Origin of the sequence: Paraburkholderia sp. USG1 (assembly GCF_031570135.1) — a bacterium.
In the GTDB taxonomy this organism is placed as follows: Bacteria; Pseudomonadota; Gammaproteobacteria; order Burkholderiales; family Burkholderiaceae; genus Paraburkholderia; species Paraburkholderia dioscoreae.
In genome coordinates, this window is sequence record NZ_JAMWXW010000013.1 from 172,585 (window position 1) to 216,797 (window position 44,213).

General features: G+C 61.6%; 44 protein-coding genes and 2 pseudogenes. 14 read left to right on the forward strand and 32 right to left on the reverse strand.

Annotated elements, in window-relative coordinates; translation table 11 throughout:
* Window positions 1–95: 95 nt before the first annotated feature.
* The 14 genes from NE850_RS19070 to NE850_RS19135 form a co-directional block, all read right to left on the reverse strand.
* Complete coding sequence (locus NE850_RS19070) at window positions 96–449, reverse strand: DUF3085 domain-containing protein (RefSeq protein ID WP_310699224.1); 354 nt, start codon at window positions 447–449, stop codon at window positions 96–98.
* Window positions 450–582: 133 nt separating this feature from the next.
* Window positions 583–2,868: a DEAD/DEAH box helicase gene (locus tag NE850_RS19075; protein WP_310699225.1), complete on the reverse strand. Its 2,286-nt coding sequence runs from the start codon at window positions 2,866–2,868 to the stop codon at window positions 583–585.
* A gap of 123 nt (window positions 2,869–2,991) precedes the next feature.
* A complete protein-coding gene (locus tag NE850_RS19080; RefSeq protein ID WP_310699226.1) occupies window positions 2,992–3,603 on the reverse strand; it encodes a hypothetical protein in 612 nt (203 codons plus the stop codon).
* A 273-nt stretch (window positions 3,604–3,876) separates the two neighbouring features.
* The gene (locus tag NE850_RS19085; protein WP_310699227.1) at window positions 3,877–4,332 is read right to left on the reverse strand and encodes a hypothetical protein; all 456 of its coding nucleotides are present in this window, start codon (window positions 4,330–4,332) and stop codon (window positions 3,877–3,879) included.
* Between the two features lie 74 nt (window positions 4,333–4,406).
* Entirely contained in the window at window positions 4,407–5,513 is a 1,107-nt protein-coding gene (locus NE850_RS19090) for a DUF6094 domain-containing protein (RefSeq protein WP_310699228.1), read from the reverse strand.
* A gap of 64 nt (window positions 5,514–5,577) precedes the next feature.
* Entirely contained in the window at window positions 5,578–6,138 is a 561-nt protein-coding gene (locus NE850_RS19095) for a DUF3275 family protein (protein WP_310699229.1), read from the reverse strand.
* A gap of 265 nt (window positions 6,139–6,403) precedes the next feature.
* Window positions 6,404–6,940 carry a hypothetical protein gene (locus tag NE850_RS19100; protein ID WP_310699230.1) on the reverse strand — a complete coding sequence of 179 codons (537 nt, stop codon included), beginning with the start codon at window positions 6,938–6,940 and terminating at the stop codon, window positions 6,404–6,406.
* 127 nt (window positions 6,941–7,067) lie between these two features.
* Entirely contained in the window at window positions 7,068–7,640 is a 573-nt protein-coding gene (locus NE850_RS19105) for a hypothetical protein (RefSeq protein ID WP_310699231.1), read from the reverse strand.
* A gap of 74 nt (window positions 7,641–7,714) precedes the next feature.
* Entirely contained in the window at window positions 7,715–8,134 is a 420-nt protein-coding gene (locus NE850_RS19110) for an antirestriction protein (protein WP_310699232.1), read from the reverse strand.
* A 489-nt stretch (window positions 8,135–8,623) separates the two neighbouring features.
* Entirely contained in the window at window positions 8,624–9,415 is a 792-nt protein-coding gene (locus NE850_RS19115; protein ID WP_310699233.1) for a hypothetical protein, read from the reverse strand.
* The gene (locus NE850_RS19120) at window positions 9,412–10,245 is read right to left on the reverse strand and encodes a DUF6878 family protein (RefSeq protein WP_310699234.1); all 834 of its coding nucleotides are present in this window, start codon (window positions 10,243–10,245) and stop codon (window positions 9,412–9,414) included. The genes NE850_RS19115 and NE850_RS19120 overlap by 4 nt, the downstream gene beginning before the upstream one ends.
* 78 nt (window positions 10,246–10,323) lie before the next feature.
* Complete coding sequence (locus NE850_RS19125; RefSeq protein WP_310699235.1) at window positions 10,324–10,791, reverse strand: hypothetical protein; 468 nt, start codon at window positions 10,789–10,791, stop codon at window positions 10,324–10,326.
* 548 nt (window positions 10,792–11,339) lie between these two features.
* Complete coding sequence (locus NE850_RS19130) at window positions 11,340–12,095, reverse strand: DUF3577 domain-containing protein (RefSeq protein WP_310699236.1); 756 nt, start codon at window positions 12,093–12,095, stop codon at window positions 11,340–11,342.
* A 458-nt stretch (window positions 12,096–12,553) separates the two neighbouring features.
* Window positions 12,554–12,946: a helix-turn-helix domain-containing protein gene (locus tag NE850_RS19135; protein ID WP_310699237.1), complete on the reverse strand. Its 393-nt coding sequence runs from the start codon at window positions 12,944–12,946 to the stop codon at window positions 12,554–12,556.
* 408 nt (window positions 12,947–13,354) lie between these two features.
* On the opposite strand from NE850_RS19135, the gene NE850_RS19140 reads away from it, so the two are divergent.
* From NE850_RS19140 to NE850_RS19150, 3 genes are all read left to right on the forward strand, one after another.
* Entirely contained in the window at window positions 13,355–13,774 is a 420-nt protein-coding gene (locus NE850_RS19140; protein WP_310699238.1) for an ACT domain-containing protein, read from the forward strand.
* 450 nt (window positions 13,775–14,224) lie between these two features.
* Window positions 14,225–14,650, forward strand: coding sequence for a DUF6088 family protein (locus NE850_RS19145; RefSeq protein ID WP_179731226.1), 426 nt, complete (start codon window positions 14,225–14,227; stop codon window positions 14,648–14,650).
* A complete protein-coding gene (locus NE850_RS19150) occupies window positions 14,613–15,569 on the forward strand; it encodes a nucleotidyl transferase AbiEii/AbiGii toxin family protein (RefSeq protein ID WP_310699239.1) in 957 nt (318 codons plus the stop codon). The genes NE850_RS19145 and NE850_RS19150 overlap by 38 nt, the downstream gene beginning before the upstream one ends.
* A gap of 198 nt (window positions 15,570–15,767) precedes the next feature.
* Here the strand turns inward: NE850_RS19150 and NE850_RS19155 are convergent, their stop codons facing one another.
* Window positions 15,768–15,998, reverse strand: coding sequence for an abortive infection family protein (locus NE850_RS19155; RefSeq protein ID WP_310699274.1), 231 nt, complete (start codon window positions 15,996–15,998; stop codon window positions 15,768–15,770).
* A 23-nt stretch (window positions 15,999–16,021) separates the two neighbouring features.
* Between NE850_RS19155 and NE850_RS19160 the strand changes: the two genes are divergently transcribed.
* The 3 genes from NE850_RS19160 (at window position 16,022) to NE850_RS19170 (ending at window position 18,881) form a co-directional block, all read left to right on the forward strand.
* Entirely contained in the window at window positions 16,022–16,885 is an 864-nt protein-coding gene (locus NE850_RS19160) for a hypothetical protein (protein WP_310699240.1), read from the forward strand.
* Window positions 16,882–17,607: a hypothetical protein gene (locus NE850_RS19165; protein WP_310699241.1), complete on the forward strand. Its 726-nt coding sequence runs from the start codon at window positions 16,882–16,884 to the stop codon at window positions 17,605–17,607. The genes NE850_RS19160 and NE850_RS19165 overlap by 4 nt, the downstream gene beginning before the upstream one ends.
* A gap of 287 nt (window positions 17,608–17,894) precedes the next feature.
* Window positions 17,895–18,881, forward strand: a complete 987-nt coding sequence (locus NE850_RS19170; RefSeq protein WP_310699242.1) for an SMEK domain-containing protein — start codon at window positions 17,895–17,897, stop codon at window positions 18,879–18,881.
* Window positions 18,882–19,298: 417 nt separating this feature from the next.
* Here NE850_RS19170 and NE850_RS19175 read toward each other — a convergent pair whose 3' ends face one another.
* The 6 genes from NE850_RS19175 to NE850_RS19200 all read right to left on the reverse strand — a co-directional run bounded on the left by NE850_RS19175 (window position 19,299) and on the right by NE850_RS19200 (window position 24,384).
* Window positions 19,299–19,454, reverse strand: a complete 156-nt coding sequence (locus NE850_RS19175) for a hypothetical protein (RefSeq protein ID WP_310699243.1) — start codon at window positions 19,452–19,454, stop codon at window positions 19,299–19,301.
* Between the two features lie 14 nt (window positions 19,455–19,468).
* Window positions 19,469–20,257, reverse strand: a complete 789-nt coding sequence (locus NE850_RS19180) for a phospholipase D-like domain-containing protein (RefSeq protein ID WP_310699244.1) — start codon at window positions 20,255–20,257, stop codon at window positions 19,469–19,471.
* A gap of 554 nt (window positions 20,258–20,811) precedes the next feature.
* Complete coding sequence (locus NE850_RS19185; protein WP_310699245.1) at window positions 20,812–21,285, reverse strand: TrbG/VirB9 family P-type conjugative transfer protein; 474 nt, start codon at window positions 21,283–21,285, stop codon at window positions 20,812–20,814.
* Window positions 21,282–22,610: a TrbI/VirB10 family protein gene (locus NE850_RS19190; RefSeq protein WP_310699246.1), complete on the reverse strand. Its 1,329-nt coding sequence runs from the start codon at window positions 22,608–22,610 to the stop codon at window positions 21,282–21,284. The genes NE850_RS19185 and NE850_RS19190 overlap by 4 nt, the downstream gene beginning before the upstream one ends.
* 2 nt (window positions 22,611–22,612) lie before the next feature.
* Window positions 22,613–23,641 carry a TrbG/VirB9 family P-type conjugative transfer protein gene (locus NE850_RS19195; protein WP_310699247.1) on the reverse strand — a complete coding sequence of 343 codons (1,029 nt, stop codon included), beginning with the start codon at window positions 23,639–23,641 and terminating at the stop codon, window positions 22,613–22,615.
* A complete protein-coding gene (locus tag NE850_RS19200) occupies window positions 23,638–24,384 on the reverse strand; it encodes a VirB8/TrbF family protein (protein WP_310699248.1) in 747 nt (248 codons plus the stop codon). Before NE850_RS19200 ends, NE850_RS19195 begins: the two co-directional genes overlap by 4 nt.
* Window positions 24,385–24,459: 75 nt before the next feature.
* Here NE850_RS19200 and NE850_RS19205 point away from each other — a divergent pair, with 75 nt between their 5' ends.
* Entirely contained in the window at window positions 24,460–24,732 is a 273-nt protein-coding gene (locus tag NE850_RS19205; protein ID WP_310699249.1) for a hypothetical protein, read from the forward strand.
* 6 nt (window positions 24,733–24,738) lie between these two features.
* Here NE850_RS19205 and NE850_RS19210 read toward each other — a convergent pair whose 3' ends face one another.
* From NE850_RS19210 to NE850_RS19245, 8 genes are read right to left on the reverse strand one after another with little or no spacing between them, the layout of a single operon-like run.
* Complete coding sequence (locus NE850_RS19210; RefSeq protein WP_310699250.1) at window positions 24,739–25,767, reverse strand: type IV secretion system protein; 1,029 nt, start codon at window positions 25,765–25,767, stop codon at window positions 24,739–24,741.
* Window positions 25,768–25,787: 20 nt separating this feature from the next.
* Window positions 25,788–26,072, reverse strand: a complete 285-nt coding sequence (locus tag NE850_RS19215; RefSeq protein ID WP_310699251.1) for a hypothetical protein — start codon at window positions 26,070–26,072, stop codon at window positions 25,788–25,790.
* Between the two features lie 15 nt (window positions 26,073–26,087).
* Window positions 26,088–26,891, reverse strand: coding sequence for a conjugal transfer protein TrbJ (locus NE850_RS19220; RefSeq protein WP_310699252.1), 804 nt, complete (start codon window positions 26,889–26,891; stop codon window positions 26,088–26,090).
* Window positions 26,884–29,568, reverse strand: coding sequence for a conjugal transfer protein TraC (locus NE850_RS19225; RefSeq protein WP_310699253.1), 2,685 nt, complete (start codon window positions 29,566–29,568; stop codon window positions 26,884–26,886). The genes NE850_RS19220 and NE850_RS19225 overlap by 8 nt, the downstream gene beginning before the upstream one ends.
* On the reverse strand, window positions 29,562–29,921 hold the full coding sequence (locus tag NE850_RS19230; RefSeq protein WP_310699254.1) for a VirB3 family type IV secretion system protein: 360 nt from the start codon (window positions 29,919–29,921) through the stop codon (window positions 29,562–29,564). The genes NE850_RS19225 and NE850_RS19230 overlap by 7 nt, the downstream gene beginning before the upstream one ends.
* 9 nt (window positions 29,922–29,930) lie before the next feature.
* A complete protein-coding gene (locus tag NE850_RS19235) occupies window positions 29,931–30,353 on the reverse strand; it encodes a hypothetical protein (protein ID WP_405044862.1) in 423 nt (140 codons plus the stop codon).
* Window positions 30,346–31,395, reverse strand: coding sequence for an ATPase, T2SS/T4P/T4SS family (locus NE850_RS19240; RefSeq protein ID WP_310699256.1), 1,050 nt, complete (start codon window positions 31,393–31,395; stop codon window positions 30,346–30,348). The genes NE850_RS19235 and NE850_RS19240 overlap by 8 nt, the downstream gene beginning before the upstream one ends.
* The gene (locus NE850_RS19245; protein WP_310699275.1) at window positions 31,392–31,898 is read right to left on the reverse strand and encodes a lytic transglycosylase domain-containing protein; all 507 of its coding nucleotides are present in this window, start codon (window positions 31,896–31,898) and stop codon (window positions 31,392–31,394) included. Before NE850_RS19245 ends, NE850_RS19240 begins: the two co-directional genes overlap by 4 nt.
* A gap of 627 nt (window positions 31,899–32,525) precedes the next feature.
* Here NE850_RS19245 and mobH point away from each other — a divergent pair.
* The 4 genes from mobH to NE850_RS19265 are packed head-to-tail and all read left to right on the forward strand — an operon-like array spanning window position 32,526 to window position 38,029.
* Complete coding sequence (gene mobH / locus NE850_RS19250; protein WP_310699257.1) at window positions 32,526–34,652, forward strand: MobH family relaxase; 2,127 nt, start codon at window positions 32,526–32,528, stop codon at window positions 34,650–34,652.
* 24 nt (window positions 34,653–34,676) lie between these two features.
* A complete protein-coding gene (gene traD, locus NE850_RS19255) occupies window positions 34,677–36,818 on the forward strand; it encodes a type IV conjugative transfer system coupling protein TraD (RefSeq protein WP_310699258.1) in 2,142 nt (713 codons plus the stop codon).
* 15 nt (window positions 36,819–36,833) lie between these two features.
* The gene (locus NE850_RS19260; RefSeq protein ID WP_405044863.1) at window positions 36,834–37,532 is read left to right on the forward strand and encodes a DUF4400 domain-containing protein; all 699 of its coding nucleotides are present in this window, start codon (window positions 36,834–36,836) and stop codon (window positions 37,530–37,532) included.
* A gap of 53 nt (window positions 37,533–37,585) precedes the next feature.
* Window positions 37,586–38,029, forward strand: coding sequence for an SET domain-containing protein-lysine N-methyltransferase (locus NE850_RS19265; protein ID WP_310699260.1), 444 nt, complete (start codon window positions 37,586–37,588; stop codon window positions 38,027–38,029).
* A 17-nt stretch (window positions 38,030–38,046) separates the two neighbouring features.
* On the opposite strand, the gene NE850_RS19270 is transcribed toward NE850_RS19265, so the two are convergent.
* Window positions 38,047–38,259, reverse strand: coding sequence for an AlpA family transcriptional regulator (locus tag NE850_RS19270; RefSeq protein WP_310699261.1), 213 nt, complete (start codon window positions 38,257–38,259; stop codon window positions 38,047–38,049).
* 708 nt (window positions 38,260–38,967) lie between these two features.
* A pseudogene (locus NE850_RS19275) lies at window positions 38,968–39,183 on the reverse strand (transposase); the annotation flags it as partial.
* A gap of 235 nt (window positions 39,184–39,418) precedes the next feature.
* Between NE850_RS19275 and NE850_RS19280 the strand changes: the two are divergent.
* Window positions 39,419–40,657, forward strand: a complete 1,239-nt coding sequence (locus NE850_RS19280) for an IS110 family transposase (RefSeq protein ID WP_310699262.1) — start codon at window positions 39,419–39,421, stop codon at window positions 40,655–40,657.
* A 28-nt stretch (window positions 40,658–40,685) separates the two neighbouring features.
* On the opposite strand, the pseudogene NE850_RS19285 reads toward NE850_RS19280, so the two are convergent.
* A pseudogene (locus NE850_RS19285) lies at window positions 40,686–41,747 on the reverse strand (IS256 family transposase); the annotation flags it as partial.
* 572 nt (window positions 41,748–42,319) lie between these two features.
* Between NE850_RS19285 and istA the strand changes: the two are divergent.
* Both istA and NE850_RS19295 read left to right on the forward strand, forming a co-directional pair.
* Window positions 42,320–43,870, forward strand: coding sequence for an IS21 family transposase (gene istA, locus NE850_RS19290; RefSeq protein ID WP_310699263.1), 1,551 nt, complete (start codon window positions 42,320–42,322; stop codon window positions 43,868–43,870).
* A 15-nt stretch (window positions 43,871–43,885) separates the two neighbouring features.
* A partial coding sequence (locus NE850_RS19295) for an ATP-binding protein (RefSeq protein WP_310699264.1) occupies window positions 43,886–44,213 on the forward strand: 328 nt, incomplete at its 3' end.

Sequence of the window (44,213 nt, forward strand, 5' to 3'; positions counted from 1 at the left end):
CTGATGCCCGATCTGCAAATGAAAAGCCCCTGCTCTTGCGAGACAGGGGCTGTGCGGACTGTGGATGATGCGACGGTTCGGGTGGCCGGATTACGTTACGCGTCGGGCTTGACGGCATCCACGTACAGATGACTGGCGTCTGCCGTGATTTCCAGATTGCAGCCGTCGGCTACGACGCGATCGAATATGGCGTCGTCGTGCCCGAAATACTCGGCAAAGTCGTCGCCGCCGAATTCGTCGCGCGCGCGGTCCCACCACTCGTCGAAAGGTGTCGTCTCGGGATTGCATCCGACGGCGTACGCGATGGTTCGCGGGCGGCCGTTTCCCGGGGCGTCACTTTTCTCCGACATCATGTAGACACCCTGGTCCTTGACGAGAATGATGCGGCAGGCGTGCGCGCGGGCTTCAACAATGACCGGATGTAAATCCGGAGCGAGAAACTGGATCATGATTGATACCTCCAGAAGTTTGCGGAATGTGCGAAGCTGCGGCCCTGACATCGGGACAGGGCGTCAGCTTCGCGGTCAATGGCATTGATTACGACGTGGATCAGTGGTGAAGGGGGATACCAGTCACGCCAGGCTACTCCTGATTCACCAGTTGTCGCGCGAGCGCGACTTCGATGCTCTCTCCACCCTGGTTCAGGATGTCGAGACCGGACTCTGGCATGTCGCCGGAGGTCGATTGCGAAACAGCGATCTTCTGGGCCATGAGTTTCAGGCATCGCATCTGCGCGGTACCCTCATAACCGATGAATCGCACCGTAACGTCGAGCGTTTGCCCAATGCGCCAGCTTCGTCGTGCTGCCTGTTGAAGCGTGTAGACGTTGTAGCCGGACTGAAGAAAGGCGATGGTCGGGAATTCGAGCAGGTCGAGTCCCGTCTTGACCAGTTCGGGATTGGTGATGATGACTTCGGCACCGCGCTCGAGCTGATCGGCAACCCAGTCCTCACGTTTTTCGGCGGCGACGCTCGCGCGAAGCACGGATGCCTTGACTCCCACCGCATCGAAAAGATTTTTAAGCCGTATGGACGTGTCGCGCGTACCGGTATAAGTTGTATAAACCAGCGTGCGCCGGCGGTTCAGCAGTTCGCCGCGGACGAGGTGTAGCAATTCGGCTTCCTTGGGTCCGGGCTGGTCGTCGCGCAGCAGGGCGGGCACGCTGGCAAGGATCCGTTTCGTGCGAGGATGACGCACGATTTCCGGTCGGAAACAGCATTCCGGCCAGGCGAGCAGCGCGTTGAGCACTACACCGAGCAGACTCTTGTCGCCACAACGCAGTGCGGCGCGTAGCTCTGAAGTCAGTGTCGATTCGAGTGTCCGGTATGCCGCTGCCATCTCCTCGGTCAGCGCGACGGGCAACAACGCTTCGTCATAGGGCGGCAGAACGTTCTGGCCGATCTGAGAGAGCTTCAGGAAGGCTGTATAGGGCACGACGTAACGCATGATGCCCTTGGGGCCGAAGCCTGGGCCTTTCACCGTCGAGACGCTTTTCCGGTCACCCTTTGCAGTGCGATGCGAACCTTCATCGACCTGCTTGTGAATGTCGATCAGCACGCCATGCTCGCGCATGAATGCCATCGTGGCGGCCGCCATCGAACCGTTGGTGTTGTAGTTGAACCCGTCCTCGATCAGCATGTTCGGGTTAAGGCGGTAGAGCAGGTGATACAGGTCGTCCGCGTAGCCGCCCATCAGCGTGCCGGTGAGCAGCAGCGTTCTCGATGCCTTGCGGGCCAGTACGCCCATGGCCTGTCCCTGGGCTGAGTTCTCGTTCTTGTATTCATGGCCCTCGTCCGCGATGAGCAGACCGAAGTATCCCTGGGGGAGATAGCGTTTGACGAACTCGGATGCCTGATAGCCACCTTGTCCGAAAGAAATCTCCGTATGAGCCAGTGCGCGTTCCATGCGTCGCGCCTGCCGGTCGGAAAAGATCAGCTCACCCTGGTCGTCCATCAGGTTGATGAACTCATAGAGGTTGTCCTGAAGCATGTCGGCGAGCATGGATTCGCCGAAACGGGTAAGCAGCCGCTCCGCTGTCTTGTCGCCCACGGTCGGCATCTGAAGCAGCGCAGCCTTCACGAGTTCGCGCATCGATCGCGTGCCTTGTCCTTTCGGAGCGAGGGTCCACAGCCGCTCACCGCAACTGCATGCGCGGCGCTTTTCGTTGAGTGCAGATCGGGCGAGCATAGGTGTCAGCGGTTTGCCATCCTCGTCGACAACGAATTCGCCACAGGACGGGCAGCAGGCAAAGACACGGGTGATCGCATCGGTCTCCATGTCGAGTGTGGCGATGCGGCGTGCCAAGGCAGGTTTCCAGTCGAACCCCATGCGCATGCGCACGCGGCCGAGAATAAAAAACTCCGGTACTTCGGGCCTCATCCGCATGACGCGGAGCTGGAGCAACTTGCGCAACGTGTCCGGGCCATTGAGGATCCAGACCCGAGCGCCGGGGACGGTTGCCTTGATTTCCCGACGCCACTTGTAGACCAGATGCGGTGGTGCAATGACCAGTGTGCGCGGATAGCCACAGTGATGGAGCAGGACGGCAACGCCGATACCCATCAGTGTCTTGCCCGTACCCATTTCGCCGTTGATGACGCCGCCCGGCGCGTGCTGGGTGAGCAGCGTCGTGATGGCATGAATGACCTCGCGCTGGGCGGGAAACGGCTGTCGCGAGAGCCCGTCGAGCAGCGCGTCCCAGCGCGCGTCACACCGTCCGTTGTAGATGGAGGGGTTTTGCTGACGTACGGCATCGAGCAGGCCTTTGCCGAAATTCGAGATGAATTCCGGCAGGGCGATCACGTCGCCACCGGATGGATCGTCCGGTATCGCGTCCTGATCGACAGGTGGGGGTTGCAGATATTCCATGATGCATCTCCAGGAGGAGCGGCGCACCTCTCCCCCTCGGGATCGGTGCCCCGCGGGTTGAGGAAATGATGAAACAGGACCGGTCGGCACGGAGGCGACGACCGGAGTTAATGTGAAGGAGGTTCAGTCCAGGGCGAGCGCGCCGCTGTTAACGAAACGGGAGATGGCTTCACCGAACGAGTCAGGCAGCGTGATCCGGGACGCGCGGATGCGTCCGATGGAGGCATGCGGCGTCTGGTCGAGATGACTCACGAGCTGGTCACCTAGCATGCCGAGCACGAACGAACGCCAGTGCGGCAGCAGTGGTATCGGGCTGAGCTGTTCGATCAGCGACCAGGACCGCTCCTCCAGTGATGCGTCGTCGTGGGCCTGGGTGTCCCGGTCAACGAGCAGCCATGCCGAACCTGTCGCCTTCGACGGGGTGAGGAGTGCTTCGTCATAGATCCACGTGTGGACCAGATTGCCGAACAGGTTTTCCTTCGGCAGACGACCGCTGTATTTATCCAGCCGTCTCGGATCGCCGATGGGAACGGCGGCAATCACCTGGGTGGTGTCGGGGTTGATCAGCGTGATCTGACGGATGCCGCCTTCCTGGATGCCAAGGTGCAGCGAGGCATACAGTTGCTGAACGGCACCGTCGCGGCCGAAGACGGAAACGAAGGCGAGCTCGCCGTCGGGAGCACGTACGCAGGCGTCGACGAAGATGTCCTGCAGTTCCTTGATGGGATACAGCATGTGGGGCTCCTGAATGAACGCCCGCTGCACCCACCAGAGGCAGACCCGGGCGGGTTGAAGGAAATTCCAGGCTTTCTGGGGAAAGCCGCAGCCGCGCAGACGAAGGCGCCGGAAGGAGGCTGCTGGTTTGCCGCTGAAGGTGCCGCGTAACGGACGGCGACGGGTCTGCTGCCGGCAGACCAGCGGAAAACGCTTTCCTGGCGCGTCCGTCTGAACGTTCCGGGAAAGCGCCCCATAGAAGGGACGCGCAATGGGAGGAAATGGGCTAGCGAATCAGCAATGCGCCAACGTCGCCAGCAGGGCGCGAAGCTCACGCACCTCTCTGGCTGTGAGCGTCGTCGGCACCAGGGCTTCGGGGTGCCACGCGTCGATCGCTGATGCAGCAGGCAGACGGCTGCCGACCAGTCGGGCGAGTGCCAGCAGCCGCTCGGCCGCCGCATGCACCCGGGTCATGCGTACCGAAGCATGTGCGACAGGCCATGCGGCGACGGCGGTGGCATCGAAACACAGAATCTGTCCATCGAGTTCTTCGTAGTCGTCGTAGAGCAGCGGCATGTCGGGTGTGTCATCCCGGAACGTGCTGGCGTCGAACGCCGCGCGTGCGTGGCGGCAGGCCTCGTCGGCGCTGGTGGCCTGGACACCCACCACCACGCGGTGGGCGTAATCGAGGGTGTAACCAACCATGTACAGGCCCGGAGCTGTTTCAATATCGTCAGGCAGGGGCGTCATGCTGTTCTCCTGTTGAGGACGGGACCCTGCCCGTGCGGGGCGAGCCCCCGCAAGGTTGAAGGTGAAAATCCGTGCTATCGGATCGTGACAATCCGGCCGAGATTGGGGCCGGGCGTGAAGTCGATGCCCGCGATGGTCGGAACGAACCGGTCACGCATGAGGATCGTGGTCCGGATGTCGCCCTTGGCGGTTTCCTCGATCTGGACTTCCTGCTCTTTCTGCTTGATCGTGTCACCGCGGATCAGCAGGCGGGTACCGTCCAGCCCGGTCACCACGCCAGTGATCTGGCCGGCCGCGAGCGCGAGGGCAAGATGCCAGTCAGACAGATCACGCAACGGGCGCCGCGGTGTGACCGCTTTTGCGGCGAACATCGTGGCGAACTGCGGCCAGAGCGTGGCGTCCTGCAGATGTTGCAGTTCGTGTTTGAGTTGCGGTGCATCGATCCGGGTGGACACGAAAGCGTGCTCACCTGACACCGAAGGGATGCGGTACGGCTGCCCTGACCAGTTTTCCGGTAGCTCCGGCAGGAGTTCGCCCTCGCTGATGCGGGCAAGTCGCGCAGCCAGTGCGCTGTCCACACCATCCGCCCGGCGCTTGATGCCGAACATCACGAGCTGTTTGAATGTCTGATCGGGCGCGAGATAAGCCTCGACGTGTGCGAAGTTGCGGGCGATCATGGTCGCGAATTCGCGATCCATCACGTAGTACGGCACGATCAGAACGAGTACGCCGCCGAACGCGAGCCATGGAACCGTCTTCAGGTAGAAAATCTTCTCGAGCCGGTTCGGCTGGCGTTCCCCGGTCTGTGCCTTGTCCGATACAACATCGCCGTAGGGCGGATTCAGGAACAGCAGGCCCATGCTGCGGGCGGTGATGAACATGTCGTGGACGTCGGTGTGCGCCACGGTGTCGAGCACGCTCTTGGCATGCCACGCACGTTCGCGATCGTACTCAACGCCCCATGTGCGGACAGCGTCGGGTGATGTGGCCAGATCGGCCAGCGTTTCCTTCACGTCGTGCAACGCGGCGCCCTCGCCGCAGCACGGATCGAGTAGCCGCACCGGACGGTCAGGTTCGGCCAGTGCGAGAGCGGGGATGATGCGTCCGAGCGTGACGGCATCGGTTGGGAAGTACCCGTTTTTTACAAAGTTTCGGGCGAGGCGGGGAAAGATCAGGGCCATAGAGACCTCCATGGAAAGTGGACGTGCCGAGACGGGAGGCCAGGCACGCCAGAGGTGGAAGAATTCAGCTCTTCAGCCAGGTCTGGCTGGATGCCTGGAAGGCGTAGCCGAATACGCGAAGCTGGTCGCGCTGTTGTCGGAATACGCCACGGTCGACTGTGGGATCGAGCTTGACTGGTGCACCGGCGACGATGGCGTCGGCGAGTTCAGTCCCGAAGAGGTCGGGGAGATACAGCTCGTCAGAATCGGCACCCGCCTGTGCAACGGGTGCGGCTTCTCCGGCAAGGGTTGGCGTTGCTGTACCGGATGAGCGTTCTTCATCGGCCGGATCCGGCTCGCTCGAAGACGGTGCCTGCCCGGTTTCGCTGAACGGTTCGTCGTTGTCGAGCTGCACATCGGCGAGCCTGGCGCGGATTTCGACCGTGACCTTGCCAAACCACATGTAGCTGTGCGGATAGATCTTGTCGATGAGAAACGTGCCGGTGTAGGCGCCGGGCTCGAACTGCTCAAGCACCTTGTCCTTGACCTTGAATTCGCCGACGGACGTCGTGAGTTCGCCGACCTGGAAGGGGCCGTTACTGCCTTTGATGGTCCGCACGTCGAGCGTGCCTGAAAGGGAAATCATGATGCCTCCGCGAAGTGAGGCGGGCCAACCCTCGCGGGCATGGCGGCCCGCTGGTTGGGGAAGAGAGATTCCGTCTGCCCCGTAAGGGCAGGCAGCTGCGCAGACAGGGCGCCGGAAGGACGCTGCGGGTGTCGCACGACGTGGCGACGCACGGATCTGCATCTGGCAGATCACAGGAATGGGTCATTCCGGGAGAGCCGCGAAGACGGTCCTTCGGGAATGACGCCTGCCGGGTGGGCAGGCGTAACGGAGCACCTCTGGTGTATCAACTGGCGGGTTGCCCAGTGGCATCACCGGCATGTCTTTGTCCAACGATGTGGCGGAAGAGCCGTGGCGGAAACTCGAACAGCCGGCCGCCGCTCTCCACGATCCACGTTCGATGAATCCGTCTGACGACAACGGCCTCGGTGATCGAGAGCCCGCTGAGCGTCAGGATGTCGCCGGCTGCCAGCGTGCGTGAGCGCGCGGCATGCCAGGCGTGGACCAGCTCGCGCCATGCGGGCGCCGTCGGTGGAACCATGTCGAGGTAGGCGAGGGGGCAGGAGTAATAGAGGGGTTGCATTTCCTCGCACATATCCTTGTAGCCCCAGCCAGAGCAGCCTTTATCCCAGGCGAGCAGGTCGCAGCCGATATAGCGGAAGGGGTCAGTGCCTTCTCGTCCGACCTCCCAGACCGTCCAGAGTACGTTGCCACTGAGGCAGTGGCGCAGGCAGCGACGCGTGGAGTTTTCGTGCTCTTCATCGCGCGTGAGACGCGCGATGAGTTGTGCACGCGTCTGTCCATGACCAAATAACCATCCCATGATGCACCTCGCAGAATAGGGCGAGGCACCTTCCCCCTTTGTGGGGCAACGTGCCCCGCGGGGGAATGCACCGTCGTCACGGTGCGGATGAAAAGGAAATGTGAATGGGGGACGATCCTGGTCGCGATTACACGCGACGCTGTGAGCGAAGGTCGCGGCCAATGATCGTTCGTAACGAACTGATGATGAAGACGGTCCAGTCCGCGAAGTACCGGCCGTCGAAGACGATCGCGCCGGAACTGAGCCCGAGCTGGATCGGGAGCGCGAACCTGCCTGTGGGGACATGACCGTCGCGTCCGGCGAGTATTTCCATATCGGGGAAGAAGCGGCGACCTTCGAACGGATCGAGGAATTCGAGTCTGACTTCGCGAGCCTCGACGGTGTGGCAGTAACGTAGTCGTCCGATCAGCGGGCCATCGAAGCCTGCGTTGATTGCAGAGGTGAACGGATTGTCCCGACCATTGAAGAGTCCAAGATACAGGCCATCGGCGAGATCGACACTGTGGATCGTGTAGCGCGGAAGCGCCCGCCCGTCGCGACACAGAAAATCCTGTTTTGATGGCGCGTCATCGTTCTCGGGGAGAGGCGAGGCGTGTCCCAGTGGCTGCGGCTTGCTCGGGTATTCCGTGTTTGCCGGCGGCCAGTAGCGCATGCCCGTATCAGCGGGCGGTTGGGGAAAGAGAGAAATGCAGGCCGACATGATTGTCTCCGGAAGGATCGCGAAGACGCACCCCAGCGGGATGCGTTCCGCGGGGGTGAAGGAAGGGCGATGTGTCAGTCGATTGCGGCGAAAATCTTGCGGGCCTCGGGGTGAGACGGGACGAATGCGAGCAACGTGTGATAGAGCCCGGTGAATTTCTCGTCTTCGGTTGCCCATGCCATCGCGTTCAGCGCAAAGAGGGTAGCGACGATGCCCGCCGCGTCGCAGCTCATCTCGCCGTCGTATCCGTTTCCGTCGCAGGCGATGGGGAGCGGATCGTCGAGGCGAGGCACCATATAGAACGCCCCGTTGGACAATTCGACGTAGTCCCAGAAGCCACCGGCGTAGGTCGTGCACAGTGACGACATGGCGTTGTAGACAGCGATTTCTCCGCGAATCATGTGTTTGCCGAAATAGCGTGGCAAGATTTCCATGCGACGTTCCTCGGGCACGATGCTCGCGACGATGGAACGCGTTTCAGCGGTCTGGTTCATGATGTCCTCCAGAAAGATGCGGAGGACGACTTTCCCGGCGGGGAAGTACATTCCCCGCGTGGGTTGAATAACAAGGGTGCCGACGATGCGGAGCTCAGCCCGCAGTCGTGAAGCATCAGAGATAGCAGTGACGATGGCGCGCGGCTGAGGATCAGGGGTTTTCCAGATCGTCAGTCAGTTGGGACCATTCCTCAGCCAGTTTTGCGACGGATTCGGGCACGTCGTCGACGGCTTCTCCCGTGTCGAGGCTAACCAGACAGTGCCCCTCGCCAGGGATGGTGCCGGCGTCGTACTCCAGCGGTACCCCTGTGTGGCAAGTTGTTGCTGGATTTCATCGCGACGATCTTTGGGTGGATCGTCATGTCCTATCTGACCATGTTCCATGGTTTGCTCCAGTTGAAAGTTGGAAGAGGTCGATGCGTGTCTGGCTGGTGCATCGGATACTTCGAAGATGGCTAACGCGAGGCGCGTCGCATCAGCCGGCTAGCGTCATGCATCGCACCGGCAACCGGTTTCGCGCAGGTGGCGTCTCAGATTGCCTTCGCTGAAAATCACGGCATGGTCGTGGATGGCATCGAGCAGAGACCACCACCACGGTTCCTGTTCCAGGACACGATGCTCGTCGCCTGTTCCGTTGTTGCCGGACAGATGAACCTCGATGCATCGTTCACAGGCCAGCATCTCGCGCACCATCGTCTGCGCCCGGCATCGGGTGCGGGTGGCAATGATGTTCAGATGTGAGAGATCCAGCGCGTACGGCACGCCGGAGTCGAAGAGCGCCCGATATTCATTCCAGCCCGATATCAGGTACGGGTTGTCGCGTGTCGGATAGTGGCCTTCAATTCCGACGGGGCAGTTGAACAGTGCAGCGGCCCGCCGTGCGTTGTCGAAGAGTCTGGACAACGTGCAGCGGTCGCGCCGTCCCGCGTGGGCGGTATAGGCCAGTGCGTCGAGAGATTGACTGCGTGCGACGAGTGCCTGCCAGTACGGATCGTCCTGGCTCCAGTCAGCGAGGTCGGCAAGGCGCCTTGCTGCCAATACGCGAACATTGGCGTGAAGACGAAAACGGGTCCGGGGAAATCGGTGGCGCAGGTTCTGAGCAAGTTCTGGCGTCAGGACACCACGGTTTTGAGGGCAGAGCTGAATGTGATTGGACTCCAGCGTACCCAGCAACGGCTCGCGCGGCGGCCTGCGGATTGATTCCACCACGGCATCCTCGAAACCCACGCCAGGCCATACGGCCAACGATACGTTGGCTGGCCGGGGAGGGTAGCGGTTCATGGCTCACCTCCCTCGGACGCGTCGTGACTGCCGGTGCCGTAGATGTACGAGTTGTTGACGGTGTCGGTGACGTTGTCGCAATGCTCAAGGCTTGCGGTGGCGTCGGAGTGGACGATGAAAGTGCCGCCACCTCCGTCGTTGTTTTCCCAGCCGCTGTGGCCGGCAAGATCGATCGCGTCGTAAAGCAGGTTCTCGATGGCGTCGTCGAACGAGTGCTCCTCGATGTCCGGCATCGATTTCCCGTTGGTGGTGGAGGATGCGGCAGATCCGTAGTCGAGCCTGGGCATTGCAATCGAGGCAGGTGGTGTTCCCGGCGAACCTGGCCATTGCAGCGTGATCGTCTCGACTCCGCCGGAATCGCCGTATCCGTTGTATTCGACGGTAACGGACAGGGCACCAGCGGAGCGCAGGACGGCGCCAACAGCATTGAGCGCGGCGGTGAGTTCGCTGTCCGTGCCGAATTCGTGCATGGACTCGTTCGAGTTCTCGACATTGTCGTAGTGCTCGAGAGTGGCGGTGCCATCGGACAGGAGCGTGAATGTGCCGCCGCCGCCTTCGTTGTTTTCCCAGCCGTCGTGACCGGCTGAGGAGACCGCGTCCCAGACGAGATTTTCGAACTGGTTGTCGAAGTCGGGGTAATCCAGGCTGTCGAAGGTGGTTGGCCTGGGTTCGGTTGCGTCTGCGTTCCCAGCCGGATCGGCTGGCCACTGGATCGCGATTTCGAAATGGTTTCCCGAGTCACCGTAGCCGGCATATTCCGCCGTGGCGGATACTGCGCCGGCAACTCGCAGTGCTGTCGAGAGCTGGGCAAGAGTGCGATTGAGGTCCATGAGGAACTCCCGGTAAATAGCGGGAGCCTTCCGCGGGAAGGTTCCCGCGAGGATGAGGGTGTCAGCCAGGTGGTGTGCCTAGCAGATGCGAAAGCCTCCGCAGTCACGCAGGAACGCCGCGAACTCGCGTACGTTCTCCACGCTGAACGGATAGTTCGTTTCGAAGTTGGGCTGGCTTCCCGTGCCGCTGCAACCGTTGCAGGGCAGCTCGCCCGGACCAATGGCGGGCGGTGTCGCCCGCTTGCCCGTTGCGCCGCAGATGTCACAAGGCGTTAGCGGCAGGGAGGCGAGGTATTCCTGGCGGGCCTGTTCGTAGGCTGCCGCGTGTCCCTCCCTGATCGCGGAATCGAGGCGTGCGGCCAGTGCGACGGAAGCCCGGTGGCCCAGTCCCCAGCCATCGTTGGAGTGACCCAGATTACCCTTCGCGATGATGTCGGGTGCGACCAGCTCGCAGTATTGCCAGAGTGGGCGCCACCACCAGACGTTGTTGCGGAAATATCGGCCCGCTTCGGAAACGGGCGAGCGGCCCATGACGTCCATACCCATGGTCATGCTCCTGCGCAGAGGCAGTGGGCGACCAGGTATGTCCGTGCCGGATGTGGAACTACAGGTTGCAGGATGGACATCGGATGCTCCTTGAAGAAAAAAGGGACATCCGGGCCGTCGGGCGCGCGAACGCCCCAACGGGGAAGAAAGTGATTCCGGGCCGGGTGTCTTGATGGCACCAGGACAGCCGTGCAGACGAAGGCACTGGAAGCGGCTGCGGGTTATCGCCGTGACGTGGCGATGGTCGAGCCTGCAACTGGCAGGCTGGCAGTGAAAGACTCATGCGTCATTGGCTATCAGGCGAATCACGCATAACGCCTGGCAGTGGGTGAACTGCCAGGCCCATGTCTGCGTTCAGGACAATCGGTCCGTCGCAAACGGCACGGCGCAACAGGGCCGCCGTGGGCCCAGCTGATGATGGGCGGAATCGACACCGGCTTTCCGCAGCGATCGGGTCATAGCTGTGGAAAGCCGGCGCGATGGCCGGGCGTGAGAGTGGAGTCCCCGCGCGAAGCGGGGAATAGCGACGATGAAGGGGCGATGGCGGTTTACCGGTCGCTGGTTGCGGGCCGGCGGACGGTTCCGCTGCTATTACGACGCAGTGGTGGGTAGCGGTTCGTACGCGGTGCAGCATGCCCGGTTTCCGAAATGTCTTCGCCAGACTGGACGGTCTCACGACGGTTGTCCGGCGCTTCGGTCACCGACACGTCGTGCTCGTCGGGTTGTTCCGAGGTTGCCGGTTTGCCGTTGACGGTTTCACGTGAGGCATCGGCGTCGGCTTCGGTGTTTTCGTCTTCGTCGCGATATACCTCCTCGCCATCGACCTTGATCCAGAAGAGCTTGAGCAGACGGCCCTTGAGAACCGCGCCGGTTTCACCCGCACGGTTGCCGGTCCGCTCGAACGTCCGGATGTAGTGGTCGCCAGAGCGGAAAGCGACGAGGACTTTTGCGTCCGGATCATTGGCATCGCTCATGACGGAGCGGACCGCTTCCCTGGCCTTTTCGCCGGAGACGATCAGGTCGAGGGGCAGGTAGACAATGCCATTTTCGATGTTCGGATCGCCATGAAACGCCGAGATCGAGCATGCGAGAAACGGTTTGGCCTTGCTGCGGCCATTGCCACGGGTTGTGACATCGCGCACGCGGGACAGATATCCGAGGCCGCGCAGATGAAGATCGAAATACTTGCGGGGTTCGACAGGCTGATTCATGACGATTCTCCAGAACAAAAAAGGGGAATCGCCAGAGCCCGTGTCGGGGAATGGTGATTCCCCAGACAGGCAACAAAGGAAGCTTCCGGTCAATGAGACCTGCGGTGGTCCAGACAGCGGGACGAAGCGCAACCGCAAAGGGTGTCGCACGGGCGACCGTACAGCAAACGGTACTGGATACGCTCCAGCAGGCGACTTCAATCGCGAATCATAGCCGCAGAAATCAAAAAATCAAGATCTTTTACCCTCCATTTTATTCGTACTTCTTAGTAATATCATCAGACTGGAGTTAATCTCACGATGGATCACGACGTTATGGCGGTTCGTCAAAATCCAGCGCGCGAAACGGGTGCAATAAGGGGATGTGAGCCCAGCCTCTCCTGGACCGGCGAAGGTCCAGGTTGCCGTCTGCGTACTTCCTTGAGGTGTTCGCGGATAGGAGCGGCGGCCTCAGCGTTGCCACGTAGGATTGCGTACCCGCTAACCGGTGAAGGGATGTGACTGACAATAAAAAGCAGAACGCGGGACAACGCAGACGGCTGGCGAAGGAGTCAGGGATGCTGCTTGCGCGAGCGACGTTTGAGCGCAGGGCGCGCATTGATTGCAAGAACGATGGCCTCATCCATGAGCCGTTCCAGTGCATCCTGCTGCATCGGAGTGAGTCCGGAGAGCTTTTGATGGATGCGCACGGCCCGATCAGCGGGACCCGTGCCGGCTTCCCCGAGAAAGTCCGAGAGACGGCATTCAAGAATGCCGGCGAGCTGTGCCATGCGCTCGATGCTGGGTGAGGTGACGCCGCGCTCGATGTGCGAGAGCGACGCCTGGGCCAGGCCAGCAGCTTCAGACAATTGTTCCTGGGTCAGACCGAGCGCCTTGCGTCGGCGGGCGATGGCCTTGCCTATAGCCCTGACTAGATGTTCCTGCTCGTCTTGCTGCCTTGTCACCGCTGCTCCCGCCCTCAAATGCGCCAAGTGTGCGGTGACGGCTGAAAGCAAAGAAGGACTTGAAAACTAAAAATATGTGTAATACGTTATATCCGTGACCGGTTCTGGTGCTTTGCTGCGGCCTGGCAACCACAGGTGGCCGTGCTGGCATTTCGATGGACTGAAGCGCTGGCCAGAGGCCGTTTGCCGTTCAATGTTTGGGATATCCGACGCCGTCCCTGAAAGGGGCTTGTCCTGGCCGGCGCTCCGGGCACAACCGGCTTGCGGTCCGTCGGGGCTGGCCTTTCGCAACATCATTTATTCACTGGATTCGGTCACAATAGTTCGATATGTGAGGTCGGGTACAGCTGGCAATGACGCGAGCTGGTAAAACCGCCCGATTCCCCCTCTTCTTACGCAGGGAGCACAGTGAGCCAACCGGTTTTGAACCTTGAGCAGTTGCTTGCGTCCATGGAGCCCGAACTGAACGATGGGACCTGGGTCTTCTCCACCATCGAGTCCGATACCAGGATTTCGCACCTGTCTCCCGTGGCCACCTTCAGGGAGCGCGAGGGGTTAACCGTCATCATCGATGAACCGACGGCGTTGCGCGAAGGACTGCCGGTGCTCTTCCGGGCGGCCTGGATCACGTTGACCGTACACTCGGATCTGCAGGCGGTCGGATTGACTGCTGCGGTGGCCGAGGCGCTGACCCGGGCCAGCATCAGTTGCAATGTCGTTGCTGCGGTATTTCACGATCACATCTTTGTGCCGGTTGAGCGCGCAGCCGATGCGCTCGCACAGCTTGCCTGCCTTCAGGCGCAGGCCAGCCAGGGGGCGACGGGCTGAGGATTATCGGCGCTCAAATTCGTGGCTGGATTGGGTGCAGCGCAACTGCCGCGTCCAGCCTGATGATTTTGCTGATCCCGGTCATCCCGTGATCTGGCTCGGACAAACCGCAGGCCGTGTTGCGATTCGACGGCACGATGTCATCGCCCGCGTGGAGAAGGCTGTCCAATCGTTCCTGACGTATACGGAACGTGTACAGGCAGATATTCTGGATGGAGGACGGGGCGCCTGGGGTGCCGTATGTTCTGTTCGAGGCGAATATCGGGTGTGGGCGCTTCGTGGATCGGAGTGCGTTCCAGGAGGGCGGCTGATTCCCGGCGGTCACGGCGCAAAAGAAGCTGAACATGGCGCCATGGTATACTATTCAATGATCGATGTTTGCTTGATATTTTCCATTTTAATCATATATTTAAGATGAAATTTTGGCGAACTCGATGATTGGAGCTAGTCGTGTATCTGGAAAATAGGCTGAAAATATCAATTGCCAGGCAGGCATCTGATGTGTTGCTGCGTACGGACTTCGCGCGCTTCGGGAGCGAAGCGCAGGTTGGTCGCGCCTTGCGCAAACTCGTTGACGACGGCGTGATCGTGAAGCTTGGCGTCGGGGTGTATGCGAAGGCGAAGCGGAGTGCCTTGTCCGGCGCACCGATTCCGGTTCAGCCCGTGGAGATTCTGGCCGAGCAGGCGTTAATCAGGATGGGAGTGAAGATATATCCCTCCAGACAGGCGGATCGGTACAACTCCGGGAAGACGACCCAGGTGCCGGCTGGTGGCGTGATCAATACGGGCAATCGCCGCATTGTCCGGAAACTGGGTTTTGGAAAGAAAACCGTACAGTATGAAAACAATCTCGGGCGCGCAGAAGGAACTCATTGACGCGCTTGTGGCGGAGGGGCAGGCCGGAAATCTCTCTGCGGCTGTCCTTGAGAAGGACGTTCACGTTGCCGACGCGCTGCATGCCCTGTCCAGGCTGCAGCATCTGCACGTGCAGTTCGTGTTCTGTGGCGGAACGAGCCTGTCGAAAGCGTACGGCCTCATTGAGCGTATGTCCGAAGATGTCGATCTGAAAGTAGTGCTGGATGCAGGGCACGGGCTGTCGAAAAGTGCCCAGAGAACCCACCTTGGCAAACTGAAGGAAGCCGTCATTGACTCGATGGAGGCATTGGGTTTCGTCATCGTCGAGGACGAGAAGCTAGCCCTGAACGAAAACCGCTACTTCGCATCAGGCTGGCTTTACGAAACGCGGTACGCCGCTCATGGCAGCTTGCGGCCGCATCTGAGTCTCGAGTTCACGGTACGTTCCCCGCGTTTTGAAACGAGGCAAAAAACAATCGGGTATCTGGCCGATCAGCTCGCTGGACGACAGGGGGACGCCTTCGCGATGACCTGTATCGCAGTCGAGGAGACCCTGGCCGAAAAGGTGTTGTCCTTCCTGCGCCGGCATACCGAGCATCGGGCCGGTCTGCGGGATAAATGGGACAGCGCCCTGGTTCGTCATATCTACGATACGTATTGCATCGTTCAGTCGGACCCGTCGCTGGTTGAACGCGCTGCACTTCATTTCAGGGACCTGGTCGATTTCGACCGTGAGGAATTTCCGCTTCACAAGGCGTTCATCGAAGATCCGAAGCAATGCATGACGGCAGCGCTAACGGCCGCAGGGACTGAGGATCAGACACGTCAGGAGTATGAGGACGTGCTGGTGCCGCTGATCTACGGATCTATCAGGCCGACATTTGCGGAAGCGTTTGCGGTGTTCCGGACAACGGCCTTGACCCTTCTTGCAACGCTGTGATCCGATCAGCGACAAAACCTCCGAGCGGCGTGACAGGCCAGATCACGTCTCGGGCGAGGATTCGCGATCGGGCAACCTCGCGTATCCGATGCAACACCGCACCCGCAATGACGATTGCGATTCCAGCCGTCTCCGATGGCGCCGGAAGCTGGTGCAACACGACAACGCCGATGAGGGCCGTAGCGGTCTTCTGTGTGGTCATTTTTCGCGTGCTTGAATCTTCGCTTCTATGGTTTTCACGAAACGCGCGAGGCTGCCGATGTGGCTAACGATCAGCACCGCCTCGTCGTGGTCTAGTATGGGGTTGTCGTGGGCCAGGCTTTGGTCGCTGCGCACCGTGTTCATCGCTTCAAGGTTCGAGATGCTAGTCTTGAGGATGCGTTCGGTCATCTCGCTTTCCAGATGGCCGGCCGCCCGCAGGTGCTTGATGTAGTGACTGGCGGGAGCGACATTTGAAAATCATCTTTAGCCGCAAAGGATTTGATTCCCAGTATGGCCGGGTGCCGAGCCCGATCCTCTCGGACGGGTCGCTTCAGACCTTGCCCATCCCATCGCGTTACGGCCGACCGCTCGGTGACATCCAGGGCCCTCTGGGTCCTTTGCACAATCTCGCCAGCGACCTGACGGTAGGCGCGATCACTCCACGCACTTCCGTTCATCTCGATCCTGACCTGAGTGATGGTAGCGTGGCGCGCCGGCCTGGGTGGCGTGCGTCGCTCGGGCAGGTGGGATCTGCGCAAAAGCACCTTGCCAAACAGGGCGTGGGGCCGGGGGACGTTTTCCTGTTCTTCGAGTGGTTCCGTCAAGCTGAGCACTTCGCGGGCCGGTGGCGGTACGTACCCGGTGCACCGAACGTCCACGCCCTCTTCGGCTGGCTTCAGGTCGGGCAGGTACACAAGGTAGGTGCATCTGAATGCCCGGCGTGGCTTGACGATCATCCGCACGTGCAGCACGCCGCCCGCATTGGCGCGGACAACACGATCTATGTCGCCGGCGAGCGTCTCGTGGGTTCGAGCCGTCGAGTAGCAGCGGCCGGCGCATTCCGGAGCTGGGGTCCTGACCTGCAGCTTACTGCGCCCGGTTGTTCCCGTTCCGTCTGGCGTGTGCCACGCTGGCTGCTCAAAAACCCTGAGCAGCCGATTCTCAGCTACCACCGCGATTCTGCCCGGTGGCGTATCGACGGCGAATGCGCCATCGTGCAAACGGTTGGCAAGGGGCAGGAGTTCGTGATCGACGTGGGCGACTGCAAAGATGCCTCGCAATGGCTGCATAGCCTGGTGCTTCGTTATGGCACCTCGACGGGGGCGCTGGCATGAGCGTCACCATTGGCTACAAGATGACTCACGACAGCGGCTTCGCCCCCAATCCGTTCCATGGTGTGCTCACGCTGGCCACCTGCAAGCCCAAGATCCGGGCATTCCGTCGGCCCAGCGACTGGGTGGCCGGGTTCGCCTCCCAGGAACTAGTCGATAGCGCAGCTCGGCGAGGCGTAATTATTCCGCGCGACGGACTCGTGTATCTCATGCAGATCAGCGAAGTTTTGCTGCTGCATGCGTACTTCGAGGACAGCCGCTTCGTGCGCAAGCGGCCCCCGCGTGAGTCATCTGACGCCGTCGCCTTGTGTGGAGACAACATCTACTATCATGACCACCGCGGCAAGTACGAGCAGCTGGAGAACCGACACCACACCCGAGCCGAGGCATTTCACGATACGTCCGGCGTAAATGCGCTTGTTGCCGGGCGCTTCTACTACTTCGGCCGCAAGTGCTTTGTGCCTGACGGTGGGTGGGCAGCCACGACTGGAGGCCCGGTGTCCAGAGGGCGGACGTTCTATTGTCCGGATGGTTTTGCCGAAAAGGTCCTCAGGTACTTCGACGCGAAGGGGATCGCAGAGGGGATGCACGCGCTGCCATCCCTGATGGACGAAGGCACGCCGGTACATCCAAAGCAGTTCTGCGCGTCTTCCGCCCATGAATTAGGCTTCGCGCCGCCTGTGCTGGCGGGCAGTCGCAGCAGATTGGGCTCCTGCGGAGGTTGAGCCAAGCTCTGCCGCCAAACATCCGCGCTGGGTCGACAGCGTGCTGTCCGCCCGAGCGGAGTGCGGCCATTTTAAGACGTTCGACATGGTGTTGCAGATCGTCAATCGGTGATATGCAAGAAGGAGGGCTGAGACACATTATGAAAATTGATGTTGCACCCCGTTTCGGCCAATCCGAAGTTTCACTACAAGCGTTGCATCATGTCGGGCCGGTAAGCAGATGGCGGATAACTGCAGTTATTTTTATCCGACTCATTACGTAAGCTTTTTAGTGCTATGGAGCACGCATGCCGTTACAGAAAGCAGCACTGTTCGAAAACGTAGTTATGAAGCTGTCTGTCCTTCGATACATGGTCAAGTCCATGACGAAGCGGGGCAAGACGGATATCAACCGCGACTGTGAGACTTTCTTCGCTGAGGTCCTCAATCGGATCTACGGCTACAAGCTCGAAAATGTAAACGTCAAGAACCTTAACACGGCGGCCATTGACCTGGCGGACGACTCTGCAAAACTGTGCGTGCAGGTCACGTCGACCAGCGACTCAAGCAAGATCAAGAAAACCATCAAGGTCTTTCTTGAGCACGATCTGGACAACCATTACGACACGCTTCTGGTTCTCATTCTGGGTGAGAAGCGAAACTACACGACCAAGCCCGATGGCAAGGGTCGACTCGCTTTCGACATCGAAAGGCACGTGCTCGACATCGATGACGTTCTGGAACAGGCGGAGACTCTGGATCTGGACAGGCTGACTGCGCTTAGTGAGTTTGTCGATCGCGAGATGCCTGGCGTGGCTCGGGCTCTCGAACCCGACAGCTTGCTGGCCGCAGCCGAGCGCAACGATGGACGCCCTGCTGTGACAGCTACCCGTCTACTGACCGTGACAGCCGACTCGCCAGTAGAGCGAAACTGGGGGCCCGACTTCGAAAGTCTCACCAGACTTCAGGTAACGCTGATGTCACTGTCGCGCAAGCAGCGCGAGGTTGTCCTATATTTGCTTATAAACCATACCGGGAAACAGTTCGGCCGGGTGAGGATGCCGGCACAGACGCTCGAGCAGAAGCTGCTCCTGTCGCAGACTGACATGGTTGAATACTTTCGCGCGTTAGAGGCAGCGGGCGTGATGGGATATGACGAGGACGACAGGATGTTTGAGTTGGACTGGCGCCTCACGGGTTCCCATTCAGATTTTTTCACCGTGGCACACTCGTTGTTCACGCGCGATGAGCTGCCGCGCCTGATCGTTGATTGCGACTTCTCACTGCTAGACTGACTTCATTCAACGCAACTAACCGCCGACCGCGATTGTGACCGTCCGCGCCTGCGGGACATGCCTCCGTCGGTGAGATGGCACTCACTGACCAGCGACGGTACCGTAATGGTTTTCACGATGACAGTTTGGGCACAGCGCGATTGAGTTCGCGACGGTAAGCCTCGCTTCGTCACCATCAGGATCGCTGCGCATGGATGCTTGAGGGGGAGGACGAAGACTGAGTCAGTTGCGCTGCAGGGCGCAACTGACTCAGTACCTATCGTTTAATGCATCGGGCGGTTTGGTAGTCAATCATGATCGCTTCGGCCATGAACCGTCGTTCGACAGCGCTGGCAGAATGATCGCTTTCCGTTGACGGTCAGCGTACCCGATCAGATGGCGCGTTGAACAACAGACGTGTTACCACGTCGTAACCGATTACGTCGGCCAAATCTCGAACAGCGCGCCCGACTGCTTTTCGGTGAGTTTGATGTTGCTCGCATAGGTGAGCTTGCGCTTAACGCCGGCCCGCTTGGCGAGGTGCGCAAAGTCCCTCCATTTGACGGCGGTTTGCTCCCAGTCACGGGCGCGCACGCAGTGAAACGTTTTTACGGTTTGTCCCGGTTCCTGAAAAATGCTTTCGATTCGTGTCGATACACGACGACGCCCCGCGATGAAGACATCTTATTTCTCGGACGGGAACACTGAATGACGATGTCACCCACCTGAGCAGTGGAAGGAAACGGTGCATTCCCGCCCCACCAGAACCAACTAACGATGCCGGCGTCCGGCCCAATGCGCTCCTGCACTTCCTCCATCGTGTTTTCCACTGCGGCGATATCGCCGGGATAAAGTGCGTCTTCACGCGTACTGACGAGCCAGTATTTCGGCGCTCTCATCTGGACCCTGGTGGGCGAATCAGCACGGTTTGACGGGGGCTCGGGAGGAATGAGGACCGGAATCTGCCGAATCCGCGCAACAAACTCGCTATCAATAACGCCCCCAGATGCCGCGAGCGAATCGATCAGTTGCTCAGCCTGCCCAATGAGTTCGGGCCGGTCGGAGATAACTGACGCCTCCACGTAGTAATTGGCAGACCGCAGAGAAGCATTGGCCGAGCCGATGACCGCCCAGTCGTCGAGCACCAGCACCTTGGCGTGTAGGTTCGGCACATTGAACAGGGAGGCTCCCGCCGTGAGGTACCCCGCGAGTACCTCGGCGCTTGTGCGTCCTGCCGCGATGGAGGCATCGGAGGCATCGACCACGAGCACGTCTCCTGGGCCAAGCGGGAGGAGTCGCAACTCCGTCACGTACGCAATGGCCGCCCGGCGCCGCCTGGCCTTGACCGCCTTCTCCGCGACGGTATCCCACAGGTCTGCACTTAAAAGTTTCAGCATGTGATTTTGTTTGAATTGGTTTGGCGCGCTATGACGAGGTCACACCTCCACCGCACGGCTCAACATGCTAGACGATCAAGATACTCGGCGGATCGCGGCGCTATGTAGCGTGGTCTGTCAGCACACCTTTGGCCGGGAGCAATCCTCGCTGAAATCCGATTGTCGCGGCGAGCTGCGATCTTGCGCCGGTCTGGGCCGCGTCGTCTTGCATCGCACCGATGCACACACTTGGCTGTACCGCACAGACCAAGCGTCCACTTCGGTGATGGCTATGCTACTCGAGCAACTGGTGAATCGACGCCGCCTCGAAGGCACCCCTCCTTTGTAGAGAGCTAGCCGTTGTTCGCCCCATTTGAGTCATTGGACGATCAGTCAGCAGATGACGGTTCGGGGTCGACATGTGCCTGATGTAACACAGATGTTTAAGATGTCAGGCTCTCGCAACGCAACATGTATTGCGAGCGTCAACCGCTGAATCCGAACACCCGCTTAATCCCGGCACAGATGCAGCTTTTTGTGAGCATTGCCAGACTGGCCGAGGTGTCTTGCCCGCGTTATCTGTCGTCAGGCGGCGGATTGATGCTGCGTGCCGGTGCGCCGCCACCTTGCTGGGGCGCGGTGACCGGGGCTTCCCCTGATGGCCGGGCTGCCCCGAATTGCGCCATCCGGGGTGGGCCACCGGGCACCGTCCGTACAGCACGGGCTTCCCGGCCTGCCGAGCGGAAGACCAGTGCCGGTTCCATCCGGTCGACGACAACATAGGGTGGATCGGAGCGCCAGCGCAGAAGCACGAGGCCGCTTGGTGTGTCTGCGAAGATGGCGGGCACGCGCTTCGGATCGTCAAACTGCAGGAAAACTCTCTGGCCATCGTCGAACACCTGGTAGGGGCGAACTTCGGCCGCACCGCCCAGACGCCAGTCGAAGTCATAGACGGGTCCTGCCACGGGTGGTGGTTCGGCACAGGCAGACCGAAGCAGGCAGCCAGCGACCAGGATGGTTGCAGAGAGCAGGGTAGTGGCGCGTTTCATCGATTGCAGCTCCCGTCAGTAACGTTGGGTGGCAGCATCATGTCCCGCTGTGTGATGAACGTGATGCCTTGACCGGGCTCCAGCGTCAGCGTTGGCTGGATATTCATGTTGCGCTGAAGGATCGTTTGAGTGGTCTGCGACAGCGACTGCGCGGCGGCCTCCGACAGATCGGTTGAGACGCCCCCGTTGATGTTGATCGTCGTTCCACTCTGCTGGCTCTGGTTGTGGCCAACCCAGGCTGCCACGCCCGCGATCAGGAACGTCGAGCCGAAGATTCTGAAGAAGTGGTTATTGACGTCCGCACTCACACCCGCCTCGCCGTCCGGATCATTGCCAATCAGCCCGTCGAGGCGCATCGTCGCGTGGCGGAAGATCATTCTGGTTGCAGCCATGAGCATCAGGTCCTGGCCGATCGCGACATCGTTATTGGTCCGCCCCAGGATACGGGTGCCCTTCGGGATCAGCAGGCACGCGCCGTCAATGCTGTCGTAGATGTCGCGATCTACCATTGCCCGGAAGGTGCCGGGCATGTCGCTCTTCGCACCCTGCAGGATGACGGTCGGAATCGGCGTACCGCCGAGGACCATGTAGGGAGAATTGAGCGTGACAGGTACCAGTGGTTTCTCATCGTCGTTCTGCTGCGCCTGTTGCTTCAGCCAGTCCCCGTTGCGTCGGTCGGTGGCGGTGGCAGCGCCCACGGGGGAGGGCCCGGTTGCGGTTCCCTGCTGGCTATTGGTGGTATTTGGGGGGGCGGTCGATGACTGCCGGTTCGGAGGGCTCGCAAGGTTGCCGGCCAGCTGATCCAGCGAGAAACCACCGGAGTCCTGTCCGGCACTGCTGCCTGTGTCTTCATATGCGACGAGCGACTGGCTTTGCATGGCTTCGATCTGCTGCTGCAGCGCAAGGCGGTCCGCGTCACTGGTGCCGGAGCGTTGACCAGTGCCGTGATCGTCGGGCGGTAGCGGCCCGGCGTCTTCGCCGGGAACGCCCTCCGGGATGCCGTCAAGCGGCGTTCCGCCGAGCGGCGCGCTCGCCGCCGATGCCACACTGCCTGCCCTCGCCATCGCGAGGCTGTGCTGATCTTCAAGTCGCTTGCGTATCGCATCCGGCGATGCCTGAGGTTGCCGGGCGTCGGCCTCGAGTTGCTCGCGCTGACGTCGCTCCGCTGCGGTCTCGTGCGGATGCGACAGTGCGTGGATGAGGATGATGGCGAGCAGCGCCGAGCACAGCGCGATCAGCAGCGTTTTCGCGAGATTGCGTCGTACACGCGTAAGACGTGGCGGCTCCGGCGTGAGCGAGCCACCGGGGGGGGCGGGGGCAGCCATGATCACCGGCCCCCGTAGACGTTCTTCATGCGGGCGGAATCGCAGCCGAAGATTCCGCATCCGTTGCCCCGGCCGTTGAAGACCTTGACCTCCTGCTTCCCGCGCCTGAGCAGCAGACCATACTGGACAGTCTGCTGGACCTCATAGAAGTCGTTGCCAAGCGGGACGAAGCTTGCGATTTCTGCCTGGCCTTTTTCGTCCATCAGCAGGATCGCGGGCAACTCGGCACGATGGGGGAACTGCAGGAACGTAAAGTGGCCGTCATCGAAAACGATCAGCGGCGCAAAGGGCGCAGTTCCCTCGACGCGGTAGTCGAAGTTCGTGTGGTCGAGACCGATCCTTGGCGCAACGGTGTGGCGGGCATCGGAAGTGGCCGTAGCGTCGTCGGTCCCGGCATCGGGGACCGCGCCGCCCGACGCCGGAACGTTGCCTGGATATTCGATGCCGAACGGCGATGTCCTTGCCGTTGCCGTTTCTATATCTGCGTCAAGGTAGTGCCAGGAAACCCGGTGATACACCTTGCCGTCGTCCGATGAGCGCAGATCGATTTCATAGCGGCGGTGGGACGTGATGATCGTCGCGGCATTGTCGAGTCCGGGCAGGCGTGCCTCGATGAACACGTCGCGTTTCGTGAGCGCCGTATGCTGGAGCCAGCGTTTTCCGGTATCGGACAGATAGACACCGGTGACTTCTTCGTCCGCGCCAAAAACCAGATGCGTTTCCTCGTTCGTGCGCACATAAACCGGATATAGGTAATCCGGATCGTAGTCGTAGACCACGAGCGACGGGCTGTCAGGGGCAGGATACGGTCCATTGAGCGGTCGGTGCGCAACCTCATGCCGTTCTGCCCGCGGCACGGGTACGGCGTGACGGTCACCGGATTTCTGTGATGGCGACGAGGCCGCGACCGGGGCGCTCGCGGGTATGGGTGATGGCGAGTCGGGTGGGATGCTCGAGATCTGCCCGACAGCATTGGACATGGCGGCGAGGATGATCGCGGTTGTGCAGGTGAAGGTGAGGATGACGTTCATTGCGTCGCTCCCGGATTGACGCCCAGGTAGGGCGTGAGGCTGAAGTGGGTGATGCGAAGCCCGATCGGGTTATCCTTTTCCTCGCCGGGCTTCAGCGTCTCGGGCGCGAGCAGGAAGCTCGCGGTGAGCAGCATCTGCTTCGGATGGACCGGTTTGCCGTTGACGCTTTCGATCAGCGTGAAGATCAGGTAGGCGAGCTGCCCGTCGGCCGAGAACGAGGTTGAATTCTCAACGAATTCGCGCGTCAGTCCCGGTGTCTGCACGACGCGCTGCGCGACCGGGTCGGTCACGGTGATGTAGGTTTCGAGTTCCTGGGTGGCGGCGCCGGAGGTCCAGCCGAACGCGGCTGGGATCTGGCGCGTGAGGGTATCCTGGCTGTCCGCCTCGATCGTGAAAACACGCGAAGCCCACTTGACCAGGAAATAGCGTTTGTTCGCCGCGGTGACGGAATAGGCTTCGGCGTAGCGGTCAGATACCCACACCGCACCGGTTTTCTCGTCATGCTCAACGAAATAGGGACGAGGACCGCTATGTGTGCTCTGGACGATCAGTGCGGCGCATTCTCCTGCCGCGATCAGTGCAAACGCGGCGGCCAGCTTGATCGCAAGGCGCTTTTCCCAGAGCGGCTTCTGGAAGGCGGCGAACCACGCGGCGACCGCCTCGCCCGTGTTGGGCGGAACTGGGAGATTACCCGCGGCTATTGCGGCGGGCTGTGAAGTCGCGGACGACAGCTTCTTTCGCATCGCTCACGCCCCTGCGCAGGCCAAAGCCCGCGGTGCTACACTGGGATCCAGTTCACCTGCTGCAAAGGTGCAGTCATGGCAAAGCTCAAGATCATCCTGCTGTATTTCGTGCTGCCGATTCTCGTGTTTGCGGCGTTCGTCCTGTACCAGGTCGGCGCGCAGCATTTCGGCGTTGCGATGATGCTTGCGGGTGCCGTGGTTTTCCTGATCTGGTCGTGGATCAGCACCACGCCGAAGCAGATGAATGACTCGCTCCGGGATGCGGAAGACAGGCGCAGGCAGGCTGATGCTTACTGGAGCACAATCAATTCGATCCGTGAGTTCGAGCAGCGGCAACATCGTCGTTAGGCTCCGTTACTGAAGTGCCTTCGGGGTGATCTTCCTTCCGATTACCCCCTTCCCAAACCCGCCAAGGCCACCTGCGCCACCGCCGGATACCAGTCCCTTTGCGATATCCGGCACCTGCCACATCATGTAGGCGCCGACGCCGCAAACGAGCGCGAGCGCCAGCATCGCGAGGTAGTTCGTTGCGTAGTACGCGTCGCTGTTCGTGCCGTTTTGTGTGGCTGCCTGCTGCACGAGACTCTGGATACCGGGCAGCACGCCGCTGTTGACAATGGCCATCATCAGCCAGGCGATCACCTTGAACAGGCCCGCTGATACCGTGAACTTGAGCCAGCCATCGAAAAGGAATTCGCCCGCTGGCAGCACGTACCAAGGAATCAGCACTGGCCCCAGGCAGAAGGCGATGTCGAGCAGGAAGGTGCCGAACTGCACGACCACCACGAAAATCAGCGTCATCAGCGTGATCGCGATGACCGCCAGAGCCTTCGCAAGAAATGCGAGCAGGATCAGGGGCAGGTTCTTGACGAGTGTCCAGATGGAACTTAGTCCGGCAGAGTTCGCTCCCGCGTCGCTGGTCGATCCGCATTCCTGATGATTGGTATTGGGGATGACGACGCCTTCCGGCGTCACATCCGGCACGTCCTGGCACACCTGCGCCGCCTGGGTGCGTACGCCCTGCATGATGGTTGACGCAGCATTGACGAGCGTACGCAGCAGGTCGCCGGGATTGCCCTGTCCGCCAGACACGCGTGTGGCCATCGTCTGCATGTTGTCGACGAAATAGCTGTGGACGGTGCTGCTCCAGGTGGTGAGCATCACGAGGATGACCGCGCACCTGATCAGGTGACGGAAAAGGTTCGCGAAGAACCCGGGGAAGTCTCCCTCGAGCAGCCACAGGAACACGTGCCAGGTGGCCATGATCAGTCCGAGCGCAGCGAGTAGATCGATACCATCGGAGAGGAACAGGGTCTGCAGGCCGGTTCCTGTCGTCTGCATCGTGGAGAACAGCGTGTTAAGGACCGAGATGACGTCGTTCATGGTTCAGGTTCTCCACGCGGTTAGCGCAGTGCGCCGCCAACCCATAACATGGCGATGAGGATCGCGAGCGGCAGCGCAATCACGCCGGCCGCAAAAACGTGCGGACTGTCGATGTGGACGATCAGCAGGCCGGTCAGCACCGACAGGCGCACGTTGCGGGTAATTCGTCGGTCGAAGCGCCACTGCGGATCGCGTTCGTCCAGCGGTTGCTGGCTGTGCCGGCGGTAGTCACGCACGCCTTCGAGGACGACACGCAGTTCGGTCGGGGTCGTGCAAAGGGTGTGGATCAGCCAGCGCAGCAACACGGTCGGTCTCCTCGCTCACTGGTCCTGCAGCAGGCTGAAGTCAGGTGCGTCCTGCGTCGTCTGCTGCTCCTGCTGGTTGACCTGTCCCATCGCCGCCGAGCGCGCGGCGGCGAGCTGTGCGGCATTCCCCTGCGCCTGGGCCTGGGCCGTCCGGTCCTGCATCTGCTGCGCGACCTGGCGCTGGATCAGCGCATGCAGGTCGACCATTTCGCCGGCCAGAACATTCGACTGCTGGTTGAGCATCTGCAGGCCCTGCACGGTGCCGGTCACGTTGGGAATCTGGGACTGGATCTGCTGCAGGTTCTGGGCACGGGTGGCCAGCGCGTTCAGGCTCTGCATGTCCTGCGTCAACTGCTGCTGGTAGAGACCGCCGCGTGTCGAGGCGAGGGTCGTATACGCGGAGAGCCATTGCGACGGCGACATACCGGTCGTATTCATTTCCGACAGGCTGCGTCCGAACAGCTGGTTCGTGGCGTTGGCCGCCGACTGGAGCTGCGTGATCGCGGTCGAGAGCGACTGGAAGCTGGAAATCTGGGTGCGGTAGGGGGCGATCGTCTGGTCGATCATCGAGGTCGGGACCTGCTTCAGGTTCTGCACCATCGTCACATACTGCTGCAGGCGCGTGATCTGCGCCTGGACGTTCTGCTCGACCATCTGTGCCTGCTGCGCGACCGATGAAGCCAGTTCGACGTGGTTCGCTATCTGCGTGATCTCGGTGGCTCCGCCATCCAGTCCGCCGCCGGCCTGGGCGGCATTGACACGCAGAAGCAACGCGGCGGCGAGGGCCGCGGCCGTGCGGTAAAGCGGACCGTTACGCATGATCGACCTCCAGCCATGACTGCGTCGCAGGATCGCCGCGGGCCTGTGCCGTTGCCTCATCGATGTAGCGCTCTTTCCAGTCGGCAAGGCCAGAGTGCAGATGCCGGTCGAACATGATCTGGGCGCTCATTTCGGAGCGAAGGATCGCAATCGAGACAGGATCAAGGGAGACGGAAATGCGGCGCGACGCGCCTCCCTGTTCCGCGATGAAGTAGTCGCGTTTCGCCACGAGCTTCTGGATCGTGCGGATCTGTCCATCGGAGAGCCCGAAGTCCCGCTGGTAAGCACCCCTCGCGGAAGGCGTGAAGTTCTCGACGGGCACGAACACACGCACGAGCACGTTGTCGCGGATCTGAGGCCAGATGGCCGAGGACGATACCTGTTCGGGCGACTGGGCATCCATCCACACACAGCCGAGCTTCTTGCGCATCGTGACGATCCAGTTGCCGATCTGGGAGGCGAACGCCTCGTCGTCCAGGAGGTTCCAGATTTCGGGGAGCATCACGAGCGTCGGTCCGATGACACCCCTGGCACGCCGCTGGTCCAGTGAGTCCTGGATGCGGTAGGTGACGTATGAAAGGAACGGTCGCGCAACGACAGGACTGCCGAGGATCCGGTCTGTTGCCATCGAGACCCAGTGCGAGTCGTCGAAGCTGTCGTCGACGTTATCGAAGTAATGGGCGTGGACGGCGCTGCCGACCCAGAGAGCCAGTTCGTCGGCGAGTGGCCCGGCAGGCAGCGACGCATGGACCGTGCGTAGCCGCCATAGACGGCGATCCGAGCGGCTGCACGTCGCGGCCAGCGACGTTTCAAGTTCACGCCGGTCAGCCGCGGTAACGCGATAGGTTCCGCGCTGCTGCACGAGCAGGATGATCCATTCAACGAGGAACTCCAGATGTCGCGGGTCCGTGAGGAGCACGAGCGGATTCATCTGCGCACGCTCGTCGGCGTGGATGGCGGTCGCCTGGGCGTCGAACTGCATGTAGCGGCCACCCTGAAGCATGGTTGGGATGCGCATCGACAGATCCTTGTCGAAACCATACAGCCACGTGTCCGGATACTTGCGAAAGAGCGTCGCGCACAGCAGCATGAAGATCGTCTTGCCGAAGCCGGTCCGGCCGCATACGAGCATGTGGCCCACGTCGCCAAGGAAGCCGGTGAACCAGTAGGGGGTGCCAAACTCGGTCGGAAACGCGGCGAGTGCCGGGCACAGCGTTCCGGTTTCCCTGCTCAGGTGCCGGTTGATCCGGTGACCATCGAGAACACCACACAGTGGTAGCAGGCGCGCCAGTGCCCCGGTGTCGATGAATGCCCATCGCGCACATTCGCGCCACATGCCGGGAATGGTGGTCGCGAACGCGGACAACGCATGGAGCGTTTCGCGAACGGGCGTGAAGTGGGCAGCGCGTAGCGCTTCCTCCACAGCCTTGTGGGTGGCGACTGCCTGCGACCATGCCGCTTCGGCCGCGTCTCCGTTATCGAACGGACTGGTTTCGAACACAGGCGAATACGACAGTACCGACAGGTTGTAGTACCCGTAGAGCTCTTCGGCCATCTCGACGCGGCCGGCCCGACGATTGGCATCGTCGGCCGCGGCAGACCTCGCCTGGTTCTGGCGCGCCCCCGACATGTCGCCGCCGCGCAGGGTGGCGGCCAGCAGCGAGCGCGTGTCAAGCCGACGTCCCTCGTGATACCGACGAACACCGTCGATGAAGCGCATCGCCGCGGACGGCGTCGCAAGCCGGAAGCAGTGGGAGAGCGTCAGTTCACCGGGTACCTTCAGCAGACCGTCGAGACTGGTCGGCAGTACGCTGTCAGGCCAGAAGTCGCGGCGGGCCGGAATGCCTGCCGCGATGCCGAAACGTTGTCGTCCGCCGGCGTAGAAGTGCAGGTAGTCGTGGCCGGGGCGTATCTCGGCATCACACATCGCAAGGTCGAGCGCCGGGATGTCGGGCACCGCGACCACCGCCAGGTCGTCACCGGGTGGTGAGCAGCACCCGTGCATGAAGGCGCCAAGCTCGGGACCGGACAGGCGGTGACAGTCCAGGCGGGGATTGCTCGCCGTGAAGCCGAACAGCAGATTCTCGAAGGTCTCGACGACGGCCCTGAGTTCCGAGGCGGTATAGGCAAAGAGGTACTGGTCGGAAAATGTACCGCGCACCGCCTGTATCAGAGAATGGACGACCGGAAGTCCATCGTGGGTCATCCCATGCGTCACCTTGCCGGCGAAGCGGTCGATGCCGACTTCGGGTGCCATCGTGAAGGTCACGAAGTGCCGGTTCGTGTAGTTTGCCGCCTGCTCGAACGTGGCCCGACGCGCATCGTCGACCCGCTGCGAGACGGGATCCGGCATCGGCGCGCTCAGATAGTGCGCGCTGCGCCGGCGGTGAACCGTCCACCACATCGTGATGGGGCGGCGCGCCATGTCGCGCAGCGACGTGACCAGGTTGTCCATCAGCTCGTGGACGTGGCTGGTCGAGAGCGCATCGGCGTCCGGTCCCGAGAAGCTATAGGTGGCCATGACCGCCGAATCCTTGTTGACGACGAGCGTGTCGCTGAAACGGAAGAGCCATGGTACGAGTTCGGCCGACGCCCGACGGTCACCGTCGGTGCGCTGTTCGATGCGCGCGAGCGGTTCGGCGTCGAACGGCGAGCGTGCGAAGGCGGGCGTCAGCATGGCATTCCCCGCGCAAAGCCTTTCGGACGGGCATTGGCCTTCTGGCGCAGCAACTGGCGCGGCTCGTAGTAATCGCCCTGACGGCTGTACTTCGCGTAGCAGCGGATCTGGTCCGGATCGCGCCGCACCGCGAGCCACAGTACCGGGTGGGTGACCAGCACCGCGAGCAGTACCCACCACGTGCGCATGCCGGCGGCAAAGGTAATGACGATCGCACACTGCGCGATGCACCACTTGCGGTCGATACCGAGCAGCAGGAACTGTTCGAGCATCGTCTTGTGGATGCGGGCAGCAAGCGGATCGTCGGGCTCGCCAGTTGGTGCGCGAGAATCGGGTGGCAACTTTTCCATCATATATTGCGCTCAGACGGAACCGGTGCAGGCCGCACCGTGGTTGAAGACCTGCGCCCACAGCAGTGGCATGTTCAGGATCGAGAGCGTGCCGAGCACGCCACGCAGGACGTGGGTCTTGATGTTGCTGCGACCGTCATCGAGCAGCCACAGGACGATGGACCCCACGAGCGCGGACAGCGAGACGACTTCGAGCAGCTCGTTGTCGAGCACGTCCTGATAGACGGTGCACAGTCCACCATTCCAGATACCCGCGTGGGCGATCGCCGGGATTGACCCGAGCCACAGGGCAATCAGAATGGCCCGCAACGGTCGTTCGTGCTGGACCATGAGATTTCGCCATGCGGAGCGAACCTCGCTGCAGTAGCCGCAGGCGTGCGAAGTTGCGCGGCGGGCAGCGTCTGCAACCCGGGAGGTACGTGTCGTGTCAGGCATGGACGAGATCCTCGATAGCGCCGAAGCGCGAGAACAGGCAACGCGTCTGGTACCGGTCGTTGTGGACGCCGAGTACCTCGCGGACTTCGACAGGTCCGCGCACCGCGCCCTGACGTTCCGCGTGCACGAAGAAGCGGAACGTCGAGGCGATCTTCTGGCGCAGATCGGTGATCGTCATGAGGCGCCCTTCGTCGCTCATGCGGATAAGCGATTCGAGGCGCGTGGGTGCGGTGTCGGCCGAGTCAGCGTGAAAGGACACGATGGAGCCGGGGTGGCCCGTGTTGAGCGCTTCCATCAGGTCGAAGGCTTCGGCGCCGCGGACTTCGCCGACGATGATCCGGTCGGGCCGGATGCGCAGGGAGAAGCGCACCAGGTCGCGGGTCGTGATGCCCAGGTTGGTCTCGAACGCCACCTGGTTGGGCGCATGAACCTGCAGTTCGGCGGTATCCTCGATGGTGACGAGCCGGTCGGCTTGTGGCATCGCGTCGATCATGGCGTTCAGGAGCGTCGTCTTGCCGGAGGAGGTGCCACCGGAGAAGGCGACGTTGATGCGCTCGCGCATGACCCACTGGAAGAACTCCAGCAGTGCCTTGCCGCCACCGGCAAGCCGCCCGAGTAGCGCGGCGTTACGGCGGCGCGCCTCCGGCGAGTGACCATCCGCGCGCACATCAAAGGCGCCTGTGCGTTCGTACTCGGCCAGTCCGATGCGCCGACGCGCATGCTTGCGGATCGACAGCATGTCGCCGTGAACAGCAACCGGGTGACGGGCGGCCGCGATACGTAGACCGGGTAGCCGGGAGTCGAGCAGTGGTGTCTGCTCCTTGGCGTTGACGTTTGCGAGGATCGTGATGGCCCGGTCGAGTGCGTCCGGGTCGAGGTCGCAGCCGGCGACGTAGGAAATGACGCCATGGCGCTCGACGAAGATCGTGTCGGCGCGGTTGACCATGATCTCCTGCACGTCCGCGTCTGCGAGCATGCCCTGCAGCGGACCGAGGTAGTCATTGAGCACCTCGATTGCGTATTCGTAGGTGAGCCGGCTCATCGTCCGTTCCCCCATGCGACTGGCTGGAAGAGCTTCGCCACCAAGCCGGGTACGGGCGATGCGCGGTCCACCGCATCCGGTTGTATGGACACCGGCACTGGTGCGGCGAAGAGCTGCCGGTACACGCGGCGCGCGTACGCAATGCGGTAGCTCTGCGTCGCGGCGTTGTAGGCCCCAACGGCATCCCAGGTCAGTCCGAGACGATGGATGTTCTGCGACAGGATCCACGCGCCGACATACGCATTGGTGCAGCTGTCGTTGAGTCCGGCACGCGAAATGCCAAAGCGCGACAGCGTGCTGAGCCAGCGGCTGTTGATCTGCATGAGGCCGATGTCGCTGGTGCCGTCCGCGTTGACGTGAACCGCATCGGGGTGCTGCCCGGACTCGACGGTCGCGATGGCGTGCACGAGCCGCGCACTGACGTGGTGGAACCGCGCCGCATCGTCGAGGCAGTCCGCATGGCTGACGGAGGCTGTCACACCAGTCAACAGGGCGCAAATCATCCACGCATGCTTCACGTTCACCTCGTCGATCTATGGCAGTTGAACTGCCAGAAAAAGAGCCTGCCGGAGGCGGGGTGCGCACCGGCAGGCAAACAGCGCGCGTCAGTCCAGGGGAGAGGACCGACGTATCCACTGTAGGCAGCGACAGCGTGCGGGTGGGCCAGATACCTGCGCGCGCACGTGATTTTTGAAGCAGGTTTTTCGTGGGCAGCACGTCAGTTGCCCCGGCGCGTGGCAGACCGTCCAGCGCGGTACAAAGGCGGTTGAAAAAGGCCGGGAAGGCAAGGGGAGCAAAGGGCGGTTCAAAGGGAAGGGCCTTATCCAAAGGCCGCGGGTGAAGCTCGGGATGAGACGCTTCACCCGCTCAAAGGCGCGAAGGATGAAGGGCAAAAAAGGGCGTTGCCGCAAGGGAAAAAAACGCTGCGGCTCGCGCCGCGCAAGGCTGAAAAAGGATTGCCAGACTGACCGGTGGCGTCGGTGTCGTGCCCGGGAAATTGCCTGCATGCGGTAGTCCGCATCCGTGCAGTCATTCAGGATCGATTCACCACATGGCTGCGTACTGTGGATCATGGAAGTTATGTAGCAGTCCTCCTGACATGAAATTTCACGGCATCTGCGGAAAATCGGATGACATTCAGTACTGCCCTGACCTGGCTAGGGCTACCATCCCGCGCTTCATCGAGACCATCTCAGGCCACGCCGCCGGAGCCGGTCGCGCTGCGACGCGCGCCCTCTGCGCAGCATCTGCCGGTACTCGGATACCTTGATCTGCTGGACCGGACGGGCATGCAGGGCACAGCCGGCCGCATCGGCAGCAGCGTGGGTCTGTCAACGGAGAACGAGCAGCGTGACATCGAGCCGTTGATCCGGCGGCTCACCGAGTTTGTCCAGCTTCTGCCCGCGTCGGAGTCACACCATCATGCACAGCCGGGCGGGCTGCTGATCCATCTGCTTGAGGTGGCACGGTATGCGCTGCATTTTCGCGAGGGGTACCGTCTGCCGCTCGGCGCGGGCCCTGAGGATCAGATGCGGCACGGTGCGCGTTGCAGCTACGCGGTGCTCGTCGGCGCATTGCTGCACGACATCGGCAAGCCCCTGACCGATCTGAAGGTCGACCTTGTCAGCGGTGCCGACGTGCGCCGTTGGGTCCCGCTGGCGGGCAGCATGAATGAACAGGGTGGTGAGTGGTACCGGGTGGACTTTCCGGAACCCGCACAACGGGATTACGGTGCTCACGCACGCCTGTCGATCGTGCTGCTCCAGCGCCTGGTTCCCTCTGCGTCACTAGGGTGGCTTGCACAGTATCCGCCCGTACTCGACGAACTGGCCGCGTATCTGTCGGATGACGCCACGGCGAAGGCAGGGACACTCGCAAAGATTGTGGGTGAGGCGGACCGGCGCTCGGTCGCACAGAATCTGCTCACGGGTCCGCGCACACGGTTCGTGACTGCCCGCAGCGTCCCGCTGATCGAGCGGCTGATGGAAGGGCTGCGCCGGCTGCTGGCGGAAGGTGAAATGCCGCTCAACCGTGCTGGCGCCACTGGTTACTGCGACGGCGAATCGCTGTGGTGCGTCGCGAAGACGCTTGCCGAGGCGGTGCGGTCGTATCTTGGTAGCCACGAACAGCAGCAGCCAGGCGCGGCCGGTATCCCGTCCGACAACAACCGGCTCTTCGATACCTGGCAGGAGTACGGCGCGCTCGTGCCGACGCCGGAAGGCGGCGCGATCTGGACCGTCGAGGTCGCCGTTGGTACGTGGAAGCAGACGTTCACGGTCCTGCGTTTTCCGCTCGACCGGTTGTACGCGGACCCGGGGCGGTATCCCCGTGCACTGCCGCCCGGCGCGGTCCGCGTGGTCGATGGCACCAGGGACGAAGAACCGGAATCGAAAGAGGGGGATTCGTCGGGTTCGGCTGGTACCGCGGACGTCCAGTCCGGGGCGCAGGACGAGGATGATCCGGAGCATCCGCCCGTAGTGCACGTCCCATCGTCATCGGAAGATGCACGAACGGCAGAATCCGTTACAGGGGCACCGATACTGCTGGTGATGCCCGATCTCGCTGGTGCGGCGGTCGACGGACCCGTGTCGATTCCGGTGGTGGATGTGCGCGCGCCAGCCTCACGCGAGGATCCTGCAGATTTCCTGCCTGACGCAGAGAGCGCGTCCGCACTGCAGTCTGAGGCATCTCATGAACGCGAGGTACTCAAAGCAGACGGGGCAGTTCCGGACGAGGTCACGTCACCCGTGCGCCCGAAGCAGAGGTCGAAGGTGCCCGCGAAGTCGGTTGTTTCGCGTGAAGGCGGCCGGCAGCCTCGCCCGAACGCGGAGCGATTCCTGGCCTGGGTGCAGGAAGGCATTGCCACTGGCGCCCTGCCGTACAACGAATCGATGGCCCGCGTGCACTTCGTACCGGAGGGCATGCTGCTCGTCACACCCGCCGTTTTCCGCGATTTTGCGCAGGCGCATCCCGAGGCGATCGAGCAGACACCCACGGATGACGGGAGAACGCCGGAAGCGTGGAAGCAGGTCCAGCGCGATTTCCAGAAGTCCGGTTACCCCGTGGCCGCCGATTCCGGCGGAGCCGGCCGGTCGTACCTCATCCACTACAACATCAAGGGAGCGGGTGGGCGGCAACTGTCGGTGATGCTGGTGCCGGAGCCCGAACGCTTCTTCAATCCCGTCCCGCCGCCGAACGCGATGATCCAGTCGAAACAGAAGCCGGCTCCGGATGGGGACGGCCCCGCGCAGCCGTAAGGGTGGACGGGGAGCGCAGCGGCGATGGCCTATCCAGTCGAAAACCGCTTTCGCAAGCCGGTCGAGCTGTTGTCGTCCGTTGCTGCACTCGCGGCCACTGGCGTGTTCTGGTCCCATCCTGTACTGTTCCTCGTCACGCCTGCAACGGGCGGCGTAACGACGGTTGCGCTGCTCGCGCTCGCCTCCCTACGGGCACGGCAGGCATGGCAACTGATCCGTTTCCAGCGCAACCTACGGCGCCTGCCGCAGTACGTGATCGCGGCGGCGGCGATTCCCTGTTCGGACCAGGAGGTGTTTCTCGGCCGTGGCTTCCGTTGGAGCACGGCTCATACGCAACGCCTGTATCAGGCCCGGCTTCCCGAGAACCGGCGGTTGCTTGCCCGGAACGATCTGTATGACCACGCGCGGGACTATGAACGGTTGCGTCCCGACGCGCGCCTAGCGCGCGTCACACGTCGGCAGGCATGGTGGAACCCGGTCGCGCCGCTGCCGCCCGTCGGAGGCGATCCCGCCCTGCACGGTGTCGAGCCCGATGAGCGCGACATCTGGTTCGACCTCGGTGAGCGGGTCGGGCATATGGCCGTGCTCGGCACAACGCGAGTCGGCAAGACCCGGCTCTGTGAGGTGCTGGTTGCCCAGGATATCCGCCGCGGTGACATCGTCATCGTGTTCGACCCGAAGGGTGACGTTGACCTGCTGCTGCGCATGTATGCAGCGGCAAAGCGTTGCGGCCGGGAGAGCGAGTTCACGTTTTTCCACCTCGGTTATCCCGACAAGTCTGCACGCTACAGCCCGATCGGCACGTATTCGAGGATCACAGAAGTGGCGACGCGCATCGCAGGCAACCTGCCAAAGGAAGGGCAGTCGGCTGCATTCCGCGATTTCGTCTGGCGCTTTGTGAACGTGATGGCGCGTGCGATGAGCGCACTTGGCATCCGTCCGACCTACGAGATGATCTACCAGAACGCGGTGAACATTGACGGACTTGCCTTGCGGTATTTCCGGTTCTGGCTCGATCGCGATCATCCAGGCTGGGAGGACGGGCTGGAGCCGCTGGAGAAGGAGGAAGCCAAACAGGCGATGCGGCTGCAGCGCAACCAGGAGGTGCTGCAGGTCGCGAACCTGATCCGTCAGCAGGGCTGGACCGATCCGATCGCGAACGGTCTGCTCTCGGTGATCAGCAACGAGCGCTCGTATTTCGACAAGCTGATCTCGTCGTTGTATCCCCTCCTGGAAAAGCTCACCACAGGACGCACGTCGGAGCTGCTGTCCCCTGACTATAACGATCCCGACGACCCGCGGCCCGTGTTCGACTGGAACCGTGTTATGGACCGGGGAGGCATCGTCTATGTGGGACTGGATGCGCTGTCCGATTTCGAGGTCGCGGGCGTGGTCGGCAACGCGATGTTTGCGGACCTGACGTCGACTGCGGGCCGCATCTATAAGTATGGGCATGGTTATGGCCAGAGCGCCACCGGCGGAAAGCGCCGCGTGTCGATCCATGCGGACGAATTCAACGAACTGGTGGGCGACGAGTTTGTGCCAATGGTGAACAAGGCGGGTGGGGCGGGCTACCAGGTGACGGCCTATACGCAAACGAGCGCCGATGTGGAAGCGAAGATCGGTTCGCGGGCCAAGGCCGAACAGATCTTCGGCAACTTCAACACGCTCGTGATGCTGCGCGTGAAGTACGTGACAACGGCGAAGATCCTGACCGATCAGCTCCCGATGGTCGACGTGAAGACGCTGACGCTTGCGTCGTCGGCAACAGACGCCGTGCGCCGCGGCGAGGGCGTGCATTTCACGGCGCAAACCCACGATCAGATCTCTGTGAGGCCGGTTCCGATGCTACAGCCGTCGGACCTGACGCAGCTACCCAAGGGCCAGGCGTTTGCGCTGATTGAAGGCGGCCAGCTTGTGAAGGTGCGGTTGCCGCTGCTGGACGCGCACGATCCGGTCATGCTGCCGGGGCTTGACGATGTGGTGGCGGACATGCGCTTGCGCTATGCGTCGTACGTCCAGGCCGTATCGGCCTTTGACGATGTGGGTGGGGTGGCGCCGGACGCCATTGGTGGAGCGGTCGGCAGCTTCATGCCGGACCGTGCGAGCGACCCTCCATCAACCGCCGCTCCGTGGACTGTCGAAGGCAAAGGCGCGGGATTCTGACCACGAAGGTGAGCAATGACGGCGAGAGCGCGGGATGGAAATGCCGATGGCGTGAAATCTTTTTTCTGGGTCGTTGATCTCGCGATCCACGCCGTCCTCTGGCTGCTGCTGGCCAGCCTGCTCTCGGTGCTGGCCGATCTGGCCGCAGCGCATTTTCTGTGGCGTGACGATCCGGCTGGCGGGATCCGGTCGCTGATGCGCTATTACATGGAGCAGACGAGCGATCCCGAACTGGCCGCGCGGGCAGCGGACTTCGCCTACTGGAGCTGGTTTGGCTGGACGGGGGTCGATGCGTCGGCACGCGCATGGGAGACGGGGATCCTGCCGCATCAAGGAGTGGGTTCGCTTCTGCGCCCCGCCTTTACCGGCACGACCCGGGAAGCGCTGGTGGTGGCGATGGTCGGCATCAAGCTTTTCGGAATCCGTGCCGCGATGCTCGCGATGACGATTCCCCAGTTCGCGCTGGCGGTCGCCATGGCGCTCGTTGATGGACTCGTATCGCGGCATGTAAGGCGCGAGGAGGGCGGCCACGAATCGGCCACCCGCTATCACCACGCGAAGCACCTGTTGATGTTCGGCATCATTCCGCTCACCGCGATGATCTGGCTGGTGGCGCCGGTTCCGCTGCCGGTATATCTGCTTTTCTGGCCCGTGTCGTTGATGATCACGATCGCGATCTGGAACATGGCCAAATACTTCAAGAAGTACACATAGGCTGCGATTCGTTACCCTATACTCCGGCCATCGAAAAGGAGGACAGGCAGGTTATGCAGCGACGGGTGGTGGTTCGGCGTTCGCCCGTGCACGGGCGCGGTGTGTTCGCGTTACGGGCACTCGAAGCCGGCGAACGGCTATTGGAGTACAAGGGTGAGGTCATTGCCTGGAGGGTCGCCATCAGGCAACACCGGAAGAGTGGCGCCTCCGGTCACACCTATTTCTTCGGCCTGTCGGACGGACGCGTCATCGACGGGGGCCAACGGGGAAACAGCGCACGCTGGCTCAATCATTCATGCACTGCCAACTGCGAGGCAGTCGAGAATGGGGATCGGGTGTTCATTCACGCGTCGGTCGCGATCGCGCCGGGCGAGGAACTGTTTCTCGATTACCAGTTGACCGTCGAGGATCTCGCAGACGAGGAAGCACGCCTGAGCTATGCCTGCCGATGTGGTGCGCGGGGATGCCGCGGCACGATGCTCGCCGTCGGCTCGTGAGGTTCCTAGTGATCCAATCACTGAGCCGAGTGCAATCCCGGCGCCGATTGTTCTCTGGCCGCGGAGCGATTCGCCAGCCAGGCCTCAAGCTCTGATTCACGCCAGCCAGTCGCACGTTCACCGATGCGGATGGGGCGCGGAAATTCTCCTCGTTTGATCATGGCGTAGACGGTCGCACGGCACAAACCAATCTTCTTCACCACGTCCTTCATGCGCATTACCTGGTCCATTTGTTCGACTCCGGGGTGCCCTGGTCATCTTTGATTATCCATGGAGCCTGCCTTGCTGCAATGGACATAAGGGATCGACATCGTGATGGAACAGGTGGAACAATGAGCTTGCTGACCGTATGGACCACGCCGTGTGATAGTGGGGATTTACACTTTGTTACCCCTTTGTTGAGCAGGGTACGCTGCCGGGTCTATAGGCAAAGACGTCTCGAACAGATCTGGTTGCCAAGGCTGAATGACACGAAGGAACATCGACGACAGGAACTGCCTGCTCTTGTTCGGCTGGCTTTGTACGTGGCTCCGCGTAACCACCTTTTCGGGATGCGACTATCGGAGCCAATGCTTGGGGGGCCGGTCGGCATGCGCCAAGGTTCTTCGGGGGCGCACATCGGCGGCAGGAGTCGAGTCAGTAAGGAAACGAACTGCTCCCAGGAAGGCGGCCGGACGGTGTGGGTGACTGCGGACGGTCCCCATCGGTCATTTTTTTGAATGACCTGGCAAGAATATCACCCCGTGCACGGGCACCGCTGATAGTCGGTGGGAGGTGTACCTGGCCGAGTTTGCGGACCGGCAGACGTACCGCTACACGCAGTTCTGCGAGCACTACAAGGCGTTCACGAAGCGGTCGCTCGCGCGCCAGTGTTGTGTAGGGACATCAGCAACGCATGGTCAGGGGGTGTCCCGAATTTTGTGTAAACGGGTTGATGTCTAAAGCTGCACCAGTCGTTCTTCGAACTGGATGGTGAATCGGTTCAGAGCTGCTTTCCAGTCGCGGATCGGCATCGACCACTTCTTGCTGATATTGTTCAGCGCCAGGTAGAACAGCTTGGTGACGGCCTCGTCGGTCGGAAATGAGCTACGGGCCTTGATCACCTTGCGCAGGCTCATGTTGATTGATTCAATGGCATTGGTAACCGGCATGATATAGCCGGTGCCTCGCGGTCCCGCGCCGCGCAGTTCAGGCGTATGGTGTGACCATCCGGGACAAGGGGCACCGGGGAGCACTTCGGGTGGGCAGGCCGTTCTTATACGTTGAGCCGCGAGCTCGTGTTTGTAGTTGGCCGCCCCTGCGACCCGCCCGGTTGCGCTGCGAGCGCGAATCCGTAGTTGTCGTGCTGTCCCACCAGCTCCCAACAGTGATTTTGAATGGGAGATGGCTATGCGAATCGTAGGACTGGATGTTTCGCGCTCCGTGGCTGAGATCGCGTATCTGGAGGACGGCGTGCTCCATGCCGGCGGCCGGACCGGTCTGCGGCGCGACGAGCTCGAGCGTTTTGCCGGGAAGTTGCGCACAACAGATCATGTGGTGCTCGAGGCGACCGGCAACACTGCCACCATCGTGAACGTGCTGCGCCCGCACGTCGCCTATGTGGCGATCGCAAATCCTCTGCGGGTGCGACTGATCGCCGAGGCGCGTGTCAAGACGGACAGGATCGATGCGGCTGTACTGGCACAGCTATATGCGAGTGGCTTCCTGCCGGAAGTCTGGATGCCTGATGAGCACACGCTGGCGCTGCGCCGCCAGATCTCGCGCCGCTCGCAACTGGTCCGGCAGCGCACGCGCCTGAAGAACGAAATTCACGCCGTGCTGGCCGCACACCTGATCGAACGGTGCCCTGCCTCCGACCTGTTTGGCAGGAAGGGGCGCGCATGGCTCAGTGTTCAGCCGCTGCCAATGGATGAACGACTGGGCATTGAGCAGCGCCTTCGCGAGCTCGATCGTCTGGGCGACGATCTGCATGAGGTTGAGCAGGCACTGGCGCAGACGACCTTCAACGATGAACGGCTACGAAAGCTGCTGACGATCACCGGTGTCAACACAACGGTGGCGATTGGACTGCTGTCGGCAATCGGCGACGTCAGCCGGTTCCCGAAGCCAGAGAAGCTGGTCAGCTATTTTGGGCTCAATCCGGCGGTTTATCAGTCGGGTCCAACACCGGCCCGGCATGGCCACATCACCAAACGCGGGAGATCCTATGCGCGTGCGATGCTGGTCGAAGCCGCCTGGGCTGCGGCTCAGGCACCTGGCCCGCTGCGTGCCTTCTACCTGCGTGTACGTGATCGACGCGGCCAGCAGATCGCGATCGTCGCGACCGCACGCAAACTTGCGGTCATCGTGTGGTACGTGCTCGCGCGTAATGAACCGTTCGCATGGGACCGTCCTGCGTTGACCGCGAGTAAGCTTCGAGCCCTTGAATTACGATCGGGAATGCCAGCGCAACATGGCCCGCGCAAAGGTTCCGCTGCCGCTTACAGCCTGAAGAGCGTGCGCGATCAGGAGAGGGCTGTCGCCGAGCAGGCCGAGCGTTGTTATCAACGGCTGTTCTCCCGATGGAAGCAGGCGCGGCCCAGGACTGATACCGCCGGAATCCAATGGCCCCGGACACCTCCTTCCTGAGTGAAACGAATTGGCCAACGAGGGGCTTGTCAATTTCATCCGTGGTGTAAATCACCTTCCTGATCTCTGGCGGGTAATCGAAGAACGGAATGACGCGTTCCCAGTTGCGCCGCCAGCTTTGCCCGATGGACGGGTAGTCCTTGTCCCACTTTGCTTCGAACGCGCCCAACATCTGCTGCGCCATCTCGACGGTTGATGAAGTGTAGATCGTCTTCAGATCGGCGGCGACCTCGCGCTGCACCTTCCACGACACGAAGTTCAGGCTGTTGCGCACCATGTGCACGATACACAACTGGACGGCCGCTTTCGGGTAGACCACTTCAATGGCTTCGGGGAAGCCCTTGAGCCCGTCGACACAGGCAATAAAAATGTCCTGCACGCCGCGTGTTTTTAGCTCGGTGACCACCTGCAGCCAGAACTTCGCGCCCTCGGTCTGGGCGATCCACAGGCCCAGCACCTCCTTGTGACCTTCCATGTTCACGCCGATGGCCAGATAGACCGCCTTGGTGCGCACCGCGCCGCTGTCACGCACCTTGACGTGGATACAGTCCAGATAGACGATCGGGTAAAGCGCATCGAGCGGGCGAGCCTGCCAGATCTTCACCTCCTGGCTGACCGCGTCGGTGACCGCCGAAATGAGCGTGGGCGACACCTCGGTGCCATACATTTCCTCCAGATGACCCTGAATCTCCCGCACGCTCAGGCCCCGTGCATAGAGCGAGATGATCTTCTCATCAAAGCCCGTCCAGCGTGTCTGGTGACGCTCCACCAGCTTCGGTTCGAACGCGCCCTGGCGATCGCGTGGAATATCGAGCGGCAACTCGCCGAACTCGCCCTGCAACGTCTTGGCGCTGTGGCCGTTACGGGTGTTGCCCGTGGCGTTGGTGACCGCCTCGCTCTTGCCATGGCCCAGGTGCTCGGACATCTCGGTCTCGAGTGCCCGCTCCACCAGCATCTTGGTGAGCTGCTTGAGCAGGCCGTTCTCGCCAATCAGGTCTTCGGGTTTCTGGTAGTTCGCCAGCAGGCTGTCCGCCAGTTTGACGAGTTCAGGATCGGGCTTTACACGTTTGTTGCGCTTTGCTACGGTCATCGTCGCTCCTGTTACTGGCAGTCTCCTGCCAAATGACCGTTTACACAAAACTATTTACACCCTCCATGGTCACGCATTCCGTGCACCGTTCGTAAGTCTGCTGCAGCAAGAAGTGCATCCATCTCGGGCTTCTCAAGGTAGAGAATCTCGGAGCGTGCGAACTTACGGAATGGTATCGCTACGACACGCCCAGACCATTCTAGGCGCTCCCCCTGTCCGCTGGTCCGAGATTTTCCTGTCTCAACGCATCGTCGATACCCGACGACGTTGTACCTCTCAGTAAGCCTCGAATCCTGCCGAAACTACCTCACGTTGCGTATTTCGGCGAAGCCGAACAGGGTTTTAGGTTGAAGCCGAACAAGGTCTTTGCTGGATGACGAACACGCATTTCGGTTAAAGCCGAACGAGAACGCTGGTGTTCCGAAACGGCTGTTCGGTTTGCCGAAAAGCCTGTTCGGATTCCCGAAACCAGCGTTCGGCAAAGCGAAGCGGATCGTCAGTTTCAGGTTGGCGGTGCTGCGTATGGATCAATCCGTCGGCATTAAGGTAGCTCCCTTTGGGAGATATTGACGATGCCGGCTCACCGGACAACCATGCGCAGAATCAAGGAAGTGCTTCGCCTGAAGCTGGCTTGCAATCTCACACACCGCCAGGTGCAGGGCGCGCTCGGCGTCGGCCTTGCGACGATCACCCAGTATCTTCAGCTTGCCGCAGCAGCCGGACTCGACTGGGCGGCGATTGAGCCACTGGAAGAGGATGAGCTTGAACGGCGTGTACTGTCGTCGGCATCGTCGCCTGATCCGTCGAAGCGGATCGAACCGGATTGCAGCGTCATTCACCGGGAACTGCGCCGCAAAGGCGTCACCCTGCAACTGCTGTGGGAGGAGTACGTCGAGTCCCATCGCGGCGGCCGCACGTACGGCTATACGCAGTTCTGGCGGCGTTACAAGGACTGGGCGCAGACGCTCAAGCGTTCGATGCGTCAGCAGCATCGCGCGGGCGAGAAGCTGTTCGCCGACTTCGCCGGACACACCATGCCGATCCTCGATCGCGCCGGCGGCATCGCGTTTGAAGCCCACATCTTCGTCGCCGTGCTCGGCGCATCGAACTACACGTATGCCTGTGCCACGCGCTCGGAGACAACGCCGGACTGGATCGGCGGACTGATCGACGCGATGGAATTCTATGGCGGTGTTCCCGAGTTGCTCGTCCCAGATAATCCCCGAGCGCTGATTGCGAAGCCGGACCGCTACGAGCCAGGTCTCGGCCGAACCGCGCAGGACTTCGTGAATCATTACGCAACCGCGATGCTGCCGGCACGGCCGCGCAAGCCACAGGACAAGGCGAAGGTCGAAGTCGGCGTGCAGATCGTGGAGCGCTGGATTCTTGCGCGGCTGCGCAATCATCGCTTCTTCAGCCTCGGCGAACTGAACCGGGAGATCGGCAAGCTCATCACCGATCTGAACCAACGCCCGTTCAGCAAGCTTGAGGGCAACCGCCGTCAATGGTTCGAACGGCTGGACCAGCCGGCGTTGCGTGCACTGCCAGCCCGCCGGTATGAGATCGCCACGTTCCAGAAGTGCCGCGTCAACATCGACTATCACGTCGAGGTCGACCATCACTATTACAGCGTGCCGCATAGCCTGGTTCGTCAGGAAGTCTATGCGCGCATAACCCGCCATGGTGTTGAAGTTCTGCATGGTGGCAAACGCGTCGCCGCCCACGCGCGCAGTCGCCTCAAGGGCAAGCACACCACGCTGCCAGAGCACATGCCGGCGGCCCATCGTGCCCACATGGAATGGACGCCCGGTCGCCTTCTGAACTGGGGCGCCTCGATCGGCCCCGGCGCTCAAGCCATCGTCAATCACCTGCTGACCAACCGGCCGCATCCCGAGATGGGATACCGGGCCTGCCTCGGGCTGCTGGGGCTCGCTCGCAAGTATGGCAAGGATCGCCTCGAGGCAGCCTGCCAGCGCGCGCTCGTGATTGGTTCGCCGACGCGCCGCTCTGTGCTGTCGATCCTCGAATCGGGTCTGGACCGGCAGCCGACGCTCCCGTCACAGCTCACCTCATGGCAATCCCCGGAGCACGAGAACGTGCGCGGTCCCGACTATTACCACTGACCTCAGGAGGTCACGATGTTGACGCAGCAAACCCTCTCCCAGCTCAAAGCCCTCAAGCTCGACGGCATGGCCCGCGCGTTCGAGGAGCAGGTCTCACTTACCGCCAGTTCGAGTCTGTCATTCGAAGAGCGCTTCGGCATCGTCGTCGACCGGGAACTCGCGTGGCGCGACACGCGAAGGCTCGAACGCCTGATGAAAGCGGCGAAACTGAAGAACCGTAAGCGTCATTTGAAGGCCGTATCGACATCGACGTTGAGAGTGTCCAAAGTGATGTCCATCACTTCGAGTAGTGGGGACCACTTTGATGACAGAGACCGGCAGAGCTGGAAGCCGCAAGGGGCGG

Excerpts from the sequence above, each read along its gene's own strand:
- NE850_RS19280 (WP_310699262.1), top strand. The coding sequence starts at position 39,419 with ATGCGAATCGTAGGACTGGATGTTTCGCGCTCCGTGGCTGAGATCGCG.
- NE850_RS19085 (WP_310699227.1), bottom strand. The coding sequence starts at position 4,332 with ATGACGCCCCTGCCTGACGATATTGAAACAGCTCCGGGCCTGTACATG.
- NE850_RS19195 (WP_310699247.1), bottom strand. The coding sequence starts at position 23,641 with ATGAACGTCATCCTCACCTTCACCTGCACAACCGCGATCATCCTCGCC.
- traD (WP_310699258.1), top strand. The coding sequence starts at position 34,677 with ATGGCCTATCCAGTCGAAAACCGCTTTCGCAAGCCGGTCGAGCTGTTG.
- NE850_RS19200 (WP_310699248.1), bottom strand. The coding sequence starts at position 24,384 with ATGCGAAAGAAGCTGTCGTCCGCGACTTCACAGCCCGCCGCAATAGCC.
- NE850_RS19150 (WP_310699239.1), top strand. The coding sequence starts at position 14,613 with ATGAAAACAATCTCGGGCGCGCAGAAGGAACTCATTGACGCGCTTGTG.
- NE850_RS19075 (WP_310699225.1), bottom strand. The coding sequence starts at position 2,868 with ATGGAATATCTGCAACCCCCACCTGTCGATCAGGACGCGATACCGGAC.
- NE850_RS19235 (WP_405044862.1), bottom strand. The coding sequence starts at position 30,353 with ATGCCTGACACGACACGTACCTCCCGGGTTGCAGACGCTGCCCGCCGC.
- NE850_RS19080 (WP_310699226.1), bottom strand. The coding sequence starts at position 3,603 with ATGCTGTATCCCATCAAGGAACTGCAGGACATCTTCGTCGACGCCTGC.
- NE850_RS19170 (WP_310699242.1), top strand. The coding sequence starts at position 17,895 with ATGCCGTTACAGAAAGCAGCACTGTTCGAAAACGTAGTTATGAAGCTG.
- NE850_RS19070 (WP_310699224.1), bottom strand. The coding sequence starts at position 449 with ATGATCCAGTTTCTCGCTCCGGATTTACATCCGGTCATTGTTGAAGCC.
- NE850_RS19190 (WP_310699246.1), bottom strand. The coding sequence starts at position 22,610 with ATGGCTGCCCCCGCCCCCCCCGGTGGCTCGCTCACGCCGGAGCCGCCA.
- NE850_RS19230 (WP_310699254.1), bottom strand. The coding sequence starts at position 29,921 with ATGATGGAAAAGTTGCCACCCGATTCTCGCGCACCAACTGGCGAGCCC.
- NE850_RS19225 (WP_310699253.1), bottom strand. The coding sequence starts at position 29,568 with ATGCTGACGCCCGCCTTCGCACGCTCGCCGTTCGACGCCGAACCGCTC.
- NE850_RS19240 (WP_310699256.1), bottom strand. The coding sequence starts at position 31,395 with ATGAGCCGGCTCACCTACGAATACGCAATCGAGGTGCTCAATGACTAC.
- NE850_RS19245 (WP_310699275.1), bottom strand. The coding sequence starts at position 31,898 with ATGATTTGCGCCCTGTTGACTGGTGTGACAGCCTCCGTCAGCCATGCG.
- NE850_RS19095 (WP_310699229.1), bottom strand. The coding sequence starts at position 6,138 with ATGATTTCCCTTTCAGGCACGCTCGACGTGCGGACCATCAAAGGCAGT.
- NE850_RS19270 (WP_310699261.1), bottom strand. The coding sequence starts at position 38,259 with ATGGACCAGGTAATGCGCATGAAGGACGTGGTGAAGAAGATTGGTTTG.
- NE850_RS19180 (WP_310699244.1), bottom strand. The coding sequence starts at position 20,257 with ATGCTGAAACTTTTAAGTGCAGACCTGTGGGATACCGTCGCGGAGAAG.
- NE850_RS19205 (WP_310699249.1), top strand. The coding sequence starts at position 24,460 with ATGGCAAAGCTCAAGATCATCCTGCTGTATTTCGTGCTGCCGATTCTC.
- NE850_RS19100 (WP_310699230.1), bottom strand. The coding sequence starts at position 6,940 with ATGGGATGGTTATTTGGTCATGGACAGACGCGTGCACAACTCATCGCG.
- NE850_RS19185 (WP_310699245.1), bottom strand. The coding sequence starts at position 21,285 with ATGAAACGCGCCACTACCCTGCTCTCTGCAACCATCCTGGTCGCTGGC.
- NE850_RS19265 (WP_310699260.1), top strand. The coding sequence starts at position 37,586 with ATGCAGCGACGGGTGGTGGTTCGGCGTTCGCCCGTGCACGGGCGCGGT.
- mobH (WP_310699257.1), top strand. The coding sequence starts at position 32,526 with ATGACATTCAGTACTGCCCTGACCTGGCTAGGGCTACCATCCCGCGCT.
- NE850_RS19260 (WP_405044863.1), top strand. The coding sequence starts at position 36,834 with ATGACGGCGAGAGCGCGGGATGGAAATGCCGATGGCGTGAAATCTTTT.
- NE850_RS19165 (WP_310699241.1), top strand. The coding sequence starts at position 16,882 with ATGAGCGTCACCATTGGCTACAAGATGACTCACGACAGCGGCTTCGCC.
- NE850_RS19090 (WP_310699228.1), bottom strand. The coding sequence starts at position 5,513 with ATGGCCCTGATCTTTCCCCGCCTCGCCCGAAACTTTGTAAAAAACGGG.
- NE850_RS19120 (WP_310699234.1), bottom strand. The coding sequence starts at position 10,245 with ATGGACCTCAATCGCACTCTTGCCCAGCTCTCGACAGCACTGCGAGTT.
- NE850_RS19115 (WP_310699233.1), bottom strand. The coding sequence starts at position 9,415 with ATGAACCGCTACCCTCCCCGGCCAGCCAACGTATCGTTGGCCGTATGG.
- NE850_RS19220 (WP_310699252.1), bottom strand. The coding sequence starts at position 26,891 with ATGCGTAACGGTCCGCTTTACCGCACGGCCGCGGCCCTCGCCGCCGCG.
- NE850_RS19210 (WP_310699250.1), bottom strand. The coding sequence starts at position 25,767 with ATGAACGACGTCATCTCGGTCCTTAACACGCTGTTCTCCACGATGCAG.
- istA (WP_310699263.1), top strand. The coding sequence starts at position 42,320 with ATGCCGGCTCACCGGACAACCATGCGCAGAATCAAGGAAGTGCTTCGC.
- NE850_RS19125 (WP_310699235.1), bottom strand. The coding sequence starts at position 10,791 with ATGGGTATGGACGTCATGGGCCGCTCGCCCGTTTCCGAAGCGGGCCGA.
- NE850_RS19110 (WP_310699232.1), bottom strand. The coding sequence starts at position 8,134 with ATGAACCAGACCGCTGAAACGCGTTCCATCGTCGCGAGCATCGTGCCC.
- NE850_RS19105 (WP_310699231.1), bottom strand. The coding sequence starts at position 7,640 with ATGTCGGCCTGCATTTCTCTCTTTCCCCAACCGCCCGCTGATACGGGC.